Origin of the sequence: Streptomyces sp. NPDC093586, from assembly GCF_044764905.1 — a bacterium.
Classification (GTDB): Bacteria; Actinomycetota; Actinomycetes; order Streptomycetales; family Streptomycetaceae; genus Streptomyces.
This window is the reverse complement of sequence record NZ_JBIWJA010000032.1, coordinates 1-56,988: the sequence shown is the minus strand read 5'-3', so window position 1 is coordinate 56,988 and position 56,988 is coordinate 1. Positions and strand designations below refer to the sequence as shown.

The 56,988-nt window shown below is 71.9% G+C and carries 48 protein-coding genes, 1 tRNA gene and 1 rRNA gene (1 of these 50 only partly in view); 18 read left to right on the top strand and 32 right to left on the bottom strand.

The genetic code is table 11. The features are described 5' to 3' along the window. From ACIRFH_RS27560 to miaA, 5 genes are all read right to left on the bottom strand, one after another. Window positions 1-1,232, bottom strand: the 5' portion of a protein-coding gene (locus tag ACIRFH_RS27560; RefSeq protein ID WP_403526241.1) for a M1 family metallopeptidase. It extends 292 nt beyond the left edge of the window; 1,232 of the gene's 1,524 nt are visible here — the first part of the coding sequence; the start codon lies at window positions 1,230-1,232; its stop codon lies beyond the left edge, outside the window. 148 nt (window positions 1,233-1,380) lie between these two features. Then, a complete protein-coding gene (locus tag ACIRFH_RS27555; RefSeq protein ID WP_403526238.1) occupies window positions 1,381-3,555 on the bottom strand; it encodes a RelA/SpoT family protein in 2,175 nt (724 codons plus the stop codon). A 216-nt stretch (window positions 3,556-3,771) separates the two neighbouring features. Further along, window positions 3,772-4,665, bottom strand: coding sequence for a diaminopimelate epimerase (dapF, locus tag ACIRFH_RS27550; RefSeq protein ID WP_403526235.1), 894 nt, complete (start codon window positions 4,663-4,665; stop codon window positions 3,772-3,774). Between the two features lie 104 nt (window positions 4,666-4,769). Next, a complete protein-coding gene (locus ACIRFH_RS27545) occupies window positions 4,770-5,270 on the bottom strand; it encodes a hypothetical protein (RefSeq protein WP_403526314.1) in 501 nt (166 codons plus the stop codon). 107 nt (window positions 5,271-5,377) lie between these two features. Then, window positions 5,378-6,316 (bottom strand): tRNA (adenosine(37)-N6)-dimethylallyltransferase MiaA, encoded by a 939-nt coding sequence (gene miaA / locus ACIRFH_RS27540; protein WP_403526231.1) that lies wholly within the window; start codon window positions 6,314-6,316, stop codon window positions 5,378-5,380. Window positions 6,317-6,639: 323 nt separating this feature from the next. On the opposite strand from miaA, the gene ACIRFH_RS27535 reads away from it, so the two are divergent. Then, window positions 6,640-6,900 carry an antitoxin gene (locus tag ACIRFH_RS27535; RefSeq protein ID WP_403526229.1) on the top strand — a complete coding sequence of 87 codons (261 nt, stop codon included), beginning with the start codon at window positions 6,640-6,642 and terminating at the stop codon, window positions 6,898-6,900. A gap of 201 nt (window positions 6,901-7,101) precedes the next feature. On the opposite strand, the gene ACIRFH_RS27530 is transcribed toward ACIRFH_RS27535, so the two are convergent. The 4 genes from ACIRFH_RS27530 to ACIRFH_RS27515 form a co-directional block, all read right to left on the bottom strand. Further along, window positions 7,102-7,827 carry a class III extradiol dioxygenase subunit B-like domain-containing protein gene (locus tag ACIRFH_RS27530; RefSeq protein WP_403526226.1) on the bottom strand — a complete coding sequence of 242 codons (726 nt, stop codon included), beginning with the start codon at window positions 7,825-7,827 and terminating at the stop codon, window positions 7,102-7,104. Window positions 7,828-7,877: 50 nt separating this feature from the next. Then, window positions 7,878-9,395, bottom strand: coding sequence for a tRNA (N6-isopentenyl adenosine(37)-C2)-methylthiotransferase MiaB (miaB, locus tag ACIRFH_RS27525; protein WP_403526223.1), 1,518 nt, complete (start codon window positions 9,393-9,395; stop codon window positions 7,878-7,880). A 77-nt stretch (window positions 9,396-9,472) separates the two neighbouring features. Beyond that, window positions 9,473-10,132 (bottom strand): response regulator, encoded by a 660-nt coding sequence (locus tag ACIRFH_RS27520; RefSeq protein WP_403526220.1) that lies wholly within the window; start codon window positions 10,130-10,132, stop codon window positions 9,473-9,475. Beyond that, window positions 10,132-11,331: a HAMP domain-containing sensor histidine kinase gene (locus ACIRFH_RS27515; RefSeq protein ID WP_403526217.1), complete on the bottom strand. Its 1,200-nt coding sequence runs from the start codon at window positions 11,329-11,331 to the stop codon at window positions 10,132-10,134. Before ACIRFH_RS27515 ends, ACIRFH_RS27520 begins: the two co-directional genes overlap by 1 nt. A gap of 117 nt (window positions 11,332-11,448) precedes the next feature. On the opposite strand from ACIRFH_RS27515, the gene ACIRFH_RS27510 reads away from it, so the two are divergent. Both ACIRFH_RS27510 and ACIRFH_RS27505 read left to right on the top strand, forming a co-directional pair. Next, window positions 11,449-11,934 carry a cation:proton antiporter regulatory subunit gene (locus ACIRFH_RS27510; protein WP_403526214.1) on the top strand — a complete coding sequence of 162 codons (486 nt, stop codon included), beginning with the start codon at window positions 11,449-11,451 and terminating at the stop codon, window positions 11,932-11,934. Between the two features lie 4 nt (window positions 11,935-11,938). Beyond that, complete coding sequence (locus ACIRFH_RS27505) at window positions 11,939-13,171, top strand: cation:proton antiporter (protein ID WP_403526212.1); 1,233 nt, start codon at window positions 11,939-11,941, stop codon at window positions 13,169-13,171. 126 nt (window positions 13,172-13,297) lie between these two features. Here the strand turns inward: ACIRFH_RS27505 and ACIRFH_RS27500 are convergent, their stop codons facing one another. Then, complete coding sequence (locus tag ACIRFH_RS27500) at window positions 13,298-13,723, bottom strand: MazG nucleotide pyrophosphohydrolase domain-containing protein (protein ID WP_403526209.1); 426 nt, start codon at window positions 13,721-13,723, stop codon at window positions 13,298-13,300. A gap of 97 nt (window positions 13,724-13,820) precedes the next feature. Here ACIRFH_RS27500 and ACIRFH_RS27495 point away from each other — a divergent pair, with 97 nt between their 5' ends. Beyond that, window positions 13,821-14,816 carry a TAXI family TRAP transporter solute-binding subunit gene (locus tag ACIRFH_RS27495; protein WP_403526206.1) on the top strand — a complete coding sequence of 332 codons (996 nt, stop codon included), beginning with the start codon at window positions 13,821-13,823 and terminating at the stop codon, window positions 14,814-14,816. Between the two features lie 12 nt (window positions 14,817-14,828). On the opposite strand, the gene ACIRFH_RS27490 is transcribed toward ACIRFH_RS27495, so the two are convergent. Then, window positions 14,829-16,259, bottom strand: a complete 1,431-nt coding sequence (locus ACIRFH_RS27490) for an ATP-binding protein (RefSeq protein ID WP_403526203.1) — start codon at window positions 16,257-16,259, stop codon at window positions 14,829-14,831. A 9-nt stretch (window positions 16,260-16,268) separates the two neighbouring features. Further along, window positions 16,269-16,955, bottom strand: a complete 687-nt coding sequence (locus ACIRFH_RS27485) for a response regulator transcription factor (protein ID WP_403526200.1) — start codon at window positions 16,953-16,955, stop codon at window positions 16,269-16,271. A gap of 312 nt (window positions 16,956-17,267) precedes the next feature. Between ACIRFH_RS27485 and ACIRFH_RS27480 the strand changes: the two genes are divergently transcribed. The 8 genes from ACIRFH_RS27480 (at window position 17,268) to ACIRFH_RS27445 (ending at window position 23,774) form a co-directional block, all read left to right on the top strand. Continuing rightward, window positions 17,268-18,044: an amino acid ABC transporter ATP-binding protein gene (locus tag ACIRFH_RS27480; RefSeq protein ID WP_403526197.1), complete on the top strand. Its 777-nt coding sequence runs from the start codon at window positions 17,268-17,270 to the stop codon at window positions 18,042-18,044. Window positions 18,045-18,187: 143 nt separating this feature from the next. Next, window positions 18,188-19,021, top strand: a complete 834-nt coding sequence (locus ACIRFH_RS27475; protein WP_403526195.1) for a glutamate ABC transporter substrate-binding protein — start codon at window positions 18,188-18,190, stop codon at window positions 19,019-19,021. A gap of 84 nt (window positions 19,022-19,105) precedes the next feature. Further along, window positions 19,106-19,771, top strand: a complete 666-nt coding sequence (locus ACIRFH_RS27470; RefSeq protein ID WP_403526192.1) for an amino acid ABC transporter permease — start codon at window positions 19,106-19,108, stop codon at window positions 19,769-19,771. Further along, window positions 19,768-20,667, top strand: coding sequence for an amino acid ABC transporter permease (locus ACIRFH_RS27465; protein ID WP_403526189.1), 900 nt, complete (start codon window positions 19,768-19,770; stop codon window positions 20,665-20,667). Before ACIRFH_RS27470 ends, ACIRFH_RS27465 begins: the two co-directional genes overlap by 4 nt. Before the next feature lie 175 nt (window positions 20,668-20,842). After that, complete coding sequence (locus ACIRFH_RS27460; RefSeq protein WP_403526186.1) at window positions 20,843-22,474, top strand: FAD-dependent monooxygenase; 1,632 nt, start codon at window positions 20,843-20,845, stop codon at window positions 22,472-22,474. Between the two features lie 35 nt (window positions 22,475-22,509). Continuing rightward, window positions 22,510-22,764 carry a putative leader peptide gene (locus ACIRFH_RS27455; protein ID WP_403526183.1) on the top strand — a complete coding sequence of 85 codons (255 nt, stop codon included), beginning with the start codon at window positions 22,510-22,512 and terminating at the stop codon, window positions 22,762-22,764. Window positions 22,765-22,842: 78 nt separating this feature from the next. Beyond that, entirely contained in the window at window positions 22,843-23,385 is a 543-nt protein-coding gene (locus tag ACIRFH_RS27450) for a cysteine dioxygenase (RefSeq protein ID WP_403526180.1), read from the top strand. Then, window positions 23,382-23,774, top strand: coding sequence for a rhodanese-like domain-containing protein (locus tag ACIRFH_RS27445; RefSeq protein WP_403526177.1), 393 nt, complete (start codon window positions 23,382-23,384; stop codon window positions 23,772-23,774). The genes ACIRFH_RS27450 and ACIRFH_RS27445 overlap by 4 nt, the downstream gene beginning before the upstream one ends. Window positions 23,775-23,850: 76 nt before the next feature. On the opposite strand, the gene recX is transcribed toward ACIRFH_RS27445, so the two are convergent. Both recX and recA read right to left on the bottom strand, forming a co-directional pair. Further along, entirely contained in the window at window positions 23,851-24,702 is an 852-nt protein-coding gene (gene recX, locus ACIRFH_RS27440) for a recombination regulator RecX (protein ID WP_403526174.1), read from the bottom strand. A 3-nt stretch (window positions 24,703-24,705) separates the two neighbouring features. Continuing rightward, window positions 24,706-25,833, bottom strand: a complete 1,128-nt coding sequence (gene recA, locus ACIRFH_RS27435; RefSeq protein WP_403526171.1) for a recombinase RecA — start codon at window positions 25,831-25,833, stop codon at window positions 24,706-24,708. Window positions 25,834-26,103: 270 nt separating this feature from the next. Between recA and ACIRFH_RS27430 the strand changes: the two genes are divergently transcribed. Both ACIRFH_RS27430 and ACIRFH_RS27425 read left to right on the top strand, forming a co-directional pair. Then, entirely contained in the window at window positions 26,104-26,304 is a 201-nt protein-coding gene (locus tag ACIRFH_RS27430) for a DUF2191 domain-containing protein (RefSeq protein ID WP_403526168.1), read from the top strand. 116 nt (window positions 26,305-26,420) lie between these two features. Continuing rightward, window positions 26,421-27,245, top strand: coding sequence for a hypothetical protein (locus tag ACIRFH_RS27425; protein ID WP_403526165.1), 825 nt, complete (start codon window positions 26,421-26,423; stop codon window positions 27,243-27,245). A gap of 21 nt (window positions 27,246-27,266) precedes the next feature. Here ACIRFH_RS27425 and ACIRFH_RS27420 read toward each other — a convergent pair whose 3' ends face one another. Then, window positions 27,267-28,538, bottom strand: a complete 1,272-nt coding sequence (locus ACIRFH_RS27420; RefSeq protein WP_403526162.1) for an AI-2E family transporter — start codon at window positions 28,536-28,538, stop codon at window positions 27,267-27,269. Between the two features lie 60 nt (window positions 28,539-28,598). Beyond that, on the bottom strand, window positions 28,599-28,793 hold the full coding sequence (locus tag ACIRFH_RS27415) for a DUF3046 domain-containing protein (protein ID WP_403526159.1): 195 nt from the start codon (window positions 28,791-28,793) through the stop codon (window positions 28,599-28,601). Window positions 28,794-28,874: 81 nt separating this feature from the next. On the opposite strand from ACIRFH_RS27415, the gene ACIRFH_RS27410 reads away from it, so the two are divergent. Then, window positions 28,875-29,819 (top strand): hypothetical protein, encoded by a 945-nt coding sequence (locus tag ACIRFH_RS27410; protein WP_403526156.1) that lies wholly within the window; start codon window positions 28,875-28,877, stop codon window positions 29,817-29,819. 15 nt (window positions 29,820-29,834) lie between these two features. Here ACIRFH_RS27410 and ACIRFH_RS27405 read toward each other — a convergent pair whose 3' ends face one another. The 3 genes from ACIRFH_RS27405 to ACIRFH_RS27395 are packed head-to-tail and all read right to left on the bottom strand — an operon-like array spanning window position 29,835 to window position 31,773. Then, window positions 29,835-30,143 carry an AzlD domain-containing protein gene (locus ACIRFH_RS27405; RefSeq protein WP_403526153.1) on the bottom strand — a complete coding sequence of 103 codons (309 nt, stop codon included), beginning with the start codon at window positions 30,141-30,143 and terminating at the stop codon, window positions 29,835-29,837. Beyond that, complete coding sequence (locus tag ACIRFH_RS27400) at window positions 30,140-30,910, bottom strand: AzlC family ABC transporter permease (RefSeq protein ID WP_403526150.1); 771 nt, start codon at window positions 30,908-30,910, stop codon at window positions 30,140-30,142. The genes ACIRFH_RS27405 and ACIRFH_RS27400 overlap by 4 nt, the downstream gene beginning before the upstream one ends. Next, complete coding sequence (locus ACIRFH_RS27395; RefSeq protein ID WP_403526147.1) at window positions 30,907-31,773, bottom strand: AraC family transcriptional regulator; 867 nt, start codon at window positions 31,771-31,773, stop codon at window positions 30,907-30,909. Before ACIRFH_RS27395 ends, ACIRFH_RS27400 begins: the two co-directional genes overlap by 4 nt. A 233-nt stretch (window positions 31,774-32,006) precedes the next feature. On the opposite strand from ACIRFH_RS27395, the gene ACIRFH_RS27390 reads away from it, so the two are divergent. Beyond that, the gene (locus ACIRFH_RS27390) at window positions 32,007-36,974 is read left to right on the top strand and encodes an ATP-dependent helicase (RefSeq protein ID WP_403526144.1); all 4,968 of its coding nucleotides are present in this window, start codon (window positions 32,007-32,009) and stop codon (window positions 36,972-36,974) included. A gap of 18 nt (window positions 36,975-36,992) precedes the next feature. Beyond that, on the top strand, window positions 36,993-37,832 hold the full coding sequence (locus tag ACIRFH_RS27385; protein WP_403526141.1) for an Fpg/Nei family DNA glycosylase: 840 nt from the start codon (window positions 36,993-36,995) through the stop codon (window positions 37,830-37,832). 136 nt (window positions 37,833-37,968) lie between these two features. Here ACIRFH_RS27385 and ACIRFH_RS27380 read toward each other — a convergent pair whose 3' ends face one another. The 10 genes from ACIRFH_RS27380 to ACIRFH_RS27335 all read right to left on the bottom strand — a co-directional run bounded on the left by ACIRFH_RS27380 (window position 37,969) and on the right by ACIRFH_RS27335 (window position 52,753). Further along, on the bottom strand, window positions 37,969-38,262 hold the full coding sequence (locus tag ACIRFH_RS27380; RefSeq protein WP_403526138.1) for a hypothetical protein: 294 nt from the start codon (window positions 38,260-38,262) through the stop codon (window positions 37,969-37,971). Next, window positions 38,259-38,729, bottom strand: a complete 471-nt coding sequence (locus ACIRFH_RS27375) for a Dps family protein (protein ID WP_403526135.1) — start codon at window positions 38,727-38,729, stop codon at window positions 38,259-38,261. Before ACIRFH_RS27375 ends, ACIRFH_RS27380 begins: the two co-directional genes overlap by 4 nt. 184 nt (window positions 38,730-38,913) lie before the next feature. After that, the gene (locus ACIRFH_RS27370; RefSeq protein WP_161164858.1) at window positions 38,914-39,294 is read right to left on the bottom strand and encodes a helix-turn-helix domain-containing protein; all 381 of its coding nucleotides are present in this window, start codon (window positions 39,292-39,294) and stop codon (window positions 38,914-38,916) included. A 109-nt stretch (window positions 39,295-39,403) separates the two neighbouring features. Next, window positions 39,404-39,949: a CinA family protein gene (locus ACIRFH_RS27365; protein ID WP_403526131.1), complete on the bottom strand. Its 546-nt coding sequence runs from the start codon at window positions 39,947-39,949 to the stop codon at window positions 39,404-39,406. Then, window positions 39,946-40,719, bottom strand: a complete 774-nt coding sequence (gene pgsA, locus ACIRFH_RS27360) for a CDP-diacylglycerol--glycerol-3-phosphate 3-phosphatidyltransferase (RefSeq protein ID WP_403526129.1) — start codon at window positions 40,717-40,719, stop codon at window positions 39,946-39,948. The genes ACIRFH_RS27365 and pgsA overlap by 4 nt, the downstream gene beginning before the upstream one ends. Further along, window positions 40,716-42,185, bottom strand: a complete 1,470-nt coding sequence (gene rimO / locus ACIRFH_RS27355) for a 30S ribosomal protein S12 methylthiotransferase RimO (protein ID WP_403526126.1) — start codon at window positions 42,183-42,185, stop codon at window positions 40,716-40,718. The genes pgsA and rimO overlap by 4 nt, the downstream gene beginning before the upstream one ends. A gap of 92 nt (window positions 42,186-42,277) precedes the next feature. After that, on the bottom strand, window positions 42,278-43,129 hold the full coding sequence (locus ACIRFH_RS27350; RefSeq protein WP_403526123.1) for a helix-turn-helix domain-containing protein: 852 nt from the start codon (window positions 43,127-43,129) through the stop codon (window positions 42,278-42,280). A 261-nt stretch (window positions 43,130-43,390) separates the two neighbouring features. Further along, complete coding sequence (locus ACIRFH_RS27345; RefSeq protein ID WP_403526120.1) at window positions 43,391-46,132, bottom strand: DNA translocase FtsK; 2,742 nt, start codon at window positions 46,130-46,132, stop codon at window positions 43,391-43,393. A 141-nt stretch (window positions 46,133-46,273) separates the two neighbouring features. Next, complete coding sequence (locus ACIRFH_RS27340) at window positions 46,274-46,948, bottom strand: two-component system response regulator (RefSeq protein WP_403526117.1); 675 nt, start codon at window positions 46,946-46,948, stop codon at window positions 46,274-46,276. A 321-nt stretch (window positions 46,949-47,269) separates the two neighbouring features. After that, a complete protein-coding gene (locus ACIRFH_RS27335; RefSeq protein WP_403526114.1) occupies window positions 47,270-52,753 on the bottom strand; it encodes a HAMP domain-containing protein in 5,484 nt (1,827 codons plus the stop codon). A 389-nt stretch (window positions 52,754-53,142) separates the two neighbouring features. Here ACIRFH_RS27335 and ACIRFH_RS27330 point away from each other — a divergent pair, with 389 nt between their 5' ends. Further along, window positions 53,143-55,908 carry a SpoIIE family protein phosphatase gene (locus ACIRFH_RS27330; RefSeq protein ID WP_403526111.1) on the top strand — a complete coding sequence of 922 codons (2,766 nt, stop codon included), beginning with the start codon at window positions 53,143-53,145 and terminating at the stop codon, window positions 55,906-55,908. Between the two features lie 56 nt (window positions 55,909-55,964). Here ACIRFH_RS27330 and ACIRFH_RS27325 read toward each other — a convergent pair. The 3 genes from ACIRFH_RS27325 to rrf form a co-directional block, all read right to left on the bottom strand. Then, window positions 55,965-56,040, bottom strand: a tRNA-Thr gene (locus tag ACIRFH_RS27325). A gap of 78 nt (window positions 56,041-56,118) precedes the next feature. Next, window positions 56,119-56,781 carry a DegT/DnrJ/EryC1/StrS family aminotransferase gene (locus ACIRFH_RS27320; protein ID WP_403526311.1) on the bottom strand — a complete coding sequence of 221 codons (663 nt, stop codon included), beginning with the start codon at window positions 56,779-56,781 and terminating at the stop codon, window positions 56,119-56,121. Window positions 56,782-56,896: 115 nt separating this feature from the next. Then, window positions 56,897-56,988, bottom strand: a 5S ribosomal RNA gene (gene rrf / locus ACIRFH_RS27315); the annotation flags it as partial.

Sequence of the window (56,988 nt, the reverse complement as noted above, 5' to 3'; positions counted from 1 at the left end):
CGGAAGATGCCGGTCTTGCTGCCCTTCTCCGGCGGTTCGGGCGCGGCCGGGGGCCCGCCCGCCGCGCGCCAGCGGTCGGACGCGCCGTAGGCGGCCTTCATCCTCGCCGTCATGGACCGGTTCGCCTTCTCCTCGGCGTACAGGGCCTCGTACCAGGTGGCGTGTCCTTCGTTGAGCCAGAGGTCGGACCAGGAGCGCGGGCTGACGCTGTCGCCGAACCACTGGTGGGCCAGCTCGTGCACCATGATCGACTCGATGTACCAGCGGGGGTAGGCGGGGTCGTCGAACAGCTCCCGCTCGAAGAGGGACAGCGTCTGGGTCTCGAGTTCGAAGCCGGTGGTGGCGTCGGCCATGAGCACGCCGTAGGTCTCGAAGGGGTAGCCGCCGATCTTGCTCTCCATCCAGGCGATCTGGTCGGGGGTCTTCTTCAGCCACGGTTCGAGTGCCGCGCGGTGCTCGGTCGGCACGACGTCGCGGACGGGCAGCCCGTGCGGGCCGGTGCGGTGCAGGACGGTGGAGCGGCCGATGGAGACCTGGGCCAGTTCGGTCGCCATGGGGTGCGCGGGCCGGTACGTCCAGGTGGTCGACCCGCCGGCCCGGTCCACGGCCGTCGGCAGCCCGTTCGCGACCGCGGTGAGCCCGTCGGGCGCGGTGACCCGGATGGTGAAGCGCGCCTTGTCGGAGGGGTGGTCGTTGCAGGGGAACACCAGGTGGGCGGCGTCGGCCTGGTTGGCCATGGCGAGCCCGTCGGAGGTGCGCACCCAGCCGCCCTCCCGGTCCTCGGGGGGCACGGGGTCGCTGCTGTGCCGCACGGTGACCCGCGTCCGCTCGCCCTTGTCGAGCGGCTCCGCGGGCGTGACCACGAGGTCCTCGCCGGCCGTGGCGAAGGCGGCGGGCTCGCCGTCGACCTCGACCGATTCGACCTTTCCGTGGGCGAAGTCGAGGTTGATCCGGTCCAGGTCCGCCGTCGTGCGGGCGTCGATGACGGTGACGGCCTTCAGCGGCTTGCTGTTGTTTCCGGAGTAGGTGAAGGACAGGTCGTACGCGGTCACGTCGTACCCGGGATTGCCCAGGTACGGGAAGAGCCGGTCGCCGACGCCCAGCGGGGCCGGCGGGGCGCTCGCGGCGACCAGGCAGACGGAGACGGACGAGGCGAGCAGCGCCGCGGTCCTGAGCCGGCGGCGGGCTCGCGCGCGGGGGCGGGAAGCCGTGGTGTGAGGGGTGTGCAGCATCCCCCACGGCTATCAGCGCGCGCGCACGCCGCGGTGACGGCGCGCGCCCGGAGCACCCGAATGGACACATCGCGCCGGACGCCGCGCCGGTGCGCCCCGGTCCGGTCCCGCCCCGGGCCGGTCCGGTCCCGCCCCGGTGCGCCCCGGCTCAGGCGCCCGTCGGCTGCGGTTGTGCCCTGCTCACGTCGTAGACACCGGCCACGTCGCGCATCGCGCGCATGAGGGCGGGCAGCCGGGCCGCGTCGGGCAGCAGCACGGTGTAGGTGTGGCGGACCCGTTGCCGGTCGGGGGGTTCGACGGTCGCGGAGACGATCTCGGCGCCTTCGATGGCCATGGCCTCGGTGAGGTCGGCCAGGAGGTGCGGGCGGCCGAACGATTCGGCGAGCAGCGTGACCCGGCACCCGGTGGACTCGCCCCAGCGCACCCCGACCTCCGGGCGCCCCCCGCTCTTCATGCGCGCCACCACGGCGCACTCCGCGCGGTGCACGGTCACCACTCCCCCGCGCACGGCGAAACCGGTGATCTCGTCGGGCGGTACGGGGGTGCAGCAGCGGGCCAGCCGTACGGTCGCGCCGGGCCGGTCGACGAGCACGTCGGCGGGCGCGGGGCGGGGTGCCGGTCCGCCTGCCGCCGGGCGCGGGGCGGGCGCGTCCGCACCCGGCGTCGGCGGGGCGGGCCGCTCGCGGGTCGCGTCCTCGGCGTCGGCGGACGCCGGACGGGCCGCGAGCCGGCGCTGGATGGCGATCCGGGCGGTGGGCGTGCGGGCGTGTTCCAACCACTGTCGGGAGGGCTCGGACGCTGGGTCCTGTCCCATCAGGAGCTGCACGGTGTCGCCGTCCCGGAGCACCGTGCTCATCGTCGCCAGGCGGCCGTTGACGTAGGCGCCCATGGTCGCGTGCGCGTCCTCGCCGTACTGGGCGTACGCGGCGTCCACGCAGGTCGCGCCCTCGGGCAGGCCGAGGGTGCCGCCGTCGGGACGGAAGACGGTGATCTCCCGGTCCTGGGCGAGGTCCTCGCGCAGGGTGGACCAGAAGGTGTCGGGGTCGGGCGCGCCCCGCTGCCAGTCGAGCAGCCGGGAGAGCCAGCCGGGCCGGGTGGGGTCGACGCGCTCGCCGTCGCCCGTGCCCTGCTCCTCCGCCGGGGTGGCGTAGGGGTTGCCGAGCGCGACGACCCCGGCCTCGGCGACCTTGTGCATCCGGTGGGTGCGGATGAGGACCTCGACGACCTGTCCGTCCTGCGCGCGGGCCACGGCGGTGTGCAGCGACTGGTACAGGTTGAACTTGGGTACGGCGATGAAGTCCTTGAACTCCGAGACGACGGGCGTCATACAGGTGTGCAGCTCGCCGAGGACGGCGTAGCAGTCGGCGTCCTCCTGGACGAGGACCAGCAGACGGCCGAAGTCGACACCGGTGAGGGGGCCGCGTTTGCGGGAGACGCGGTGCACGGAGACGAAGTGCCGGGGCCGGATGAGCACCTCGGCGGTGATGTCGGCCTCGCGGAGCACCTTGCGCACCTCGTCGGCGACGGCGGCGAGCGGGTCGTCGGCGCGTGCCTCGTTCTCGGCGATCAGCTCGCGCGTGCGCGCGTGCTCCTCGGGGTGCAGCACCGCGAAGACGAGGTCCTCCAGCTCGGACTTGAGCGCCTGGACGCCGAGCCGCTCGGCGAGCGGGATGAGGACGTCCCGCGTGACCTTGGCGATGCGCTCCTGTTTCTCCCGGCGCATGACGCCGAGGGTGCGCATGTTGTGGAGCCGGTCGGCGAGTTTGATCGACATCACGCGGACGTCGTTGCCGGTGGCGAGGAGCATCTTGCGGAAGGTCTCGGGCTCGGCGGCGGCACCGTAGTCGACCTTCTCCAGCTTGGTGACGCCGTCGACGAGGTAGCGGACCTCGGCACCGAACTCCTTGCCGACCTGGTCCAGCGTCACGTCGGTGTCCTCGACGGTGTCGTGGAGGAGCGACGCGGTCAGGGTCGTCGTCTCCGCGCCGAGTTCGGCGAGGATCAGGGTCACGGCGAGCGGGTGGGTGATGTACGGCTCGCCGCTCTTGCGCATCTGGCCTCGGTGGGAGGACTCGGCCAGCAGGTAGGCGCGGCGCAGGGGGTCGAGGTCGGCGTCGGGATGGTGGGCGCGGTGGGCCTCGACGACGTGGCCGATCGCGTCGGGCAGCCGGTCGCGTGCGGTGGTGCCGAGGAGCGCGGCGCGACCCAGACGACGCAGGTCGATCCGGGGGCGTGCCTTTCTGCGGGGCGCCGCCGGACCGGCGGCACCGGCGGTCGGCGTCACAGGGCCTGGGCTCGCGGGATTCACGGCCTCCGCATTCATGGGCACCTCCGGCTGCACGGACCGGCGGACGGGGTGCCCCAGGGCGGACACGGCTCAGGGGATGGCATCGATCCCCCGTCCGGGCCGGTGCTTGATGCTATCGAGCCCATCACGTACGGCTGACCGCCTCTCGCCGAGCGTGAAACGGATCACCCATTCGAGCGAAGGCCCGGGGGTTTACGTTTTCGCACTGAGTGTCATGGAGCGGGCTGTGGTTCAGGTCAGGACCTCCTCGAGCCAGGCCGCGTCGATCTCGCCCGCGGCCACGATCACCGCGGGGCCGGTCATCTCGATCTCGCCGTCGGGCCGTTCGGTGATCACCAGGGTGCCACCGGGCACGTCGACGGTGTACGTCACCGGGGTGCCGGTGACCGCCGGGTCGGTGCCGTCCCTGCGGGCGGTGGCGACGGCGACGGCGCAGGCGCCGGTGCCGCACGAACGGGTCTCCCCGGAGCCGCGCTCGTGCACGCGCATCGCCACGTGGCGGGGTCCGCGGTCGACCACGAACTCGACGTTCACCCCGTCCGGGTAGGCCTCGGCCGGCCGGAACGGCGGCGGGGCGTGCAGGTCGCCCGCGTCCTCCAGGTCGGCGACGAAGGCCACGGCGTGCGGATTGCCCATGTTCACGTTCCGCGCGGGCCAGCTGCGCCCGCCGACGCTCACCTCGACGTCGCCCTCGGGGAGCACCGCCCGGCCCATGCCGACGGTGACGTCACCCGCGGCGGAGCCGCTGTCGGACGCGGCCTCGGACAGGTGCACCCGCTTCACGCCCCCGCGCGTGGCGACGGCGAGGTCGCCCGCGGTGACGTGGCCGGCGTGCTGGAGGTAGCGCGCGAAGACCCGCACACCGTTGCCGCACATCTCGGCGACCGAGCCGTCGCCGTTGCGGTAGTCCATGAACCACTCCGCCTCGGCCGCCATGTCCTTGGCCTCGGGATGCGCCGCGGACCGCACCACGTGCAGCAGCCCGTCGCCGCCGATGCCCGCGCGGCGGTCGCACAGGGCGGCGACGGCGGCGGGCGGCAGGTCGATGGCGTTCTCGGGGTCCGGGACGATCACGAAGTCGTTCTCGGTGCCGTGACCCTTGAGGAAGGCGATCCGCGTGCTCATTCCTCGATCGTACGGCGTACCCGCACCGTGACGACGGGCGCTCCGGTCCTCGGGACTGCGGGGCCACGAGGCGGAGCCGTCCACCGGCCCGCGCGACGGTGGCGTCAGCCGCGCAGGCGGGCCACCCGCCACACGGCCAGGACGACGACGGCGGCGACCGCCAGGGCGTACCCGAGGATCACCCGCCAGTCGGCACGGCGGCCCGAACCGCGCTGTGGCAGGCCCGGCCAGGTGTGGCCGACCCGACGGGCGGCCATCATGCCCCAGCCGGCCGCGCAGGAGCAGATCAGCAGCCCCAGCATCGCGATCACGGCCCCGCTGTCGCCGAAGTCGAAGGCGAGCGGGAAGGCGAACATCAGGGAGCCGAGCGAGGCCAGACACACGATGGGCGCGAGCTGCCAGATCCGCAGCCGCCGCTGCGGACGCAGCTCCACCTCGACCTCGTCCCCGTACATCTCGTCGGGCCCGGGGCCGTCGGCGGCCACGCCGTCCGGCGTCTCGTCGGGACCGTCGGGGCTCAGGCGGGCTCCGTCCGGCTCCGTCTCGCCGTGGTCGGCGGTGCCGTGCTCGGTGCTCGGTGCGGTGTCACGAGGGCCGGCCTCCATCGCCACGCGCCCTCCCAACTAGGACTCACTCGGTCGATCGAAGCTCGATGATGGCACGGCGCCGAAGGCCGCGATGACGGCCGGGGCGTCCCGATGCCATCACGTGATCAGGCTGTAACCGGTCGTTCGACCAACGACAGGGCGAGCCGCGGAAGTTCCGCGCGGTCCGCCACCGCCCCACTCAACCAGTGCACCCGTGGATCGCGCCTGAACCACGAATCCTGACGGCGCGCGAAGCGCTTGGTGGCACGGACGGTCTCGGCCCGCGCCTCGTCCAGCGTGCAGTCGCCGGCGAGCGCCGCGAGCACCTGCTGATAGCCCAGCGCGCGCGACGCCGTACGCCCCTCGCGCAGCCCCTGCGCCTCCAGCGTCCGCACCTCGTCCACCAGACCGGCCTCCCACATCCGGTCGACCCGGCGGGCGATGCGCTCGTCCAGCTCGGGGCGGGCCACGTCGACGCCGATCTGCACGGTGTCGTAGACCGAGTCGTGGCCGGGGAGGTTGGCGGTGAACGGCTTGCCGGTGATCTCGATCACTTCCAGGGCCCGCACGATCCGGCGCCCGTTGCTCGGCAGGATCGCCCGCGCGGCACCGGGGTCGGCGGCGGCCAGCCGTGCGTGCAGCGCTCCCGGGCCGCGGAGCGCGAGCTCCTCCTCCAGCCTGGCCCTGACCTCGGGGTCGGTGCCGGGGAAGTCCAGGTTGTCGACGGCGCCGCGGACGTACAGTCCCGAGCCGCCGACCAGGACCGGCCAGCGGCCCTCGGCGAGCAGCGCGTCGATCCGCTCCCGCGCGAGGCGCTGGTACTCGGCGACCGAGGCCGTGACGGTCACGTCCCAGACGTCGAGCAGGTGGTGCGGGACGCCGCCGCGCTCCTCGGGCGTCAGCTTGGCGGTGCCGATGTCCATCCCTCGGTAGAGCTGCATGGAGTCGGCGTTGACGACCTCGCCCCCGAGTCGCTGGGCCAGGAAGACGCCCAGATCGGACTTTCCGGCCGCGGTGGGACCGACGACGGCGATGACGCGGGGGGCGGGGGGTGCGCTGCTCACCGCCCCAGTGTCCCAAACCCCGCACCCTGCCTTCGAACGAGTCACGTGACGGTGCGAACGGGGCTCGCCGCCCGTCGCGGGGTTCCCGCCCCCGGCGCACCGGGGCGTCGGCCGCGACTGCGCGCACGGACGTACCGGAGGGCGCCGGACTTCGCCCGCATGAGTAATGTATGGAAGTGATATGGGCGTTTTAGTACATCTTTTCCGGAGGTCGAAAACCACGGAGGAGGCGTCGGCCGCCGGGGCACGGGCCGAGACACCGCTCCGGGAGCGCAGCCGGCAAGGGCGCCCGCACCTGACCGCTCCGCGAGGGAAGGCGAGCCATGGGTCTGCTGGACAACTTGAAGGGCAAGGTCTCCGACCTCGCGCAGCAGCACGGGGACAAGATCGACCGCGGTCTCGACAAGGCGGCGAGGACCGTCGACGAGAGGACCAAGGGCAAGTACAGCGACCGGATCCGGTCGGGTACGGGCAAGGCCAAGGGCGCCATGGACCGCCTCGCCCACAAGGACCACGACGGTGGCGGCCCTCCCGGCACCTCGCCCGGAGGGCCACCACCCGCGGGACCGCCACCGGCTTCCTGACCCGCCCGCGCACCTCGGCGCGAACGGCGGACCACCGGCACGCCGGTGACGCCGACGGGCACACCGGCGGACGGCTGTGGAGCCGATCGGCTCCACAGCCGTCCGCCGTCCCGTCCCTGGCTCGTCCGCCGTCCCGTTCCCGGTTCGTACGGCGTCGCGTCCGCGGTTCGCCCGGCCCGGTCCGTTGCCGCGACCGGTGTCCTACGACCAGGCGGCCGCCACGTAGCCCACTCCGTACGGCGCGTCCTCGTACAGCAGCGCGCCGGTGAGGGCCGTGCCCTCGGCCGCGCCCGCGAGGACCTGCCAGGGGGCGCGCCCGGACACCTTCAGCTCGCGGGCCAGTCCGGCGTCCAGCGCCGCGAGGGCGGCCACGTCCGCCGTCCCCAGGGCGCGTCCGGCCTCCGCGTCGAAGGGCGCCGCCCGCTCGTCCAGGTACCCGGGGGCCTTGAGCGTGCGGCACGCGCTGGCGTCGCCCAGCACCAGCAGCGCCACCCGCGGTGCCCGCGCGGCGACGTCCCGGCCGAGGGCGGCGCACCGCTCGGGCGGAAGGTGCTCGCCGACGCCGAGTCCCTCGACGGGGGCGTCGGCCCACCCGGTCCGCCGCAGCAGCCAGGCGCCCACGGCCAGGCCGTACGGCAGCTCGGGCCCGGGCCGCGGGTCCTTGCCCGACGCCCCGTCCGCACCGAGACACACGTCGAGCTCCACACCGAAGCCGCGGAACGAGCCGCGCGTGCCCGCCGGGTAGGCCTCGGGCCCGGCGTCCGGTGCGGGGCCGACGACCACGAGCCGGTCGGGCCGGGCGGCGGCGAGCACGCCCAGCGCGTCCGTGCACGCGGCGCGCGCGGTGTCCAGCTCGGGTGCGGCGCCCGCGGCGACCTCCGGCACGAGGAGGGGCGGACAGGGGCAGACTGCGGCGGCGACAAGCATGATCGGCAGCGTAACCCCGTACGCCTGCCGCCGGGCAGCGCGCCCTGTGGTCAGTCGCAGCCGCAGCCGCTCGCCACGGCGGGCTGGGGTGCGGGCACGCCGATCTTCGGCAGACCCAGCATGACGCCGGCCGGCTTGGCCTGCTCGGCGGTGTTGCGCTTCTCCCAGGCGTCGCCCGCGCGCGTACGGCGCACGTCGAGCACCGCGCCCTCGGCGAGGAGGTGGTGCGGGGCGGCGTAGGTGATCTCGACGGTCACCACGTCGCCGGGGCGGACCTCCTGCTCGGGCTTGGTGAAGTGCACGAGGCGGTTGTCGGGGGCACGGCCGGACAGGCGGTGGGTGGCGCCGTCCTTGCGGCCCTCGCCCTCGGCGACCATCAGCTCCAGCGTGCGGCCGACCTGCTTCTTGTTCTCCTCCCAGGAGATCTCCTCCTGGAGGGCGACCAGACGCTCGTACCGCTCCTGCACGACCGCCTTGGGGATCTGACCGTCCATCTCGGCGGCCGGGGTGCCGGGGCGCTTGGAGTACTGGAAGGTGAAGGCCTGGGCGAACCGGGCCTCGCGCACCACGTGCAGGGTCTGCTGGAAGTCCTCCTCGGTCTCGCCGGGGAAGCCCACGATGATGTCGGTGGTGATCGCCGCGTGCGGGATGGCGGCCCGCACCTTCTCGATGATCCCCAGGTAGCGCTCCTGCCGGTAGGAGCGGCGCATCGCCTTCAGGACCGGGTCCGAACCGGACTGGAGCGGCATGTGCAGCTGCGGCATCACGTTCGGCGTCTCGGCCATGGCGGCGATGACGTCGTCGGTGAAGTCGCGCGGGTGCGGGGAGGTGAAGCGGACCCGCTCCAGGCCCTCGATGTTCCCGCAGGCGCGCAGCAGCTTGCTGAAGGCCTCGCGGTCGCCGATGTCGGAGCCGTACGCGTTGACGTTCTGCCCGAGCAGGGTGATCTCGGAGACGCCCTCGGCGACCAGGGCCTCGACCTCGGCCAGGATGTCGCCGGGACGGCGGTCCTTCTCCTTGCCGCGCAGCGCCGGGACGATGCAGAAGGTGCAGGTGTTGTTGCAGCCGACGGAGATGGAGACCCAGGCCGCGTAGGCGCTCTCGCGCCGGGTGGGCAGCGTGGACGGGAACGCCTCCAGGGACTCGGCGATCTCGACCTGCGCCTCCTCCTGCACGCGGGCGCGCTCCAGCAGGACGGGCAGCTTGCCGATGTTGTGCGTGCCGAAGACGACGTCGACCCAGGGCGCGCGCTTCACGATGGTGTCGCGGTCCTTCTGCGCCAGGCAGCCGCCGACCGCGATCTGCATCCCGGGCCGGCTCGCCTTCTTCGGAGCGAGATGGCCGAGGTTGCCGTACAGCTTGTTGTCGGCGTTCTCGCGCACGGCGCAGGTGTTGAAGACGACGACGTCCGCGTCGCCGTCGGAACCCTCGGGGGCGCGGACGTAGCCCGCGTCCTCCAGCAGCCCGGACAATCGCTCGGAGTCGTGGACGTTCATCTGGCACCCGTAGGTGCGTACTTCGTAGGTGCGCGTGCCGCCCACTGACTGGCTCCGGTCGATGCTGCTCATGGCAATAAGGGTAGGCGGTCCGCGGTGGTGGCCCGGGCCGCCTGTGGACAACCGGGGTCACGGCAGGTCACGGCCGGTCAGGGCTCGATGAGACCCGCGCGGATCGCGTACCGGGTGAGTTCCAGGCGGTCGCGGACGCCGAGCTTCTGCAGGAGGTTGGCTCGGTGGCGTTCGACGGTCTTGGCGCTGATGAACAGCAGCTCGCCGATCTCCTTGGAGGTGTGGCCCTCGGCGACGAGCTTGAGGATCTCCTCCTCGCGTTCGGTGATGGGCCGCTCGGGCAGGCCGCCGCCCCGGTGCAGGCGGTCCAGGTAGGAGCGGACGAGGGCCCGCTCCGCGCCCGGATAGATGAACGGCTCGTCGCGCACGGCCGACCGGCACGCCTCGACCAGGTCGCGGTCGGCGACGGACTTGAGGACGTACCCGCAGGCACCGGCTTTGAGGGCTTCGAAGAAGTACTGCTCGTTGTCGTACATGGTCAGGATGAGGATGCGCAGTCGTGGCAGGCGCCGGGAGAGTTCCCGGGCCGCCTGGAGGCCGGTCATGCGGGGCATGGCGACGTCCAGGACGGCGAGGTCCGCCTCGGTGGCCCGGGCCGCGGCGACGGCCTCGGCGCCGTCCCCGGCCTCGGCGACGACCGTGAGGTCGGGCTCGCCGTCCAGGATGAGGCGCACTCCGCGGCGGACGAGGGTGTGGTCGTCGGCGAGCAGGACGCGGATCGGGGGCCGTGCGGACATCAGGTGCGGTCTCCGGTGCGATCTGCGGCGGGGTGTGTGGCCGGGTCGACGATGCGGGGTGTGACCTGGTCCGCGGCTCGGGCCGTGCTCGGCCCGGCGGTCGGGTCCATGGCCGGGGCCGCCGTGGCGTCCCCGTGCCGGTCCCCGGACGGAGCGGGCCGTCGCCGGGCCGGGACGGGGACGCGCAGGCGTACGTCGGTGCCCCGGCCGGGGGCGGGTTCGAGGTGGATCTCGGCTCCGATCAGCAGGGCCCGTTCGCGCATCCCCCGGATGCCTGCGCCCTCGGGGTTCTCGCCGAGGCCGGATCCGTTGTCGCGGACGAGCAGTTCGATGCCGCCGGGCAGCGGGCGCAGGGTGAGTCCGGCGCGGTCGGCGGCGGCGTGACGGGCGATGTTGGTCAGGCCCTCCTGGGCGACCCGGTAGATCACGAGTTCCGCCTCCGGGGTGAGCGGGGGCAGGTCGCCGGGGACGTGGTGGGTGACGGTGAGCCCGTGGTGCGTGAACTCGGCGGCGAGCGCGCGCAGGGCGCTGGCGAGACCGAGCTCCTCCAGGACGCCGGGGCGCAGCCGGCGCGCGATCCGGCGGATCTCGTCCAGACCCGCGCGGGTGGCCTCCTGGGCGAGGGACACCTCCTCGCGCAGTTCGCCGGGAACGCGGTCGGCGACGCGCTTGAGCTGGAGCAGGACGGCGGTGAGGGTCTGGCCGACCTCGTCGTGCAGCTCGCGGGCGATGCGGTGGCGCTCGCGTTCCTGGGCGTGCAGTGCGCGCCCGGCGCCGGCGGCGCGTTCGGCCCGGAGCCGGTCGAGCATCGTGTTGTACGTCGCGATCAGCTCGGCGGCCTCGGCGGGCCCGGCGACCTCCGGGCGGGTGCCCGGCACCAGCAGGTCGGCGGTGCTCATGGCGCGGCCCAGGCGGTGCAGCGGGGTGAGTCCTATGCGCAGGACGACCGCGTTGCCGGCCAGCAGGGCGGTGAGGCCGGCGAGCAGGATGAGCGCCTCGTGCGGCAGGACGGGCGTCGACACGGTGACCGGCCCCAGCAGCAGCGCGGTGGCCGCGACCAGGCCCGCGGCGTTGAGCGAGAAGATCCGCCAGAACAGCGACACGGTCCGCTTTCCGCTCCTCCCGGCCCTCGCCCACCACACGGCCGGAACCAGTCTCTCCGCCCACGACCGACCGCGTATATCCGTCACGACACCCATACCGCCACCGTACGTGCGGATGTCAGCATGGCGAGGCCGCGAGCACGTCACGGAACGTGCGCGACGCGCGGCGAGACACGCACTACGTGCAGGACGAACGAAATGAGGGGAAGACTCGTGTCCGCTCCACGCCTGAGGGCGACGCCGCTACCGGGCATCGGGGTCCAGTACGACCTGGTGACCCGGGAACACCGCCATCTGTCGGTGGTGGCGCACCGCGACGGCGCCCGCACGGTGAACGTGTACCGGGCCGACGACCCCGACTCCTGCGCCCACTCGCTCCGGCTCACCGGGCAGGAGGCGGGCGCGCTGATCGACACGCTGAAGCCGTCCCACCACAGCGCGAGCCTGCTGTACACGACCGATCTGGGGCTGGTCGCCGAGCGGATCGAGGTGTCCGCGACGTCGCGCTGGAACGGGCGCGTGCTGGGCGACACGCGGATGCGCACCGAGACGGGCGCGTCGGTCGTGGCGGTGCTGCGCCGGGCCGAGGCGGTCCCGTCGCCCGCACCGGACTTCCGGCTGGCCGGCGGTGACATCCTGATCGTCATCGGCACCCGTGAGGGTGTCGACTCCGCCGCGGCGATACTCGGGCGGGAGTGAGCCCGTGCACTCCGCGGTCCTTCTGATCGAGTTCGGTTCCATCATCCTGGGGCTCGGACTGCTGGGCCGGTTCGCCGGCCGCTACCGCCTCTCCCCCATTCCGCTGTACCTACTGGCCGGCCTGGCCTTCGGCGAGGGCGGGCTGCTGCCGCTCGGCGCGAGCGAGGAGTTCGTCGCGACCGGCGCCGAGATCGGCGTCATCCTGCTGCTGCTGATGCTCGGCCTGGAGTACACGGCGGGCGACCTGGTCACCAACCTGAAGTCGCACTATCCCGCCGGTCTGGTCGACTGCGCGTTCAACGCGGTGCCCGGTGCGGTGGCCGCGCTGCTGCTGGGCTGGGGCCCGGTGGCCGCCGTCGTCCTGGCCGGCGTCACATGGATCTCGTCGTCCGGTGTCATCGCGAAGGTCCTCGGCGACCTGGGCCGGGTCGGCAACCGGGAGACCCCGGTGATCCTGAGCGTGCTGGTCCTGGAGGACCTGGCGATGGCGGTGTACCTGCCGATCGTCACCGCGCTGGTGGCCGGGGCGGGGCTGGTGACCGGCAGCATCACGCTGGCGGTCGCGCTGGCCGCCGCCGGCGCGGTCCTGTTCGTGGCGGTCCGCTACGGCCGGCTGATCTCCCGGTTCGTCTCCAGCGACGACCCGGAGAAGCTGCTGCTGGTGGTGCTGGGGCTGACGATCCTGGTCGCGGGCGTCGCCCAGCAGCTCCAGGTGTCGGCCGCGGTCGGGGCGTTCCTGGTGGGCATCGCGCTGTCCGGGGAGGTCGCGGAGGGCGCGCACACACTGCTGAGCCCGCTGCGGGATCTGTTCGCCGCCGTCTTCTTCGTCTTCTTCGGCCTGCACACCGATCCGGCCAGCATCCCGCCGGTGCTGCTGCCCGCGCTGGCGCTGGCCCTGCTCACCGCCGTGACGAAGATCGCGACCGGGTACTGGGCGGCGCGGCGCGCCGGGATCTCCGTCAAGGGCCGCTGGCGCGCCGGCGGGGCGCTGGTGGCGCGCGGCGAGTTCTCCATCGTCATCGCCGGACTGGCGGTGTCGGCCGGTATCGAACCGTCCCTGGGCCCGCTGGCCACGGCCTACGTCCTCATTCTGGTCGTTCTCGGCCCCCTCACCGCCCGCTTCACCGAGCCGCTGGCGCTGCGCCTGTTCCGCCGCCGCGACGACCCGGACCGGCCCGCCGACGTGTCCGACGGGACACCGCGGGCCAGGGAGGCCGAGGCGTCGGTGGGCGACTGAACCGCGCCGGAGTACCGCGTCCGGGTCCCGGTACGACCGTGCCGGGGCGCCGCGTCCGACCGTGCCGGGGCGCCGCGTTCCGGGTGGCCCCGCACTCCCCACCCCACCCCGTTCCGCTGACGCCCCTCAGACGTCCGGGGTCCCGTCCGGCACCCCGGGTTCCCACCCCTGCCGGCGCAGTACGCCCGTCACGTCCGGGGCCTCGTAGTGGTCGCCCTTGAGCACCTTGCCGTCGGCTCTGCGGCTCACCCGGCCGTCGGGGCCCAGCTTGGTCATGTTGGATCGGTGGACCTCGGCGATCACCGCGTCGAGGTCGATACCGTGGACGAGGGCCGTGCCGTAGGCGACGTAGACCACGTCGGCCAGTTCGTGCGCGAGCCGGTCGAGCGGGCCGGACACCGACACCTCGGCGACCTCCGCGGCCTCCTCGGCGAGCAGCGCGCCCCGCTGGGCGGCCAGGGCGGGCTCGACCTCGGTGGGCGTACTGCGGGCGTCCAGGCCGAAGGCCAGATGGAAGTCGCGGACCAGGTCTGCGGGCGAGGAGCTGCTCATGCCGACGACTCTAGCGAGCGGCACCGACACCGCCGCGCGGCTCCGTCGTGTGAGCCGGGCCTGGTCAGCACCGATGCGGGCTGGCAGGATCGCGCGCATGTCCACGATGTTCTCCCGTGCCGGCGGGCGCCGGGCCCTCATCGGCGCGGGCGCCGGTGTCGTCGTCCTGGGGCTGCTGCTGTGGTGGCTGCTGCCCCTGGGCGACAAGCCGCCGAGCAGGACGATCACGTTCAGCACGGGCACGCGCGCCGGGGTCTACCAGAAGTACGGCGAACTGCTGCGCACCGAGCTGCGCAAGGACATGCCGGGCCTGAAGGTGCGGCTGATGACCAGTGCGGGATCGCAGGAGAACGTCGAGCGGGTGGCGTCCGGGGAGGCCGACTTCACCATCGCCGCGGCCGACGCGGTGGAGACGTACAAGATCGCCGACCGGACCGGCGCCGGCCGGCTGCGCGGTGTCACCCGGCTCTACGACGACTACGTGCAGCTCGTCGTCCCGACCGGCTCGGACATCCAGTCCCTCGCCGATCTGCGGGGCAAACGGGTGGCCATCGGGTTGCCGAACTCCGGTGTGCGGCTGATCGCCACCCGGCTGCTGCGGGCCGTCGGCATCGATCCGGAGCGGGACATCACGCCCCGGTCCGACGGCATCGACACCGGGCCCGGGCGGCTGGGCCGGGAGATCGACGCGTTCTTCTGGTCGGGCGGGCTGCCGACGGACGGCCTCAAGGAGATAGCCGAGACCGCCGCCTTCCGGTTCGTCCCGATAGATGACGACCTCGTCACCAAGCTGCACGAGTCCGGCGGCGCGACCCGCTACTACCGCGCCACCAGCATCCCGGAGTCGGCGTACCCCGCCGTCCAGAACGGTGCCGTGGTGCCGACGTTGGCGGTGTCCAACCTGCTGATCACCCGCGCGGACGTGGATCCGCGGCTCACCGAGTGGCTGACCAGGACGGTCCTCGACAGCCGCGACGACATCGGGGCGCACGTGCACTCCGCCCAGCTGGTGGACCTGCGGACGGCGATCTACACCGACCCGCTGGAGCTGCACGAGGGCGCCCGGCGGTACTACCGGTCGGTGAAACCGTGAAACCGTGAAACCCTAGGGCCCCTTGCGCGTTCCCGTCCTCGGCACCGTGACCGTCACGGTCAGTCCGTGCGGTTCGTGGTGGCCGAAGGAGATCGAGCCGTCGCCCGCCGCGAGCAGCGCCCGGCAGATGGACAGGCCGAGACCCGAGCCCTTGATGTTCTGGTGCCGGCCGCTGCGCCAGAAGCGGTCGCCGACGCGGGCGAGTTCCTCGTCGGTCAGGCCGGGCCCGTTGTCGGTGACGACGACACCGGCGGTGCTGCCGGAGGCGGAGACCGTGACGTGGACGCTCTCGCCGGGCGGCGTGAACTTCACCGCGTTGTCGATGACCGCGTCCAGGGCGCTGGAGAGGGCCACCGGGTCGGCCCAGCCCGTGGTCGGCGGGCAGTCCCCGTCCAGCCGTACGCCCTTGGCCTCGGCGGTCGGTGCCCAGGCGACCAGCCGCTCGGCGGCCAGCGCGCCGATGTCGGTGATCACGGGCTCGGTCTCGGTGTGCTCGGCCAGCGCCAGGTCGAGCAGGTCGTCCAGGACCCGGGCGAGGCGTTTGCCCTCGGTCTGGACGGAGGCGATCTCCTCGTTGCCCTCGGGCAGTTCGAGTGCGAGCAGTTCGATGCGCAGCAGCAGCGCGGACAGGGGGTTGCGCAACTGGTGCGAGGCGTCGGCGACGAAGGCGCGCTGCTGCTCCAGCACGTCCTCGACGTGGTCCGCCATCTCGTTGAACGACCGGGCCAGGCGCCTCAGTTCCGGTGGCCCCCCGGACGGCGCCACCCGGGACTTCAGCCGTCCGGTGGCGATGTCGTGGGTGGTGGCGTCGAGGACGCGTACCGGCTTGAGCACCCAGCCGGTCAGCCGGAGCGCGGCGCCCACGGCGAGCAGCATGGCGGCGATCTCGCCGGCTCCGATGACGAGCCAGCCGTGCAGGGTCCGGGAACGCATCGCGTCGGTCGGCGAGTCGGTGACGACGACCGCGACGACGTCTCCGTCCCTGATGACCGGCGAGGCGACCACCAGCCGGCCGTCCTCCCACGGCCACACCTGCTGCGGGTCGTGGCTGCGGCGGCTGAGCAGCGCCTCCTCGAAGGCGTCGCGCACCTCGGCGTCGCGCACCTCGCCGATCTGGGGGAGGAACCAGGTCGTGGGCGCGTTGGCCATGGGGATCTGGTTGCGGTAGAAGACGCCCGCCCGGATGTCGTAGACCTCGTGGTAGCTGGTGAGTTCAGCCTGCAGGGTCGCCAGGCGCTCGTCCGTCCTGGTCGGGCGGGAGCCGCCCGGCGCGGACTCGGTGACGAACTGGGCGAGTGCCGCGAAGCGAGCCGTGTCGTCGATGCGGTCGACGACGACCCGCTGCTGTTCCGCACGGGCGACGCTGACGGCGAGCGGCACACCGAGGGCGAGCAGCACGGCCGCCATCAGGACGATGAGCAGCGGGAGCAGGCGTGTGCGCACCCGGCCCCGCTACGCGATGGGGGCGACGAGACGGTACCCGACGCCGCGTACGGTCTCGATGAGGGCGGGCATGCGCAGTTTGGCGCGCAGGGAGGCGACGTGCACCTCCAGGGTGCGCCCGGTCCCCTCCCAACTGGTGCGCCACACCTCACTGATGATCTGCTCCCGGCGGAAGACCACGCCGGGACGCTGCGCGAGCAGGGCGAGGAGGTCGAACTCCTTGCGGGTGAGCTGGACGACCGCACCGTCGACGCTGACCTGACGCGTCGGCAGTTCGATGAGCACGGCTCCGAGGCGCACCGCGGTATCGGTGGTACCCGGGGCGTCCTCGTGGGTGGTGCGCCGGCTGACGGCGTGGATCCGGGCGAGCAGCTCCCCGGTGTCGTACGGCTTGACCACGTAGTCGTCGGCCCCGAGGTTGAGGCCGTGGATGCGGGAGCGGACGTCGGAGCGGGCGGTGACCATGATCACCGGGGTGCCGGTGCGCTTGCGGATCTTGCCGCAGACCTCGTAGCCGTCCTGGTCCGGCAGGCCGAGGTCGAGCAGGACGACGCCGAAGCCGTCGCCCTCGGGCACGAGCGCCTGGAGCGCCTCCTCACCGTTGCGCGCGTGGGTGACGTCGAAGCCGTGCCGGGCAAGGACCGCGGACAGGGCGGCGGCGACGTGGTTGTCGTCCTCGACGAGCAGAAGTCTCATCCGGGCCTCCTTCGGTTCATCGGCCGTACGGTCGGGACGGGTACAACAGGGCGGTACGACAGGATGGGTGCACGACGTGTGCACGCGCGCGTGCCCTGTGCAGTGACGCCGATGGAGGGGGACGGCGTCAAGAGGCTTCCGGTTGCGGCCGCTCGAAGTTATCCGGCCGATATGCGCCCTGCTCGTCCGAGCTACGACGCGTGCCCGATTGCTATCGGATCGTGATGCTCAGATTCCCCTCAGATGTAGAGACGCAGGTCATTCCGCGTTACTACTGTCCTCCCCAACCGAGGAGGACGGAGCTCGAAAGCGATGACCGAAGTATCGGTGGCCAAGAAGGACGTGGCCGCGACCGGCGAGCTGGTCGTGCTGAGGAATGTCAACAAGCACTTCGGCGCGTTGCACGTGCTCCAGGACATCGACCTGACGATCACCCGCGGCGAGGTCGTCGTGGTCATCGGGCCCTCCGGGTCCGGCAAGTCCACCCTGTGCCGCACCATCAACCGCCTGGAGACCATCGACTCCGGCACGATCTCGATCGACGGCAAGCCGCTGCCCGCCGAGGGCAGGGAGCTGGCCCGGCTGCGCGCCGACGTCGGCATGGTCTTCCAGTCCTTCAACCTGTTCGCGCACAAGACCGTGCTCGAGAACGTGACCCTGGGCCAGATCAAGGTCCGCAAGGTCGACGCGAAGAAGGCCGAGGAGAAGGCCCGGACCCTGCTCGACCGGGTCGGCGTGGGCGCCCAGGCGGACAAGTACCCGGCCCAGCTCTCCGGTGGTCAACAGCAGCGTGTCGCCATCGCGCGGGCACTGGCCATGGACCCGAAGGTCATGCTCTTCGACGAGCCGACGTCGGCTCTCGACCCGGAGATGATCAACGAGGTCCTGGAGGTCATGCGGCAGCTCGCCCAGGACGGCATGACCATGATCGTGGTCACGCACGAGATGGGCTTCGCCCGGTCCGCCGCCAACCGCGTGGTGTTCATGGCGGACGGTCGCATCGTCGAAGAGGCCGCGCCGGAGCAGTTCTTCAGCAATCCGCGCAGCGACCGTGCCAAGGACTTCCTGTCGAAGATCCTCCATCACTGACGCTCCCGGCACGGCGCCGGTGAACCTCGGCATCTGCCGCTCCGGCACCCGCCGCTTCGTCACCCGCCCCGATGGCCCGCATCTGATCGTTTGACCCGCTGATCGTCCGATCGCAGTTCGATCACAGCCAAAGGATGTTCACCATGAAGCTCCGCAAGGTCACCGCCGCCTCGGCCACCGTTCTCGCCCTCGCCCTGACCGCCACCGCGTGCGGCGGTGACGACAGCGGCGACGGCGGCTCCGGTGGTGGCAAGAAGATCACCATCGGCATCAAGTTCGACCAGCCGGGCCTCGGCCAGAAGACCCCGAACGGCTACGAGGGCTTCGACGTGGACGTCGCCACGTACGTCGCCAAGAAGCTCGGCTACGCCGAGGACCAGATCGAGTGGAAGGAGTCGAAGAGCGCCGACCGCGAGACCATGCTGCAGCGCGGTGACGTCGACTTCATCGTCGCCACGTACTCGATCACGCCCAAGCGCCAGGCCAAGGTCGACTTCGCCGGCCCGTACCTGCTCGCTCACCAGGACGTGCTGCTCCGCGCCGACGACGACAAGATCAAGTCGCCGGAGGACCTGAACAACGCCAAGCTCTGCTCGGTCACCGGCTCCACCTCGGCCCAGAACGTCAAGGACAAGCTGGCCCCCAAGGCCCAGCTGCAGCCATACCCGACGTACTCGGCCTGCCTGCCCGGCCTGCAGAACGGTGCCATCGACGCGCTCACCACCGACGACTCGATCCTCGCCGGTTACGCCGCCCAGTCGCAGTTCAAGGGCAAGTTCAAGCTCGGCGGCTTCAAGATGACCAACGAGAACTACGGCATCGGCGTCAAGAAGGGCAGCGACCTCAAGGACAAGATCAACAAGGCCCTTGAGGAGATGGTCGCCGACAAGTCCTGGCAGAAGGCCGTGGACGACAACCTCGGTCCGGCCGGCTACAAGAACGAGCCCGCGCCGAAGATCGGCGACATCAAGAGCTGAGGCAGCGCCTGACAGGGTGCGCCGCCCGCCGGAAGGGGCGGCGCACCGGGGCGGGCCTCCCTACACGCGAAAGCGCGGGAGATCGTGTTCGACTTTCTCAAGGATTACGACCTGCTGGGAGCCTTCTGGACGACCGTGCAGCTCGCTGTGCTCTCCGCCGTCGGCTCCCTGATCTGGGGCACCGCCCTGGCCGCCATGCGCGTCGGTCCGGTGCCGCTGATGCGCGGCTTCGGGACCGCGTACGTGAACATCGTGCGGAACATCCCGCTGACCGTCATCATCCTGTTCGCCTCATTGGGCCTGAACCAGACATTGGGGGTCACCCTCGGCGCGAACGACGTCGAGACGATCAATTTCCGGCTCGCTGTACTCGGTCTGATCCTCTACACCTCGGCTTTCGTCTGCGAGGCTCTGCGCTCCGGCATCAACACCGTGCCGGTAGGACAGGCGGAGGCCGCCCGCGCGATCGGACTCAGCTTCAGCCAGGTGCTGAGCCTGGTGGTGTTGCCGCAGGCCTTCCGTTCGTCCGTCGTTCCGCTGGCGAACGTACTGATCGCTCTCATCAAGAACACCACGGTGGCCGCCGCCATCGGTGTCGCCGAGGCGGCGGTGCTGATGAAGGAAATGATCGAGAACGAGGCGCAGCTGCTGCTGATCTCCGCGGTCATCGCGTTCGGTTTCGTGGTTCTGACACTGCCGACCGGCCTGATCCTCGGCTGGGTGGGCAAGAAGGTGGCGGTGAAGCGATGAGCTCCGTTCTGTACGACGCCCAGGGGCCGCGCGCCAAGCGGCGAAACGTCGTCCTCACGGTGGTCTTCCTCGCCGCCCTCGCGGCCCTGTTGTGGTGGGTGTTCGGCACCCTCAAGGACAAGGGACAGCTGGAATGGCCCTTGTGGGAGCCGTTCTTCTCCGGCTCCGAGGCATGGTCCACGTACATCTGGCCCGGTCTGGAGAACACCCTGAAGGCCGCCGCGCTGGCGATGGTCATCGCACTACCGCTCGGCGCCGTCCTCGGTATCGCCCGGCTCTCGGACCACGTCTGGGTCCGTGTCCCGGCCGCGATCGTGGTGGAGTTCTTCCGATCCATCCCCGTGCTGGTGCTGATGATCTTCGGCTTGGCGCTGTTCGCCGAGTACACCAGCGTCAGCTCGGACGACCGTCCGCTCTACGCGGTCGTCACCGGACTGGTGCTGTACAACGCTTCCGTCCTCGCGGAGATCGTCCGCTCGGGCATCCTGTCCCTGCCCAAGGGCCAGGCCGAGGGCGCGATGGCGATCGGCCTGCGCAAGGGACAGGTCATGCGGCTGATCCTGCTGCCGCAGGCGGTCACCGCGATGCTGCCGGCCATCGTCAGCCAGCTCGTCGTCATCCTGAAGGACACAGCCCTCGGCGGCGCGGTTCTCACCTTCCCCGAGCTGCTCGCCTCGGCCAACACGATGAGCGGCTACTACGGCGCCAACGTCATCGCCAGCTTCACCGTGGTAGCCGTGATCTACATCGCCCTCAACTTCACCCTCACCAGCTTCGCGAGCTGGCTGGAGCGGCGTCTGCGGCGGGCCAAGAAGTCGACCGGTGCGGTGCTCAAGGTGGACGACGCGGGCACGCCCGGAACGCCGACCGCCGGCACCGGCGTGGCCAAGACCTGACCCCGCATCAGAGTGTGCGACCATCACGGAGGCAGTGGCATGATCGCCACTGCCTCCGTCGCTTGACGCAAGCAGCGGCAATGGGTTGCATACGTTCTGTGACCGTGCACCCTGCTCCAACTTCCTGTTCACCCACGTCCCCCGGGACGCCGCCACAGGCAGGGGGCACCGCACCGTGGACCCGGTGATCATCGCCGGAGCGGGGCCCGTCGGGCTCACGCTCGCCCTGGCGCTGGCACGTCAGGAGGTGCCCTGCGTCGTCCTCGACGAGGGCCCGGGCAAGGACGAACCACGCCTCGCGCGCACCGTCGTCCTGCGTGAGGACGTCGTCGCCCTCGTCGAGAGACTGACCGGTGCGTCCTTGGCCGAGGCGGGCTTCCGTTGGGCCGGATGGCGGGCGATGCGGCGCAAGCAGGTGACGCGCGAGGTCGCGTTCGACGACGCCGACCCGGCGCCGCTGCACATCGCCCAGCATGTGCTGACCGGTGTCCTGCGCGCCGCCCTGGCCCGCGAACCCCTCGTGAAGGTCGCGGTGGACAGCCGTCTGGACGGCCTCGAGCAGGAGACGTCCGGTGTCACCGCCCACACCCGCGGCCCCAAGGGCACCTGGTGGCGCGGCAGTTACCTGGTCGGCTGCGACGGCCCCCGCTCGACCGTGCGCAAGCTCCAGGACATCCGCTTCCCCGGGCGTACGGCGGTGGAACGATACGCCGTCGCCGCACTGCGCACCGAGCTCCCCTGGACCGACGAGGCACTGCTCCACCGGGCGCCACCCTGGCGGACGTCCGGTCCGTCGGCCGGCGAGATCGTCGGCCGCCCCCTGTCGGACGGCGTGTGGCGCCTGGACTGGCTGCTGCCGCCCGGCAAGGATCTGGTCACGCCCGAGCTGCTGGTGAACCGGGTCCGGGAGACCCTCACCGGCTGGCGGGCCGGAGCCACTCCGGTGTACGAACTCCTCGACACCGGCGTCCACACGGTCCACCACCGGCTGGCCCGCCGCTGGCGGGTGGGCCGCGTGTTCCTCGCCGGGGACGCGGCGCACCTGCTCGGCGCGCTGGGCACCCAGGGCCTCGACGAGGGACTGCGGGACGCCGACAACCTGGCCTGGAAACTCGCCCTGGCCTGGCACCACGGGCCCCACGAAGCGTTGCTCGACAGCTATCAGAAGGAGCGGCGCACGGCCGTCGCGGCGCGGTTGCGCGCCGCCGACCAGGTACTGCCGCTGCTGCGCGGTGGCGGGGGCCTGCGGTCGTACGTCCCCGGCGCGGCCCGGGGTCACGACGCGCTGCTCGCCGACGGTCACCTGGGGCGCGGGACACTGGGGGCACCGGGGGCTCACGTCGATTCGCCGCTCATGCCTCCGCGCCTCGACGGCGAGGTGCCCGTCGGTACGGCGCCGGGAACTCCCGTCACCGACGTGCGGGTCACGGCGGAGGACGGCACGTTCGTGCGGCTGCGGGACCGGCTGGGGCGCGGTGCGCTGCTGGTGGTGCTGATCGCGCCGGGCACGGGGGTGTGGGACCGCAAGCACTGGGTGACCGCCGGCGTCATGCCCCGGCTGGCGGCGGCGGTGACAGCCCTGCCGCACCGTGCCGAGCTGCTGGTCGCCGAGAGTTACCCGGGGGCCGCGGCGCACACGGTGCTGCTGGTACGGCCCGACGGCGACCTGGTCACGGCGCTGAGCGGGGTGCGTCCGGCCGACCTGTACACGGCCGCGGAGGCGGCGCTGGGCGGGGCGAAGAAGGCGGCCGCGGAGGCGGGGGCCGGGGCGAACACCGCGGCCGGAGCCGCGGCCGGGGCCCGCTGAACGGTTGCCCATGGAGTGGCGGCGGCCCGTCGTCGGTGGCCGGTCGTCGATGGCCGGTCGTCGGTTGCCGGTCGTCGGTTGCCGCTCACAGAGCCGGTGACCGGGTGGTCGCCGGCGCTGTGAGTGGTTCCGTGCTCATCGGCCGCTGTCCGCTCGGTGACGGTGAGTTGACCGGCCCACGCCGTCATGGTCTACTCCGGAGCGTGACCGACACCGATGTGCGCCTGTGGCGGAGGGTCCACATGGACCTCGTCCGCTATGCGGGCTGCGTGTGTCGCCCGTCCTGCTGAATTCGCATCGCTTTCCTCCGCGCGCCCCGCTTCGGCATGCCTCCGCGCGCCTCCTCGCGAACTCCCAGGACGGTACCCGTGTCTGTGTCCTCCCCTGCCCCTGCCCCGACGACGGCCACGAGCGCTCCCGCGCCGACTCAGGCCGACCTCCTCGTCTTCGTCCAGCGCATCGCCGCCGACGCCGGACTGATCGCCTCGCTCCCCCTCGACCCCGAGGGCCGTACCTGGGTACGGCTGGAGGGGCCCGGCGGCAGCGAGGCCTGGCTGATCGGCTGGCCGCCCGGCACGGGCACCGGCTGGCACGACCACGCCGACTCGGTGGGTGCCTTCGTGACCGCGACGGGCGAGCTCAAGGAGAACGCGCTCGCCGCCCGGCTGCCCACCGACGGCTGGAAGACCCTGGAGCTCACCGACGGCGTGGACCGGGTACGCCGGCTGCCCGCGGGCAAGGGGCGCGCCTTCGGGCGGCACCACGTCCACGAGGTGCTCAACGAGTCCCCCGACCGACACGCGATCTCCGTCCACGCGTACTACCCGCCCCTGCCGCGGATCCGTCGCTACAGTCGCAGCGGCCAGGTCCTGCGCCTGGAGGAGGTCGAACGCCCGGAGGACTGGCAGTGAACGAGCCGATCGGAATCGACACGGTGCTGGAGCGGGTGCGACGAGGCTACAGGCGTATCGAGCCGCGCGCGGCATACGACGCCGCCGAGGCCGGTGAGGCGCTGCTGGTCGACATCCGGTACGCCGCCCTGCGTGACGCGGACGGCCTGATTCCGGGCGCCCTGGTGATCGAGCGCAACGAACTCGAGTGGCGCCTGGATCCGCAGGGCAGCCACCGCGTCCCCGAGGCCACGAGCCACGATCTGCGAGTCGTGGTGGTGTGCAACGAGGGCTACGCCTCCAGCCTCGCCGCGGAGTCCCTGCACCGCCTGGGCTTGCACCGGGCCACCGATCTGGTCGGCGGGTTCCATGCCTGGCGCGCGGCGGGACTGCCGGTGGCCGTGCCGTAGCGCACCCGGAGCGGCCGGGACGGAGTCCGCCGGGCCAGAGGCCGACGGAGGGGTGGTACAGCGGTGTCCTGCCCGGTCAGAAGCCCTCGTCGCCGAGGAACTCCGTGTCCTCGCCCTCCTCCTCCAAGGCCTGGCGGACCACCCGCAGGGCCATGCCTTCGGGGTAGCCCTTGCGGGCCAGCATGCCGGCGAGACGGCGCAGCCTCTTGTCGCGGTCGAGGCCGCGGGTGGCGCGCAGTTTGCGGGCGACCAGCTCCCGTGCGGTCTCCTCCTCCTGCTCGGAGTCCAGCTGGGACACCGCCGCGTCGATGAGGGTGGAGTCGACGCCCTTGGTCCGCAGTTCCCGGGCGAGAGCGCGCCGGGCCAGTCCACGACCGTGATGCCGGGACTCCACCCAGGCGTCGGCGAAGGCGCTGTCATTGATCAGGCCGACCTCCTCGAACCTGGACAACACCTCCTCCGCGGCCTCGTCCGGGATCTCCCGTTTGCGCAGCGCTTCGGCGAGTTGCTTGCGCGTGCGCGGGGTCCCGGTGAGCAGGCGCAGACAGATCGCCCGTGCCTGCTCCACCGGGTCCCGCGGAGGCTCCCCCTTCTCGGCCCTCGACGAGGAAGTGGCACCTCCGTCCTCGGCGAACGGCTCCGCGCCCTCGCGTCGACGGCGCCCGCGGGGGCCGCCCGCCCCACGAGCCCGGCCGCCGCCACGGCGCGGTCCGTCGCCGCGGTACGGCTCCCCGGTGTCGTACGGTGCGAGGCCGTCCGTGCCGCCCATGGCGACGCGGGGGTCCGCCCCGTACGCTCCGTCACCGTCCGCGCCGTATCCGTCGCCGTCCGCACCGGCAAAGTCCGCGTCACCCGGTATCCGCCGCCCACGCTCCCGCGCGGCGGTGTCCGGACAGGCGTACTCGGCCCAGTCGGTTCGTCGTGTCACGGGTCAGCTCTTGGCTGCCGCGGCCTTGGACTTGGTGGTCTTGGCCGTCGCGGAGGCGGGCACCGCCGGTACGGCGGCGGCCGGGGCGGCGGAGACCGCGGCGTCCGTGCCAGGCTCGGCGGCCGGCTCCTCGGGACGCACACCGACGCCCAGCTTCTCCTTGATCTTCTTCTCGATCTCGTTGGCGAGGTCGGGGTTGTCCTTCAGGAAGTTGCGCGCGTTCTCCTTGCCCTGGCCGAGCTGGTCGCCCTCGTACGTGTACCAGGCACCGGCCTTGCGGACGAAGCCGTGCTCCACACCCATGTCGATCAGGCCGCCCTCGCGGCTGATGCCCTGGCCGTAGAGGATGTCGAACTCGGCCTGCTTGAAGGGCGGCGCGACCTTGTTCTTGACGACCTTGACGCGGGTGCGGTTGCCGACCGCGTCCGTGCCGTCCTTCAGCGTCTCGATGCGGCGGATGTCGAGACGCACCGAGGCGTAGAACTTCAGCGCACGGCCACCGGTCGTGGTCTCCGGGGAGCCGAACATCACGCCGATCTTCTCGCGGAGCTGGTTGATGAAGATCGCGGTCGTCTTGGACTGGTTGAGTGCACTGGTGATCTTCCGCAGGGCCTGGCTCATCAGGCGGGCCTGCAGACCGACATGGCTGTCGCCCATCTCGCCCTCGATCTCCGCGCGCGGCACGAGGGCCGCGACGGAGTCGATGACGATGAGGTCGAGGGCGCCGGAGCGGACCAGCATGTCCACGATCTCCAGGGCCTGCTCGCCGTTGTCCGGCTGGGACAGGATCAGGTTGTCGATGTCGACGCCGAGCTTCTGCGCGTACTCGGGGTCGAGGGCGTGCTCCGCGTCCACGAACGCGACCTGCCCGCCGGCCTTCTGCGCGTTGGCCACCGCGTGCAGGGTCAGGGTCGTCTTGCCCGAGGACTCGGGACCGTAGACCTCGATGACGCGGCCGCGCGGCAGGCCGCCGACGCCGAGGGCCACGTCGAGTGCGGTCGACCCGGTCGGGATGACCTCGATGGGCTCCTTCGACCGGTCGCCCATGCGCATGACCGCGCCCTTGCCGAATTGCCGTTCAATCTGTGCGAGCGCGGCGTCCAGGGCCTTCTCGCGGTCGGTGCCTGCCATGGGTTCCACCCGGTTTGCTTGATTCGATCGCTTCACGTCAAAGACGCTAATGCCTGCCACTGACAATGCGCCTCGATGCGGGTCCGGCCTGTGGATAACTCGGGCATTTCTCCGTCCAAACCCAGCCGAATCGCCCGTCACGAGCCTCGCCTGAGCCTCCATGAGAATGGATGTTCGATTTTTGTGTCAAGCGCATCACACGGCACCTCCGAGCGTACGTCCGCGGTGCCCGCGGCTAGAGTGCGCGCACACGACGCGAGGAGGGGACCCATGGCGAAGGTCAGCATCAGTCTCGACGCCGAACTGGTGGTGGAGGTGATGGTCCTGGCCGGCATCGGCTCGCCCCAGGACGCCGTCGAGGCAGTGGTCCGGGACTACATCGCCCGCGGCCACCGCACGGAGACCCGCACGGAGGTCAAGGACCAGAGCCTGCGCGAGGTCGATGCCAAGCCGCAGGAACCACAGGGCTGATCCCGCACGGCCGTCCTCCCCGCCGGTGTCCGGCCGAGGTCTCCTCCTCCCGGCGTACGGCAGGTGTCTCCGGGCGGACGACGACCGGGCGGCGGGTGCCGGGCCAGGCTCGTCCCATGCAGAACGAGGGGACCGCCCGAGCCGCCACCGGAACCGCCCACCGGACCGCACCTGACCCCCCGCCCGCGAACGGCCCGCCACCCGTCCGGTCCGCGGTGACGCGCGCGTGCCACGCGACCGGCCTTCTCCTGGTCCTCTCCGGTCTCGTGCACCTGGTGGTGTTCGCCGTGGACGGCGGTCCCTGGGACGGGCCGGTCTCCTGGCGCAAGCCGGTGACGTTCGGGCTGTCCTTCGGGGTCACTCTGATCACCGTCACCTGGGTCACCTCGTACCTGCGCGTCCGGCCGGGGCCGCGCGCCGCGCTGCTCGCCGTGTTCGCGGCCGACTGCGTCCTCGAGGTCGCCGGCATCACCCTTCAGGCGTGGCGCAAGATGCCCTCGCACCTCGACATGGAGACGCCGTTCGACACGGCCGTGTCCATGTCCCTCGCAGTGGGCGGTGGCGTCCTGGTCGGGCTGCTGGGCGTGTTCGCGGTCGTGTCGTTCCGCCACCGGCCCACGGGACCCTCGGGCATGGACCTCGCCGTGCGGTCCGGGTTCGCGGCACTGCTCGTCGGGCTGGCTTCCGGTGCCGCGATGATCGCGCGGGGCGTGGTCCTCACCCGGGCCGGCCACCAGGAGGCGGCCTACCACTCCACGGCTCCGCTCAAGCCGCTGCACGGGGTGAGCCTGCACGCCGTCCTGGTCCTGCCGGTACTGGCCCGGCTGCTGTCCCTGACCTCGTGGGACGAGACGGTACGGCGACGGATCGTGGCCGTGGCGGCGGGCTGCTACGCGGCCGCCGTCGCCGCCGCCGGGGTGTGGGCCGGCCTGATGTACTGACCCGGCCGCCCGGGGCACTGCTCAGGTGGTGCCGTCGCCGGGCCCGTCCTCCCCGGGGGGCATCGTGCCCGGCCGCCGGGCCCACAGTTTCCGTATGCGCGTGAAAGCCCCGCCCCCGGCCCCGCGGCGGTCGCGGTGCCCGTGGACGCGCGGATCGTCGGTGACGTCGTACCGCTTGATGTACGCCCCGAGGAACGCCTGGAGCGTGGCGACCGCCGGGATGGCGATCAGCGCGCCGACGGCGCCCAGAAGGGCGGTGCCCGCGATGACCGAGCCGAAGGCGACCGCGGGGTGGATGTCCACGGTCTTCGAGGTCAGCTTGGGCTGCAGCACGTAGTTCTCGAACTGCTGGTAGACCACCACGAAGCCCAGGACCCACAGCGCGTACCAGGGGTTGACCGTGAAGGCGATCAGCATGGGCAGGGCACCCGCGAGATAGGTGCCGATGGTGGGGATGAACTGCGACACCAGCCCCACCCACACGGCGAGGGCGGGCGCGTAGGGCACCCCCAGGATCTCCAGCAAGATGTAGTGCGCGATGCCGGAGACCAGCGCCATCAGACTGCGCGAGTACAGGTAACCGCCGGTCTTGTCCACGGCGATCTCCCACGCGCGCAGGACCTCGGCCTGCCGGGCGGGCGGCAGGACGGAGCAGAGTCCGCGCCGCAGCCGGGGGCCGTCGGCGGCGAAGTAGAACGAGAACAGCAGAATCGTCAGCAGTTGGAAGAGGCCGCCGAGGACCTGGGCGGACACGTCCAGGACGCCGGTGGCGCTGTTCTGCACGTAGTTGCGCAGCCAGTCGGAGCGGAGCAGGCCCTCCTGGACGTCCACTCTTCTCAGCTCGGTGTGGAAGTGGCCGTTGACCCAGTTGATCACGGAGTCGAGGTAGTCGGGGAAGTCCTCGACCATCTTGACGATCTGGCCCGCGAGCATGGAGCCGAGCAACGTCACGAACCCCGCGGCGGCGATCAGCACGGCGAGGAAGACGATGAAGGTGGCCAGTCCGCGGCGCATGCCGCGCGCGGACATCCAGCTCACCGCCGGCTCGATGGCGAGCGCCAGGAAGAACGCGATGAGGATGTTGATCAGCAGGCCGGTGAGCTGGTGGAAGGCCCAGCTGCCCAGCTGGAACACGGCGATCAGTGAAAGGGCCAGCACCATGGCCCGCGGCAGCCAGCGCGGCATACGGGCGCCCGGCCCCGCGGTGCCGCCGGCCGGGGGCGGGGCGGGCGGCGTCGTGCCGGACGGAGGGGTGTGCCGGGCCGCCTGCCCGGTCTCATCAGTGGGTGCCACGGTCCAAGTCTCGCCCACGCCACCGACAGCGGACGCACGGCCCGTGATCTTCGTGGCCGATCAGCGCTGCTCCTGCGGCACGTTCATGACCGTGCAGACCACCCGCCACACGTCCTTGGCGTCCCAGCCGGCGTCCAGCGCCTCGTGCACCGTACGACCACGGAGCTCCGTCATCACGTGATCGCGCGCGAACGTGTCGGCGTACCCCGGACCGAAGTGCTCCGTCATCCGCTCCCAGAAGACCGTCAACCGCATGCCTCCAGTATCCCGTCCCTGAGAGTGGGCCCCGGGCCGGGACCATGTGCGGGGACCGCTTTCCGCCCTACCGTCTGACGCATGGCCGAAAACGGAGCTTCTCCACTCCCCCCGACGCCCCCGGCGCGCACCCCGCTCGCGCGCGCGGAGCACTTCGTCTGGCTCACCGCGCGCGTGCTGGAGCAGCGCCTGTTCGCGTACCACTTCCGCGACGGCGACGTCGAACCGGTCGAGACGGCGCTGGACGCCTACCGCAACGAGGACGGCGGGTACGGTCACGCCCTGGAGCCCGATCTGCGCGGTCCCGTCAGCCAGCCGCTGCACACCGCGCGCGCCCTCGGCGTCCTGGACGCCGTCGGGCGCTGCGGCGGACAGCGCGTGCAGCGGGTGTGCCGCTATCTGACCTCCGTGTCCACCGCCGACGGAGCCCTGCCCGCGATCCATCCCAGCCAGCGCGGTTATCCGGCCGCCCCCTTCGTACCGGTGGTGGACGACCCTCCCGGGGAGCTGCTCGCCACCGGGCCGGTGGTCGGTCTGCTGCACCGCAACGAGGTCTGGCACGCCTGGCTGTTCCGGGCCACGGACTTCTGCTGGCGGGCGGTCGAGTCGGTGCGGACCTCCCACCCGTACGAGGTCGAGGCCGCCGTGGCCTTCCTGGACGCCGCCCCCGACCGCCCGCGCGCGCAGGCGGCGGCCGACCGGCTGGGCCGCCTGGTGCGCGAACAGCGCCTCGCGGTGCTCGATCCGGACGCCCGCGACACCTATCCGCTCTCCCCCGGCTACGCCCCGGGCGAGCACCACTTCCCCCACGACTACGCGAGGAACCCGCACTCCCTCGCGCGCGCGTGGTTCACGGATGACGAGATGGCCCGCTCCCTCGACTTCCTCGCGGCGGAACAGGACGAGGACGGCGGCTGGCCCGTCCGCTGGCGCCGCTGGGCGCCCGCCCCCGTGCTGGAGGCACGCCCCCGGGTGACGCTCGACGCCCTGCGCACGCTCCGGGCCTACGGCCGCCCCGTCGGCTGACCGGGCCCGCCCGCCTCATCCGCCCATGGCCCGCACGCCCGCGGTGACCAGGACGGCCGCCGCGACGACCAGCAGGAACGGCGCCCGCAGCACCAGGGCCACGGCGGCCGCGGCGACTCCTGCGGCCCGCGCGTCCAGGACGAGCGCCCGCCCGTCCGCGAAGGTCTGCTGGGCGGTGAGCGCGGCGAGGAGTGCGACGGGCAGCAGGGCTGCGAGACGCCTGACCGACGGCCGCTCCAGGGCGCCCGCGGGAACGAGCAGCCCGACGAGTTTGACGGCGTAGCAGCCGAGCGCGGTCACGCCGATCGCGATCCATGTGTTCAACGCTCTCCCTCCTGCCCGGAGCCCTGTGTGTTGTTGTCCTGGGCACCGCACTGCGCCCCGCCCCTGCGGCGTCCCTCCGCCCACAGGACGGCCAGCGCCGCCAGCGCCGCCACCAGGACGGGCACCCCGGCGGGCAGCACGGGCAGCAGGCCGAGCCCCAGCAGGACGGCCAGCGCGGCGACCGCGCGCTCGGTGGTGGTCTTCAGCATCGGCGCGAGCAGCGCCAGGAAGACCGCGGGCCCGGCCGCGTCGAGGCCCCAGGCGTCGGTGTCCCCGACGGCCTCCGCGCCCAGCGCGCCCAGCAGGGTGGTGAGGTTCCACAACAGGTACAGGGTGAGTCCGGTCACGGTGAACCCGATCCGGACGCTGCGCCGCGTCGGCTGCGCGAGTGCCACGGCCGTCGTCTCGTCGATGACCCACTGCGCGGCGAACGGCCGCACCGCGCGCGGGAGGGCCAGCAACTGCGACAGCCGCAGCCCGTAGAAGGCGTTGCGCACGCCCAGGAAGAAGGCTCCCGCCGCGGCCGTGAACGGGTTGCCGCCGGCCGCGAGCGCTCCCACGAGCGCGAACTGGGACGCCCCGGTGAACACCAGGAGGCTGAGCGCGCATGTCTGCAGCAAGGTGAGCCCGCTGCCCGCCGAGGTCACCCCGAAGGCGAACCCGGACAACCCGACGGCGACTCCCACCCCGAGGGCGTCCCGTACGACGGCGGCGTCCGGCCTGCCCTCGACGGTGCCCGTGCCGGGAACGACTGTCTGTTCTGTCACGCCTCGGACGGTAGGGGCAGCCGCCGTCGCGCATCTTGTACGTTCTTGCGCTCCCGCTGGTAGGCGCCGGGCGGTACGCCCACGATCCGCGCGAAGTGCCGGTTCAGGTGCGGCTGGTCGGTGAAGCCCACGGCGACGGCGGCCTCGGCCGGTGCCGTCCCGGCGTCCAGCATCCGCCGCGCCCGGCGCACCCGGGCGTCCGTCAGCCAGGTGTGGGGCGGCATCCCGTACGCGTCCCGGAAGGCGCGCAGCAACGCGAACGGACTGCTCCCGAGCTCTGCGGCGAGCTTCTCCAGGCTCGGCGGAGCGGCCATCCGCTCCTCCAGCACGGCACGCGCGCGTGCCGCGACCCGGGCCCCGGCGGTCCGCACCTCCCGCCGTGGCAGCGGGCCGCCGTTCAGCCGCAGCAGCCGGGTCACGGCCACCCGCAGCAGGGTGTCGGCGGCGAGCGCGTTGCCCTCGTCGGCGGCCCGCAGCACCCGGTGCACCAGCTCGACGGCGTACGGGTCGTCGAGCACCGGCCGGACGAAGCCCGGCGTGCCGCGCAGTGCGGTCGTCTCCGCCGCGATCGCGGCCACCAGCTCGGGCGCCGGGTAGACCGCCCCGTACCGCCAGCCCTCCGGCACACCGGCCCGGCCCGTGTGCGGGGTGTCGGGATTGACCAGTGCGAGCGATCCGGCGCCGGCGTACCGGTCGCTCCCGCCGTGGTGGAAGATCTCGACGCCGTCGGCGATGGCGGCGATGACGAAGTGCTCGTGCGTGTGCCGGACGAACGTCTTCCGTATGTACTGGGCGCGCAGCAGATCGACGCCGGGCAGTTCGGCGTACCGCCAGTGCCGCGCCCGCTCACCCGATCCCGCCATGGGGCCATTCTCCGCCACCCGGACGCCCCGGCGTCATCGGCGGGCCCCCGGCCGGGACACGCGGCCACCCCGTACGGCGATCAGCCGTCCCGCCCCTCCGGCGCAGCCGTCCCGCCCCTCCGGCGCTTTTCCGGCGCCCCTCCGGCACGGCCCGGTCCGAGCCCGGGAACGAGGCCGCCACCGCGTCCGCCCAGTTCAGGGCGATTGTCAGTGCCCGGGTGCACGATGGGTCCATGGTCAGCTCCGCACACCGAGCCCTGGACGGCTTCTCCCCCGCGACCCGCGGCTGGTTCACGGGGGCCTTCTCCGCGCCCACCGCCGCCCAGGCGGGCGCGTGGCAGGCCATCGCGGAGGGCTCGGACGTGCTGGTGGTCGCTCCCACCGGTTCCGGCAAGACGCTGGCCGCCTTCCTCGCCGCCCTGGACCAGCTGGCCTCCACGCCCCCGCCGGCCGACCCGAGGAAGCGCTGCCGGGTGCTGTACGTCTCCCCGCTCAAGGCCCTGGCCGTCGACGTCGAGCGCAACCTGCGCAGTCCGCTGACCGGCATCCGCCAGGAGTCCGTCCGGCTCGGGCTGCCCGAGCCGGAGGTGAAGGTCGGCATCCGCTCGGGCGACACCCCGGCCGCCGAGCGCCGGGCCCTGGCCACCCGGCCGCCGGACATCCTGATCACGACCCCGGAGTCCCTGTTCCTGATGCTGACGTCGGCCACGCGCGACGCGCTGACCGGCGTGGAGACGGTGATCCTGGACGAGGTGCACGCGGTGGCGGGCACCAAGCGCGGCGCCCACCTCGCGCTCACCCTGGAGCGGCTGGACGAGCTGCTGCCGAAGCCGGCTCGCCGGATCGGCCTGTCGGCGACGGTCCGTCCGGTGGACGAGGTCGCCCGCTTCCTCGCCCCCCGCGGCAAGGTGGAGATCGTCCAGCCGGAGTCGGGCAAGGAGTTCGACCTCTCCGTCGTCGTCCCGGTCGAGGATCTGGGGGAGCTCGGCGGCTCCCCGGTCGCCGACGGCGGCGAGGGCGCCGAGCGCCCGTCGATCTGGCCGCACGTCGAGGAGCGCATCGCCGACCTCGTCCAGTCGCACCGCTCCACCATCGTCTTCGCCAACTCCCGCCGCCTGGCCGAGCGCCTGTGCAACAGGCTCAACGAGATCGCATACGAGCGGGCGACCGGCGAGCCCCTGGGCGAGCACCACTCCCCCGCCGACCTCATGGGCGGCTCCGGGGCGGCCCTGGGCGCACCGCCCGTGATCGCCCGCGCCCACCACGGCTCGGTCTCCAAGGAGCAGCGCGCCCTGGTCGAGGAGGACCTCAAGGCGGGGCGCCTGCCGGCCGTGGTCGCCACCTCCAGTCTGGAGCTGGGCATCGACATGGGCGCCGTCGACCTCGTGGTCCAGGTCGAGTCACCGCCCTCCGTCGCCTCCGGTCTCCAGCGCGTCGGCCGCGCGGGCCATCAGGTCGGCGCGGTCTCCACGGGCGTGGTCTTCCCCAAGTACCGCGGCGACCTGGTGCAGGCCGCCGTGGTCACCGAGCGGATGCGCAGCGGCGCCATCGAGGCCCTGAGGATCCCCGCCAATCCGCTGGACGTGCTGGCCCAGCAGCTGGTCGCGATGACCGCGCTGGACACCTGGCGGGTCGACGACCTGCTCGCCACCGTCCGCCGCGCCGCCCCCTTCGCCTCGCTCCCGGAGTCGGCCTTCACGGCCGTCCTGGACATGCTCGCGGGCCGCTATCCCTCCGACGCCTTCGCCGAGCTGCGCCCGCGCGTGGTGTGGGACCGGGTCGCGGGGACCGTCACCGGCCGCCCGGGCGCGCAGCGCCTCGCCGTCACCTCCGGGGGGACGATCCCCGACCGCGGGCTCTTCGGGGTCTTCCTCGCCGGCACCGACCCCAAGAAGGGCGGCGGCCGGGTCGGCGAGCTCGACGAGGAGATGGTGTACGAGTCCCGGGTCGGGGACGTCTTCACGCTCGGCACGAGCTCCTGGCGCATCGAGGACATCACACGCGACCGGGTGCTGGTCTCCCCCGCTCCGGGCGTACCGGGCCGGCTGCCCTTCTGGAAGGGCGACCAGCTGGGCCGCCCCCTCGAACTGGGCCGCGCGCTCGGCGCCTTCCTGCGCGAGGTCGGCTCCCTCGGCACGGAGGACGCCCGACTGCGCCTGGTCACCGCGGGCCTGGACGCGTGGGCGGCGGACAACGTGCTGGCGTACCTCGACGAGCAGCGCGAGGCCTGCGGCCACGTGCCCGACGACCGCACCATCGTCGTGGAGCGCTTCCGCGACGAGCTGGGCGACTGGCGCGTCGTGGTCCACTCGCCCTTCGGCGCCCAGGTCCACGCCCCCTGGGCGCTCGCGCTCGGCGCCCGCCTGTCCGAGCGGTACGGCATGGACGCCCAGGTCATGCACGCCGACGACGGCATCGTGCTGCGCCTGCCGGACGCCGACCTGATGGGCCTGGACCTGCTCGACCAGGAACCGTCGAAGCCCGGCCTGGAGTACGACGCCGAGCAGGCGCCCGTCGGCGCGGCCGACGTCGTCTTCGACAAGGCTGACGTCGACCGGATCGTCACCGACCAGGTGGGCGGGTCGGCCCTGTTCGCGTCCCGTTTCCGGGAGTGCGCCGCCCGCGCGCTGCTGCTGCCGCGCCGCAGCCCCGGCAAGCGCACCCCGCTGTGGCAGCAGCGCCAGCGTGCCGCGCAGCTGCTGGAGGTGGCGAGCGAGTACGGCTCGTTCCCGATCGTCCTGGAAGCGGTCCGCGAGTGCCTCCAGGACGTCTTCGACGTGCCGGGGCTGGTCGAGCTGATGGGCGACGTGGAGTCCCGCAAGGTGCGCCTGGTCGAGGTCACCACCCCGGAACCGTCCCCGTTCGCCCGCTCCCTGCTGTTCGGATACGTCGCCCAGTTCCTGTACGAGGGCGACTCGCCGCTCGCCGAGCGCCGGGCCGCGGCCCTGTCGCTGGACTCGCGGCTGCTGGCCGAGCTGCTCGGCCAGGCGGAGCTGCGCGAGCTGCTCGACGCGGACGTGCTGGGCGAGCTGGAGCGCGAACTGCAGTGGCTCACCGAGGACCGGCGCGTCAAGGACCCGGAGGGCGTCGCGGACCTGCTGCGCGTGCTCGGCCCGCTCACGGACGCCGAGCTGGCCGAGCGCGGCGCGGAACCGCAGTGGGCACGGGAGCTGGCCGCGGCCCGCCGCGCCATCAGGGTCCGGATCGCCGGCGTCGACCGCTGGGCGGCGATCGAGGACGCGGGCCGGCTGCGCGACGCGCTGGGCACGGCGCTGCCCGTGGGCGTGCCCGAGGCCTTCACCGAGCCGGTCAAGGATCCGCTCGGCGACCTGCTCGCCCGCCACGCGCGTACCCACGGGCCGTTCACGTCGGTCACCGCCGCCGCCCGCTTCGGTCTGGGCGTCGCGGTGACCGAGGGGGCCCTGCAGCGGCTCGCGGCGGCCGGCCGGGTCGTACAGGGCGAGTTCCATCCGGCCGGGATCGGCCAGGAGTGGTGCGACGCGACGGTACTGCGCCGGTTGCGCCGCCGTTCCCTGGCCGCGCTGCGGCACGAGCTGGAGCCGGTGCCGCCGGCCGCGCTCGGCCAGTTCCTGCCCCAGTGGCAGCACATCGGCAAGGGACACGCCCTGCGCGGCGTCGACGGGCTGCTGCGGGCCGTCGAGCAGTTGCAGGGCGCGTCCGTGCCCGCGTCCGCGCTGGAGAAGCTCGTCCTGCCGTCCCGGGTGGCGGACTACACGCCGGCGATGCTGGACGAGCTCACGGCCGCCGGCGAGGTGGTGTGGGCGGGAGCGGGTTCCCTGCCCGGCAAGGACGGCTGGGTCTCGCTGTACCTCGCGGACGCGGCCCCGGTACTCCTGCCGCCTCCGCACCCCCTGGAGACGACCGCTCTCCACCAGTCCGTCCTGGACAGCCTCTCCGGCGGTTACGGCCTGTTCTTCCGGCAGATCGCCGACCAGGTCCGCACCACCACGCACCCGGACGTCACGGACCCGCAGCTGGCCGACGCCCTGTGGGACCTGGCCTGGTCCGGACGGCTGACGAACGACACACTGGCGCCCCTGCGCGCCCTGCTGGGCTCGGGGCGTACCGCGGGCGCCACCGCTCACCGTGCCAGGCGCGCGGTGCCGCGGGGACGCTACGGCTCGCTGACGGCCGCCGCCCGCGCCACGTCCCGCTCGGGCCCGCCGACGGTCGCGGGCCGGTGGTCGCTGCTCCCGGCCCGCGAGGCGGACCCCACGGTGCGCGCCCACGCCCTGGCGCGCACGCTGCTGGACCGGCACGGCGTGGTGACCCGCGGCGCCGTCGCCGCCGAGGGCGTCGAGGGAGGCTTCTCGGCGGTGTACCGCATCCTGGCCGCCTTCGAGGAGAGCGGACAGGCCCGGCGCGGCTATGTCGTGGAGGGACTCGGCGCGGCACAGTTCGCCATGGAGGGCGCGGTGGACCGGTTGCGTGCGGTCGCGGGCGCCCGTGAGCGCGGCGACGGCCACCCCGGCCGAGCGGGCTTCGGCAGCGGCGGCCCCGCAGGGCCCGCCTCGCCCGACGGCTCCGCGCCGGACGACCGGGCCTTCAGCGCTTCCCCCTTCGGCGACTTCACGGACGGCGGTCACGCAGAGGCCGACGGCCCGGACGGCCCCGCCGGAGTCTCCGCGCCCGCCCCGTCGCCCCCGCGAGGTGACCACGTCTTCCCACGCGACCACGCCCGGCCATCTGCCGGTGGCCCGTGGGGCGGTGGCACCCAGGGCGGTTCCGGCCTCCCGCGCGGCTCGTACGACGCCGGTCCCCCCGGCCGTGGCGGTCGTCCCTCCCCCGCTTCCCGGGCCGTCGTCCTGGCCGCCGCCGACCCGGCGAACGCCTACGGCGCGGCCCTGGGCTGGCCCGAGCCCCCGGCCGGAGCCACGCACAAACCGGGCCGCAAGGCGGGGTCCCTGGTGGTGCTGGTGGAGGGGGAGCCGGTGCTGTACATGGAGCGCGGCGGCAAGACCCTGTTGCTGTGGCCCTCCGCCCCGGACGGTCCGCCGGCCGAGGATCCCGCTCTGCGCGCCGCCGCGGAGGCCCTCGCCACCGCTGCCCGTGCGGGTTCCCTCGGCACGGTCACGGTGGAACGCGTCAACGGCGCCGCGGCCCTGACGTCGCCCTTCGGCGCTCTCCTGGAAGAGGCGGGCTTCATCGCCACCCCGCGGGGCCTGCGCATCCGGGCGTGAGCCTGTCACCCTTGACCCATGCCCGAGGGAGACACGGTCTGGCAGACCGCGCAGAGGCTGCACGGCGCCCTGGCGGGCAGGGCGCTGACCCGCAGCGACTTCCGCGTGCCCCGGTACGCGACGGTCGACCTCACCGGCCGCACCGTCCTGGACGTCACCCCGCGCGGCAAGCACCTGCTCACCCGTATCGAGGGCGGCCTGACGCTGCACTCACATCTCCGGATGGACGGTGCCTGGAAGGTGTTCGCCGCCGGCCGACGCTGGAGCGGTGGTCCTGCGCACCAGATCCGCGTCGTCCTCGCCACCGCGGACCGTACGGCCGTCGGCTACCGTCTCCCGGTGCTGGAGCTCCTGCGCACCGCCGACGAACAGCGCGCCGTCGGCCATCTCGGCCCGGACCTGCTGGGCCCGGACTGGGATCCCGAGCAGGCCCTGGCCAACCTCCTCGAGGACCCGGCCCGCCCCCTGGGCGAGGCCCTGCTCGACCAGCGCAATCTCGCCGGGATCGGCAACATCTACAAGTGCGAGCTCTGTTTCCTGCTCGGCGTCACCCCGTGGCTCCCGGTGGGCGAACTGCCCGCCGGCCGGGCCGCGAAACTGCCCGCGCTCGCCAAAAGGCTCCTGGAGACCAACCGCGACCGTCCGGTCCGTCGCACGACGGGCCTGCCCGGCCAGGACCTGTTCGTCTACGGCCGCGCGCCCCGCCCGTGCCTGCGCTGCGGCACATCCGTCCGTCTCGCCGACCAGGGCGACGGCTCCCGCAGCCGTCCCACGTACTGGTGCCCCGTCTGCCAGGCGGGCCCCGCCCCGCTGCCGGGCGGGGCCACCGGCGCCGGACGACGGCGGAGAAAGGCGTGAACCCCGCCGGCCACTCGGGCGTCGCCCAGCCGACCGGCAGCGCGCCCGTTCGGGGAGACATTCGGCAAGGCGTGACACCGACAGTTCGTCAGCGGGGCCGAAGCCCGATGTGAAGCGTCCGCCATCGCAGCCCGCGCTATCGTTCAGCAGATTCCGACGGCCCGGTCCCCGTGCGCCGCCCGGAACGCGCCGAGGCCGAGGCTCGCATCACCGCCCGCAGAGCCCGGCGCCACCACCCCGCACCGACGGCCCCCGCGGCCTGGCGCCGGGGCGCACAGTGCACCGGCAACACGCTCAGCCCCCACCCGCCGACCGCGACCGCCCCCTCGACCGCACCGGCGCCGGGCACCAGCGCCAGCCGCAGCACCGCCCAGCACCACAGCGCGCCGAGCCCCAGCGCGGCCGCCCGGCGCACGGCCGCCGAGGTCATCCGTTTTCGGCTTGGAACATCCAATGCTGCTTCTCGAGATCGGCCGTGACCTGGATGAAGATGTCCTGGCTCACGGGGTCCGGCTCCCCCGTCGCGGTGATCCGCTCCCGCATCCGTGTGATCACCGCGCCCAGCGCGTCCACGATCGTCCCCACCGCGGTGGTGTCGTCCACCCAGCCCTCGGGCGTCACGCCGATGCCGCTGCCGACGGCCACCGTCGCGGCCCGCCCGTCCGGTGACACACCGAGCGCCGAGGCACGCTCCGCCACGGTGTCGGAGTGTTTGCGCGCGGTAGCGACGACCTCGTCCAGCTGGAGATGCACGGAGCGGAAACGCGGGCCGACGACGTTCCAGTGGATCTGCTTCGCGACCAGGGCCAGGTCCACCAGGTCGACGAGAGCGCCCTGCAGCGCCTCGGAGACGATCTTGAGATTGGCGTCGGACAAAGGGCTCTTGACGACGTACATCCGCACCTCCGTCGGTTCTCCCCCGTCCGTGTCCTTCCACGATGACCGCAGCGTCACGGACCGGCAAACGGGCGGATGTGCCGTCGGCCGACGCCCGCCCGGATACGCAAGAACCCCGACCGCACCCCTCCGGTCTCTCCCGGAGAGGCCCTGGCCGGGGCCTCGGACGCCGACGCGCGGCTGCTCAGGCGGCCACGACGTCCACCGCTTCCGCGGGCGCCTTGATGGTCACTCGTTCCGGCGGCACACCGGCCACCGACACAGAACCCAGCATCGGACGAACCGGCGCGGGCACGGATTCGCTCGACGTGGCCGCTGCGGACTGGGCCAGCTCCGCGAGGGCGAGTTCGTCGCTCACTTCTCGCATGAGTTCGGACATCCGTACGTCCAGCGCGTCGCAGATGGCGGACAGCAGTTCGGAGGACGCCTCCTTCTGCCCCCGCTCCACCTCGGAGAGATAGCCGAGCGAGACTCGGGCGGACGAGGAGACTTCGCGCAGAGTACGGCCCTGGCGTTGGCGCTGCCGACGCAGCACGTCACCCAGCAGGCGACGGAGCAGAATCATCGGTGGCTCCCTCCTCGGACCGCGTAGCCGCATCCTTCTCGCCCCACCGTACCGCCTCGCGCCGCGGCCGTGCGGGGAGCGATGTCGTGTTCACTCAGGGCTGCAAACATCAAAACCCCCCGTTCCGTTCCGTATCCTGTGCCCGCTCATTTCCGGTCTGTTCGCCCGCGAGCTCCCTCAGAAGGAGTGCGAGCACGCTCCGTACACTCTCCATACGAATTTCCGCGCGGTCGCCGTTCAACCGCAACGCCTCCACTTTTCCGCCAGAGGCGGAACCGTCCCGTGATGCGAAAGGTCCGTGCACGGCCACGTAGACCGTCCCGACCGGCTGTCCGTCCTGTGGGTCGGGGCCTGCGACACCCGTCGTCGCGATGCCCCAGTCGGCTCCCAGCGCCTTGCGCACGCCGACCGCCATCTCCGCCGCGACCTGCGGGTCCACCGCTCCTCGAGCCGCCAGCAGCTCGGCGTCGACACCGAGCAGCCCGTGCTTCAGTTCCGTGGCGTAGGCGGTCACCGATCCCCGGAACACCTTCGACGCCCCCGGGACCGCCGTGATCCCGGCCGACACCAGGCCACCGGTCAGCGACTCGGCGATCGCGAGGGTCTCGCCCTTCACCGTGAGTAGTCGCACCACGTCGGCAGCCGTGGAACTCACCCTTCTGTCCCCTTCAACGCCGCCCTGCGCTCGGCGATTCCCTGCCGGCGCAGGACAATGGCCTGCTTCACATAGTCCAGCCCGGTCACCACGGTCAGGACGACCGCCGCGGCCATCACCCAGAACCTCAGGGTGGCCAGGGGCCCCGTCAGGGCCAGGACGTACATGCCGACGGCCACGCCCTGAGTGAGGGTCTTCAGCTTGCCGCCGCGGCTCGCGGGGATGACGCCGTACCGAATGACCAGGAAACGCAGCAGGGTGATCCCGAGTTCCCGGCCCAGGATGACGGCCGTGACCCACCACGGCAGGTCGCCCAGTGCGGAGAGACAGATCAGCGCCGCCCCCATGATCGCCTTGTCGGCGATGGGGTCGGCGATCTTCCCGAAGTCCGTGACGAGGTTGTAGGTGCGGGCCAGATGACCGTCGAAGAGGTCGGTGATCATGGCGATGGCGAAGGACGCCCAGGCGAACGAACGCCATGCCGGGTCGTATCCGCCGTTGCCCAGCATGAGGGCGACGAAAGCCGGCACGAGGAGCAGCCTGAGCATCGTCAGGAGATTGGCGACGTTCCAGACGCTCGCCTGGTTCACGGCGGCGGCCGCGATCTTGCCGCCGCGTCCGCCGGCACCGCCCTCGGTCGCACCCCGTTCCACGGCGCCCCCCGACGTCTTGCGCTCGGCCGGTTCGTGCGCCGCGCCCGTGGCGCCGCGCGGGCCGGTCCTGCGCGCACTGGAGGAGCCGCCCGCCGCGGACGCCGGGACTCCGGTCATCTGGCCGCCTCCTCGCTCCACGCGGGCGAGCCCGGCAGCGGTTCGGCCACCAGGTCGACACCCTCCGTACCGACCACCTTCGCGTCGACCATACGACCGGCACTCAGACCTTCGCCGCCCGTGAGCAGCACCTGGCCGTCCGTCTCCGGCGCCTGGTGGGCCGCGCGCCCGTACACGCCGTCCTCGTCCACGGACTCCACGAGTACCCGCACGGTCGAGCCGACCCGCTCCTCGGCCCGCTGCGAGACGAGTTCCTCGGCCAGCCGGGACACGCGCGCCAGCCGCTCGGCGACGACGTCCTCGTCGACCTTGTTCTCGTAGGTCGCCGCCTCGGTGCCCTCCTCGTCGGAGTAGCCGAAGACGCCGATGGCGTCGAGCCGCGCGTGGTTCAGGAACCGCTCCAGCTCGGCGAGGTCGGCCTCGGACTCGCCGGGGAAGCCGACGATGAAGTTGGACCGCACGCCCGCCTCGGGGGCCTTGCTCCGAATGGTGTCCAGCAGTTCCAGGAAGCGGTCGGTGTCACCGAAGCGGCGCATGGCCCGCAGCACGTTCGGCGCGGAGTGCTGGAAGGACAGGTCGAAGTAGGGCATGACCTTCGGCGTCGAGGTCAGCACGTCGATCAGGCCCGGGCGCATCTCGGCCGGCTGAAGGTAGCTCACACGCACCCGCTCGAGGCCGGCGACCTCGGCGAGCTCGGGCAGCAGGGACTCCAGCAGGCGGATGTCGCCGAGGTCCTTGCCGTAGGAGGTGTTGTTCTCGGAGACCAGCATGATCTCCTTGACGCCCTGCTCGGCCAGCCACCGCGTCTCGTTCAGCACGTCGCTCGGGCGGCGCGAGATGAAGGAGCCGCGGAAGGACGGGATGGCGCAGAAGGAGCAGCGCCGGTCACAACCGGAGGCCAGCTTCACCGAGGCGACCGGGGAGCCGTCCAGGCGGCGGCGCAGGGGCGCGCGGGGCCCGGAGGCGGGGGCGACGCCGTCGGGGAGGTCGGCCGGGCCGTGCCCGGGCAGGGCGACGGCGGCGCCGGCCTCCTGGCGTTCGGCGGGGCTGATGGGCAGCAGCTTGCGCCGGTCGCGCGGGGTGTGCGCGGCGTGGACACCCCCGCTGAGGATGGTCTGCAGCCGGTCGGAGATGTCGGCGTAGTCGTCGAAGCCGAGGACGCCGTCGGCCTCCGGCAGGGCCTCGGCGAGCTCCTTGCCGTACCGCTCGGCCATGCAGCCCACGGCCACCACGGCCTGCGTTCTGCCGTGACCCTTGAGATCGTTGGCCTCCAGGAGGGCGTCGACGGAGTCCTTCTTGGCGGCCTCGACGAAGCCGCACGTGTTCACGACGGCGACGTCCGCTTCCTCGGCGTTCTCGACGAGCTTCCAGCCGTCCGCCTCCAGACGGCCTGCGAGCTCCTCCGAGTCCACCTCGTTACGGGCGCAGCCAAGGGTGACGAGTGCGACGGTACGGCTTTCAGGCATGGGCTCAAGACTACTTCGTCCCGCGGACGGCCCACGTCGACGGGGTTGGCCGATCTTGGCCAACCCCGTAGCGACTCGTCCCCTCGGTCCGCTTACCCGACCTGCGGGTCACCCTTCGTGTACGTCAGCCGCTCCACGGCACCCGGCTGGAAGTCGTCCTCGATCTTCTTGCCGTTGACGTACAGCTGGATGGCGCCGGCGTCACCGAGGACGAGGTCGACCTTCTCGCTGTCCTGGAACGTCTTGGAGGCGCCCTGCTCCAGCAGGCCGTCGAAGAGTCGCCGGCCGCTGTGGTCCTTGACGGAGATCCAGCTGCGGCCCTCGGTCGCGCTGACCTTGACGGTCACCTTGTCCCGCGGCACGGCGGCGATGGCGCTGTCGGTCGGGACCGGCTTGGGAGCGGCCGGTTTCTTGGGCGGGGCCGTCGCCGAGGCGGACGTCCCGGCCGTCGGCTGGGCGCCTTCGGCGACGCTCGCCTCGGAACCACCGCTGTCGCCGCCCTTGACGAACGTGAACCCGACGAAACCGATCACGGCGACGATCGCGGCGACCATCGCCGCGGTCCAGTTGGGACCGCGCCGCTCCGGACGGATGCGTTCCGCCTCGAACAGGGGTGCGGCGGGTGTCGGGGCCGGGCGTCCGCCGTGCTCGGCGTCGTACTGCGCGAGAAGCTCGGCCGGGTCGAGCCGGACGGCCTTGGCCAGGGTCCTGATGTGGCCGCGGGCGTAGACGTCGCCGCCGCACGGCGTGAAGTCGTCCGCCTCGATGGCGTGCACGATGGCGACACGGACGCGGGTGGCGCTGCTGATGTCGTCGACGGTCAACCCGGCGGCGATGCGTGCCTGTTGCAGGACGCGGCCGACGGAGGGGCGGACGTCCTCAGAAACGTCTTCGGACACGCCTTCGATCGGACGCTCGTCTTCAGGGGAGTTGCCGATGGACACGGGGGCGCCTTTCGAGCGTATAGCCGCCTGTGCTGGACGTTCAGTCTAGGGGGGGTGCAAACGGGTGGGGCAACCGGACGGCGGGACTTGTGCGCCATCGGTATGGCTTCGTGTCCCGATGACGGTGTACCTCTTCGTCCCTTCCCTCAACGTGACGTACGCCATGAGGAAACGGTTGCCCAATGATCCCTAACGGGTGAGTCACGATCGGCCGGCCGGCCGCCCTGATCCGCCACGCGAGGTGATCCGCGCGTACCCTCCCTACCCCTCGGTCTCCCCCCGGATCACCGCGAGCACGCCGTCCAGCTCGTCGGCCTTCACCAGGACGTCACGGGCCTTCGACCCCTCGCTCGGTCCGACGATGCCCCGCGACTCCATCAGGTCCATCAGACGTCCCGCCTTGGCGAAGCCGACGCGGAGCTTGCGCTGGAGCATGGACGTCGACCCGAACTGGGTGGAGACGACCAGCTCGGCGGCCTGGCACAGCAGGTCGAGGTCGTCGCCGATGTCCTCGTCGATCTCCTTCTTCTGCTGGGTGCCGACGACGACGTCCTCCCGGAAGACGGGCGCCATCTGGTCCTTGCAGTGCTGGACGACGACCGCGACCTCCTCCTCGGTCACGAACGCGCCCTGCATACGGGTCGGCTTGTTCGCGCCCATCGGCAGGAAGAGGCCGTCGCCCTTGCCGATCAGCTTCTCCGCGCCGGGCTGGTCGAGGATGACCCGCGAGTCCGCCAGCGAGGAGGTGGCGAAGGCCAGCCGGGAGGGCACGTTCGCCTTGATGAGACCGGTGACGACGTCCACCGACGGCCGCTGCGTGGCGAGCACGAGGTGGATGCCGGCCGCCCGCGCGAGCTGCGTGATCCGCACGATCGCGTCCTCGACGTCCCGCGGCGCCACCATCATCAGGTCGGCCAGCTCGTCCACGATCACCAGCAGGTACGGATAGGGCTGGAGCTCGCGCTCGCTGCCCTCGGGCGGTTTGACCTTGCCCTCGCGCACGGCGCGGTTGAAGTCGTCGATGTGCCGGTAACCGTAGGCCGCGAGGTCGTCGTAGCGCAGGTCCATCTCCCGCACGACCCACTGGAGCGCCTCGGCGGCCCGCTTCGGGTTGGTGATGATCGGCGTGATCAGGTGCGGGATGCCCTCGTACGCCGTCAGCTCGACGCGCTTGGGGTCGACCAGGATCATCCGGACGTCCTCCGGGGTAGCCCGCATCATGATCGAGGTGATCAGGCAGTTGATGCAGGACGACTTGCCGGAGCCGGTCGCACCGGCGACCAGCATGTGCGGCATCTTCGCCAGGGAGTGCATGACGTAGCCGCCCTCGACGTCCTTGCCGAAGGCGACCAGCATCGGGTCGTCGTCCTCGGCGGACTCCGCGAGCCGCAGCACGTCGCCGAGGTTGACCATCTCCCGGTCGGTGTTGGGGATCTCGATGCCGACCGCGGACTTGCCGGGGATCGGGCTGATGATCCGCACGTCGGGGCTGGCGACGGCGTACGCGATGTTCTTGGTCAGCGCGGTGATCCGCTCCACCTTCACGGCGGGTCCGAGCTCGACCTCGTACCGCGTGACCGTCGGGCCGCGGGTGAAGCCGGTGACGGCCGCGTCGACCTTGAACTCCGTGAAGACGGTGGTCAGCGCGTGGACGATCGCGTCGTTGGCCGCGCTGCGCGACTTGCCGGGGCCACCGCGCGTGAGGAGGTCGAGGGACGGCAGAGAGTACGTGATGTCGCCGGAGAGCTGGAGCTGCTCGGCGCGCGGCGGAAGCTCCCGTTCCTGCGGGGGCGGGGTCTTGGTGAGGTCGGGCACCCCCGTGCCGGCCGGGACCTTCCTGAGCTTCCCCGGCTGCGGCCGCACGGCCGGGACCGGCGTGGACGTCGGTGTCGTCGGCTCGCGCTCCCCCGTGCTCACGCCCTGGGTGAGGTCGGCGACCAGTGGGGACGGCGGCATCCCGTGCAGGACGGCGCCGTCGAGCGCGGCGGCGGCCGCGGCGGCGACGTCCACGGCGTCCATCGGCCGGTTCGCGTCGGGCTGCGGCACGGCGGACCGGCGGGGCCGGCCGCGGCGCCGGGCGGGCGCCTCCTGCTCGACGACGCCGTCAGGGTCGTAGGGGTCGTAGGGCTCCGTGACGGGCGCCCCCCCGCGCCTGCGGGGGCGTGCGGGCAGCGACTCGCGCCACTGTTCGTCGTACCGCTCGTCGTCGTCGGTGAACCCGTCCGCCTGCGGGTCGTGGACGAGTCCGAGCCGCACCCCGAGCAGCCGCAGCCGCTGCGGGACGGCGTTGACCGGTGTGGCCGTGACGACCAGCAGCCCGAAGACCGTGAGCAGTACGAGCAGCGGCACTGCGAGCACGTCGGTCATCGTGTACGACAGCGGGGTCGCCGCGCCCCAGCCGATCAGTCCGCCGGCGTCTCTTATGGGCTGCATGCCGGCGCCGCGGACCGGCGAGCCGCAGGCGATGTGCACCTGGCCGAGCACACCGACGACGAGGGCGGACAGGCCGATCACGATCCGGCCGTTGGCCTCGGGTTTCTCCGGATGCCGGATCAGACGTACGGCGATGGCGCCGAGCAGGATGGGCACGAGCAGGTCGAGCCGGCCGAAGGCTCCGGTCACCAGGATCTCGACGAGGTCGCCGACAGGGCCTTTCAGGTCCGCCCAGGTACCGGCGGCGACGATCAGCGCCATGCCGAGCAGCAGGAGCGCGACACCGTCCTTGCGGTGCGCCGGGTCGAGGTTCTTCGCGCCCTGGCCTATGCCGCGGAAGACGGCGCCGACGGCGTGCGCGATACCCAGCCAGAGGGCGCGTACGAGCCGGTAGACGCCGCCGGTCGGACTGGACACCGGTGCGGGCGCGGGCTTCTTCGCCGGGGCCTTCTTGGCGGGCGCCTTCTTCGCGGGAGCCTTTTTCGCCGCGGCCTTCCTCGCCGGAGCCTTCGCGGGAGCCGCCGCCTTCTTGGCGGGCTGCTTCTTGGCTGCGGAGGGACGTGAGGCCATGGGGGTGAGATTACCGGGGGAGACGGCGGTCGACACGTGTGCCCACCGCTTCACCCGTTCGTGTCGTCCGTGGGCGCGTCCGGAACTGACGCGGTGGGTACGGACGCTGACATGCCTTCACCGACCGTCCCACCGACAGCCTCAGTTCACCGCGGCCTGGCCTCCGGAGGAACCCGGTTCGAGGGCGTCCAGGGCCCGGCGCAGGCCCGTGAGCTTGCGCTCCAGATGGGCCGCCGTCGCCACCGCCGCCGCGTCGGTCGACTCGTCGCCCAGCTGCTTGGAGAGCGCTTCGGCCTGCTCCTCGACGGCCGCGAGCCGCGCCGACAGCTCGGCGAGCAGCCCCGCCGGCTCCTTGGTCTCGGCACCCGCGGACTTGCCGCCGCCCTCCAACTGCAGGCGCAGCAGTGCCGCCTGCTCGCGCAGCTGGCAGTTCTTCATGTAGAGCTCGACGAAGACGGAGACCTTCGCGCGCAGCACCCACGGGTCGAACGGCTTGGAGATGTAGTCCACCGCGCCGGCCGCGTACCCACGGAAGGTGTGGTGCGGGCCGTGATTGATCGCGGTGAGGAAGATGATCGGGATGTCCCGGGTCCGCTCCCGCCTCTTGATGTGCGCGGCGGTCTCGAAACCGTCCATGCCCGGCATCTGGACGTCCAGCAGAATGACTGCGAAGTCGTCCGTGAGCAGTGCTTTGAGCGCTTCCTCCCCGGACGATGCCCGCACCAGCGTCTGATCGAGCGCCGAGAGGATCGCCTCCAGCGCCAGCAGATTCTCCGGCCGGTCATCGACCAGGAGGATCTTGGCCTTCTGCACCATGGCCCGCCCTCCTCGCCCCGGCGTGGGGCCTCCCCTGTCCGCAGGACTTGGGGCAGCACCGGCGGGCGCCGCCCCAGGGGACGACTCCCTTGCGTCGCCCGTCCTTGTGCCGGTCATCGTAGCCGCACCCCGCCCGTCGCCACACCCTGTCACCGCGATGTCACTGTGTACGTAGCAGAAACGCGGCGGGAGACCAGAAGGTTCCCCGATTCACGTGCTTCTACACGATGGCGAGCACACTGAGTCAGCGACTCCGCGCGGCCCCCGAGGCTCCCGCCACGCTCACGCACCCCACATTCGCACACCGCCCGGACGTGCCGCTCACCCCTGACGCATCCACTGCTCCATCACCGTCAGCAGGTGGTCGGGGTCGACCGGCTTGGTGACGTAGTCGGAGGCTCCCGACTCGATCGCCTTCTCCCGGTCGCCCTTCATCGCCTTGGCGGTCAGCGCGATGATCGGGAGACCGGCGAACTGGGGCATCCGGCGGATCGCCGTCGTCGTGGCGTACCCGTCCATCTCGGGCATCATGATGTCCATCAGGACGACCGCGACATCCTCGTGCTGCTCCAGGACCTCGATGCCCTCCCGGCCGTTCTCGGCGTACAGCACGGACAGGCCGTGCTGCTCCAGGACGCTGGTGAGCGCGAAGACGTTGCGGATGTCGTCGTCGACGATCAGCACCTTCTGCCCGCCGAACCGGATGTTCCGGTGCGGCTGCGACGCCGCGTCCTGCCCGTCGGCCGGTCGCTGCTCCTGCGAGGCGATCCGCTCCCCGGTCTCCGGCACGGCCCTGCGGCGGCGCCGGAACAACGAGGAGGCACCGTTCTGCGAGTCCTGGCAGGGCATCGTCCCGGCCGACACCTCGTCCTGCGTCCCCGGCAGCTCGGGCCGGTCGGCCGAGGCGCTCGTGGAGGCCGGCAGCTCGCCCGCCTCGGGGGCCGGCAAGGCCTGCTGGTAGCCGTGCGGGGGCAGTTCGCTCGGGTGCAGCGGCAGGTAGAGGGTGAACGTCGAGCCGCGGCCCGGCTCGCTCTGCGCGTGGATCTCACCGCCCAGCAGCTGCGCGATCTCCCGCGAGATGGACAGCCCGAGGCCCGTGCCGCCGTACTTGCGGCTGGTGGTGCCGTCGGCCTGCTTGAACGCTTCGAAGATCACCCGCATCTTGCTGGCCGCGATCCCGATGCCGGTGTCGCTCACGGAGAACGCGATCAGCTCCCCGTTCGGGTCGGTCATCGAACCGGCCTCCAGCAACTGCTCCCGGATCGCCTGCGGCACGTCCTCCCGGGCCGGCCGGATGACCAGCTCGACCGCTCCCGAGTCGGTGAACTTCACCGCGTTGGACAGCAGGTTGCGCAGCACCTGGAGCAGCCGCTGCTCATCGGTGTGCAGGGTGGCGGGCAGCTCCGGCGACACCCGCACCGACAGGTCGAGGCCCTTCTCCGCGGTCAGCGGCCGGAACGTGGCCTCCACGTAGTCCACGAGCTGGACCAGCGCGATGCGCGTCGGAGAGACGTCCATCTTGCCCGCCTCGACCTTCGACAGGTCGAGGATGTCGTTGATGAGCTGGAGCAGGTCGGACCCGGCCCCGTGGATCGTCTCGGCGAACTCGACCTGCTTCGGCGAGAGGTTGCCCTCGGCGTTGTCGGCGAGCAACTTGGCCAGGATCAGCAGCGAGTTGAGCGGCGTACGCAGCTCGTGCGACATGTTGGCCAGGAACTCGCTCTTGTAGCGCATGGAGACCGCGAGCTGCTCGGCCCGCTCCTCCAGGACCTGCCGGGCCTCCTCGATCTCGGTGTTCTTCACCTCGATGTCGCGGTTCTGCCGGGCCAGCAGCTCGGCCTTCTCCTCCAGTTCGGCGTTGGAGGACTGCAGCGCCTTCTGCCGCTGCTCCAACTCCTCCGAGCGCTCACGCAGTTGCTCGGTCAGCTCCTGCGACTGCTTCAGCAGCACCTCCGTCTTGGTGTTGACGGAGATGGTGTTGACGCTCGTCGCGATCATCTCGGCGATCTGGTTGAGGAAGTCCTTCTGGATCTGCGTGAACGGGGTGAAGGACGCCAGCTCGATGACGCCGAGCACCTTCCCCTCGAACAGCACCGGCAGGACGATCACCTGGGCGGGCGGGGCCTCCCCGAGCCCGGAGGAGATCTTCAGATAGCCGCTCGGCGCGTTCTCCACGAGGATCGTGCGCTTCTCCTGGGCGGCCGTCCCGACCAGCGCCTCCCCCGGCCGGAAGGAGGTGGGCATCGACCCCATCGAGTAGCCGTACGAGCCGAGCATGCGCAGCTCGTACTCGTCGTCGCCGCCGGCGCCGGGTTCCTGGCCGTCGAGGAGCGGCATGGCGAGGAAGAACGCGCCGTGCTGCGCGGAGACCACCGGGGTCAGCTCGCTCATGATCAGCGAGGCCACGTCCTGAAGGTCCCGACGGCCCTGCATCAGCGCCGAGATGCGGGCGAGATTGCCCTTGAGCCAGTCCTGCTCCTTGTTGGCGATCGTGGTGTCGCGCAGGTTGGCGATCATCTTGTTGATGTAGTCCTGCAGCTCCTGGATCTCACCGGAGGCGTCCACGTCGATCTTCAGGTTCAGGTCACCGCGGGTCACCGCGGTCGCCACGCGCGCGATGGCACGCACCTGCCGGGTCAGGTTCCCGGCCATCTCGTTCACGGACTCGGTCAGGTCCCGCCAGGTGCCGTCCACGTCCCGCACCCGTGCCTGTCCGCCGAGCTGGCCCTCCGTGCCCACCTCGCGGGCCACGCGGGTCACCTCCTCGGCGAAGGAGGACAGCTGGTCGACCATCGTGTTGATCGTGGTCTTCAGCTCCAGGATCTCGCCCCGCGCGTCGATGTCGATCTTCTTGGTCAGGTCGCCCTTGGCGATGGCGGTCGTGACCATGGCGATGTTGCGGACCTGACCGGTCAGGTTGGACGCCATCTGGTTCACCGACTCGGTGAGGTCCTTCCACGTACCGGCCACACCCGGCACGTGCGCCTGGCCGCCGAGGATGCCGTCCGTACCCACCTCACGGGCCACCTTGGTCACCTGGTCCGCGAACGAACTCAGCGTCTTCACCATGGTGTTGAAGGTCTCGGCGAGCTGCGCGACCTCACCGCGCGCCTCGATCGTCACCGTCCGCGTCAGATCGCCGTTGGCCACGGCGGCGGCGACCTGGGAGATGTTCCTCACCTGGACGGTGAGGTTCTTCGCCATCAGGTTGACGTTGTCGCTGAGGTCCTTCCAGATGCCCACGACACCCGGCACGTGCGCCTGCCCGCCGAGGATGCCCTCGGTACCCACCTCGCGCGCCACCCGTGTCACCTGCTCGGCGAAGGACGACAGCTGGTCGACCATGGTGTTGACGGTGGTGACGAGCTCGAGGATCTCGCCCTTGGCGTCGACGGTGATCTTCTTCGACAGGTCGCCCTTGGCCACCGCGGTGGTGACCTCGGCGATGTTGCGGACCTGCATGGTCAGGTTGTTGGCCATGCCGTTCACGGACTGCGTGAGGTCCTTCCAGGTGCCGGAGACGCCCTGCACCTCGGCCTGCCCGCCGAGGATGCCCTCGGTACCGACCTCCCGCGCGACGCGCGTGACCTCCTGGGCGAACGACGACAGCTGGTCCACCATCGTGTTCAGCGTGTTCTTGAGCTCCAGGATCTCCCCGCGCGCGTCGACGGTGATCTTCTGGGAGAGGTCGCCGCGGGCCACCGCCGTCGCGACCTGCGCGATGTTGCGCACCTGCGCGGTGAGGTTGCCGGCCATGCCGTTCACCGAGTCGGTCAGGTCCCGCCACACGCCGGCGACCCCGGGCACCTGCGCCTGACCGCCGAGACGGCCCTCCGTACCCACCTCGCGCGCCACGCGCGTGACCTGCTCGGCGAACGACGACAGCTGGTCCACCATCGTGTTGATGGTGTTCTTCAGTTCCAGGATCTCCCCGCGCGCGTCGACGTCGATCTTCTGGGAGAGGTCGCCGCGGGCCACGGCCGTCGTCACCTGCGCGATGTTGCGCACCTGGGAGGTCAGGTTCCCCGCCATCGAGTTGACGGAGTCCGTGAGCTCCTTCCAGGTGCCCGACACCCCGTCGACCCGGGCCTGACCGCCGAGGCGGCCCTCCGTGCCCACGTCCCGCGCCATCCGGGTCACCTGGTCGGCGAAGCTGGAGAGCTGGTCCACCATCGTGTTGACGGTGTTCTTCAGCTGGAGCATCTCGCCGGAGACGTCCACGGTGACCTTCTGCGACAGATCACCGTTGGCCACGGCCGTCGTCACCTGCGCGATGTTGCGCACCTGGCCGGTGAGGTTGCGGAACGCCGTGTTGACGGAGTCGGTGAGGTCCTTCCACGTACCCGCCGCGCCCGGCACCTGCGCCTGGCCGCCCAGCTCGCCCTCGACACCGACCTCCCGGGCCACGCGGGTGACCTCGGCGCCGAAGGAGGACAGCTGGTCCACCATCGTGTTGACGGTGTTCTTCAGCTCCAGCATCTCCCCGGCCACGTCGACCGTGACCTTCTGGGACAGGTCCCCGTTGGCCACCGCCGTCGTCACCGCGGCGATGTCACGCACCTGCGTGGTCAGGTTCCGGAAGACGGTGTTGACGGAGTCGGTCAGGTCCTTCCAGATCCCCGCCGCACCCGGCACGTTCGCCTGACCACCGAGCTGTCCCTCACCACCGACCTCGTTGGCCACCCGGGTGACCTCGTCCGCGAAGATCCGCAGCGTCTCGGTCATCTGGTTGATCGTCTCGGCGAGCTGCGCCACCTCGCCGCGGGCCGGCACGGTCACCTTCAGCGACAGGTCACCGTTGGCGACCGCGGTCGTCACCTCGGAGATCCCGCGCACCTGGGCCGTCAGGTTCCCGGCCATGGTGTTGACGGAGTCGGTGAGCTCCTTCCACACCCCCGCCACCCCGGGCACCTGCGCCTGACCGCCCAGGGCACCCTCGGTACCCACCTCACGGGCGACGCGCGTCACCTCGGAGGAGAACGCGGAGAGCTGGTCCACCATCGTGTTGACGGTGTTCTTCAGCTCCAGCATCTCCCCGGCCACGTGAACCGTGACCTTCCGGGACAGATCCCCCTTGGCCACGGCCGTCGTCACCAGCGCGATGTCCCGCACCTGCGCGGTCAGCCGGTGCGCCATCGTGTTGACGGAGTCCGTGAGGTCCTTCCACGATCCGGACATGCCGCGCACCTGGGCCTGTCCGCCCAGCTTGCCCTCGGTACCGACCTCACTGGCCACCCGCGTGACCTCGTCCGTGAACGTCGACAACTGGTCGACCAGGTTGTTCACGGTCCGTCCGACCTTCAGGAACTCGCCGCGCAGCGGATGCCCAGTGCCCTCCACCGTCTGCGTCCGCAGCTCCATGCGGGGCGACAGATCACCGTCCGCCACCGCCGACAGCACCCGGCTGACCTCGGAGACGGGCCGCACCAGGTCGTCCACGAGCGCGTTGGAGTTGTCGATCGCGGCCGCCCAGGAGCCCTCACAGGCCCCCGTCTCCAGCCGCTCCGTGAGCTTTCCCTCACGTCCGACCATCCGCCGCACCCGCGCCAGCTCGCCCGTGAGATGCAGATTGCGGTCGGCCACCTCGTTGAAGACCGCCGCGATCTCCGACATCACGCCGTCCCCGGACACCGTGAGCCGCTTGCGGAAGTTCCCCTCCCGCATGGCCACGAGCGCCGTGAGCAGCCGGTTCAGCGCCGCCGTGTCGACCGTCGTCGTCCCGCCTCGTGTCCTGCCCTGCCCACTCAGGGACTGTCCGCCTTTCGCGCGCGTCTTCGTGGCCCGCGTCGCTGCGCCAGACTCCACTGTGTCCCTCCCGCAGGGGTCGACCGTTACTGCTGTGCCCGGTGCACCTACGGTGACCGGTTACTACCGCGTGCTTCCCGCGCCGCCACGTGCCGGCCCGGCTCACCGGACCACCGCCAGGGCTGCTGCCCGTCGTGCCGGCCCGGCATCCGGCCTGCCCGGACGCACACAAGAAGCTTGCCCAGTGTTTCACCCCGGCCGAACCAGGCCATAACAGTTCGGCAGCTTCGCACATCGTCCGCACACCCTCTGGGCGGAAACACTGCAGACCGGCATCCGCGGGGACGGCGAAGGTAAGTAACCTTGCATGCGGCTGTCCAGCCATGCCGGTTCTGTCCGGCCTGGGCGGTGGCACGAGACGAGCGGGCATCGGAGGGGCGGCCGGACACATGACCACCGGACTGATCCCGGGGGAGCAGCCCCCGGATCCCGGGCCGACGGGCAGCCTGCCGCAGCAGCGGCACGAGCCGGCCGGCCATGACGCCGTCCACGTGCACGTGGACGTGGAGAGAGGGTCGAGGAGTTCTGTGATCACCGCGCGCGCGGCCGCCAGTTTCGAGCCCGTCGGACGATCGGTGGCGAGCGCACGTTCCTTCGTCCGCGACACCCTCCAGGGCTGGGGCCACACCGACATCGTCGACGACGCCGTGGTGCTCACCAGCGAACTGGTGACCAATGCCGTCGTGCACGCCGGTACCGCCGCCGACGTGGTGTGTCTGCGCAGCGACGACGGCGTACGCATCGAGGTGGCCGACCGCTACCCCGAGCGCGAGGTCCCCATCCAGGGCTCGGCCGTCACCATGGGCAGCCCCGATCGCGAGGGCGGACGCGGGCTCCAGCTCTGCGCGGCCCTGGCCTGCCGCTGGGGCGTCGAGTACACGCCCACGCACAAGAACGTCTGGTTCCAGCTGGACCTGCCCGCACGGGCGGTCGGCACCCGCAGCGCGGGGCCGTCCCTCCCTGTCGAACTGCTGCCGGTCGCCGACGGCCGCGTCCGCGTCGCCGTCGTCCAGATCGACCGTACCGGCGCCATCACCGCCTGGAACGAGGACGCCGAGGAACTCTTCGGCTACCCGGCCGAGCAGGTCACCGGCAAGCCGCTGGCCGACCTCGCCGCCTGGCCGCACACCCCGGGCACCGGCACGGGCATCGTCGAGGCGCTCCAGCTCTCCCGCTGGGAGGGCAGTTACGGCATAAGGCGCGCCGACGGCCGCGTCACCCCGGTCTACGCCTCCCACCTCCGCGTCCGTGACGCCGGCGGCGAGCCCTCCACCGTCTGCCTCCTCGTGCGGGACCACGAGCGTGCCGTACTGCAGACACCGCTGCGCGTGCCCACCTCCGACTCCGGGGGCTCCTCCGAGGGCCAGAGCACCGACCCCTTCGAGGTGTTCATCGGCTCCCCCGCCCCGGACGACCTCGACGGCCTCCTCCAGCGCACGGTCGAACGCGCCCGCGACATGCTCGACGCCGACGCCGCCTTCCTGCTGCTCGCCACCGACGACGAGACGGAGCTGGAGGTCCGCGCCTCCACCGGTCTGCCCTCGGCCCGTCAGCGTTTCGCCCGCGTCCCCGTCGAGGCCGGCCCCGGCCGCTACGGCTCCGCGCGCATGCCCGCCGTCCACGACGACCTCGCCGCGGTCCCCGGCGCCGTCCCCCTGCTGAGCGGCACCGGCATGCGCTCCGTCGTCACCGTCCCGCTCAAGGTCGAGGGCCGCCTCACCGGCTCCCTCGGCGTCGCGGCCGAATCCCCCGGCCGGTACTCCAACGAGGAGGCCCTGCGCCTCCAGTTCGCCGCCGACCGCATCGCCCTGGCCGTCGAATCGGCCCGCCTGGGCGAACTGGAGCGGCTGCGCCGCGGCTCTCTCAGCTTCCTCGTCGAGGCCTCCGATCTCCTCGCCGGCACCCTGGACCGCGACCAGACCCTGGCCCTCATGGCGCAGATGACGGTCCCGACCCTGGCCACCTGGTGCGCCGTCTACACCATCGCCGACCAGGCCTCTGACCCGTACCTGTCGTACGTCCTGCACGAGGACGAGGAACTGATCGACGGCATCAAATCCCTCCTCTCCAAGATCGACCCACCCGACCCGGTGCCCACCCCGGGCGCCCGCGTCTGGTCGGCCCCCGCCGAGGTCGCCCACCAGGCGGCGCTGCGCAGTTCCATGCGCAGCCTCGGCCTGAACGGCGGCCCCGCCCAGCAGACCGGCTCCGGCATCGGCCCGACCCTGGCCACGGCCTCCGCCGTCGGCGGCGAGACCGTGGTCCTGCCCCTGGTCGCCCGCAACCGCGTCATCGGCATGCTGACCCTCGGCAAGCCCACCGACGAGCACTTCCGCCAGGAAATCCTGGAACTCGCCGAGGACCTGTCCCGCCGAGCCGCCCTGGCCCTGGACAACGCCCGCCTGTACTCGGAGCGCACGGCCATCAGCCAGTCCCTCCAGCGCAGCCTCCTGCCGCCGGAGCTCCCTCTGATCGACGGTGTCGAGGTCGAGGTCATCTACCGCGCGGCCGGCGAGGGCAACGAGGTCGGCGGCGACTTCTACGACCTCTTCCCCATCAGCGACGGCGCCTACGGCTTCGCCATCGGCGACGTCTGCGGTACGGGCCCGAACGCGGCAGCCGTCACGGGCCTGGCCCGGCACGCCCTGCGTCTGCTGGCCCGCGAGGGCCTGAGCGGGCCCGCCGTCCTGGAACGCCTCAACTCCGCCATCCTCGACGAGGGCGCCCGCAGCCGCTTCCTCACCCTCCTCTACGGCGAGATGCGCCCGCAGGAGGACGGCAGCGCCGAGCTGAAGGTCGTCTGCGCCGGCCATCCCCTCCCCCTGCGCCTGCGCCAGGACGGCACGGTGGAACCGGCCGCCGAACCCCAGCCGCTCCTGGGCGTCCTGGAGGACCTGGAGCTGTACGAGCAGACGGTCACCCTGGATCCGGGCGACGTCCTGCTCTGCGTCACGGACGGCGTCACGGAACGCCGCGAGGGCACGCGCATGCTGGGCGACGACGGCCTCGCCGACGTCCTGACCACCTGCACGGGCCTGACGGCGGGCGCGGTGGCGGCTCGCATCATGCGCGCGGTGGAGCGCTTCGCGTCGGACGCACCGTCCGACGACATGGCGATCCTGGCGATGCGGGTGCCGGAGCCGCACACGGACTGACACACCGGATCAGGGCATGCGAAAGGCCCCGCCCATTGGGCGGGGCCTTTCTGCTGTGGAGCCCCCAAACGGAATCGAACCGTTGACCTTCTCCTTACCATGGAGACGCTCTACCGACTGAGCTATAGGGGCCTGTCGCCTTTTCGAGGTTTCCCTCGCGGCAACGGAATAGATCATACCCCGAACAGAGGGGTGCTCCCAACACGGCTTTCAGTGCGCGGGTTGCAGAAGCCCACCCAGCGCATTACACGCCGCCACGATCCGCTGCATGTCCCGCTTCGTCAACGACGAGTCCACCGGCAGCGCGAGGGTCTCGTCGGCGGCCCGCTCCGTCTCCGGCAAGGACACACACCGTCGGAACCCGGGCGTCCGGTGCACAGGTGTCTTCACCGGCACGCGGCAGTCGACTCCCCTTTCCCGCACGGCCCGGGCGAACGCGTCCCGGTCGGGCCGGCCGTTGCCCGGAACTCGCACCACGTACTGCTGGTAGGTGTGCCCGTCGCCCCCGTCGGGGGTACGCACGCCCTTCAACTTCCCGTCGAGATAAGCCGCCCGCTCCCTGCGCCGCGCTACCTCGTCGTACGACCCGTCGGTCTCCCCCTGCTCCAGAACGAGTAGCCCGTGCCGCTGCCCGATCCCGTGCAGCCCGGCCATGTCCGCCTGCCGCCCGAAGCGGTGTACGGCGACGACGGCCGCGGTCCGAGGTGTCAGCACCGCCTCCACGGCGGATGTGGCGAGGCAGTACGTCACCGGATCTATGTCGGCGAACACCGGCAACGCACCGACGAGAACCACGGATTCGGCGACCTTCGCGTTCCCGAAGGCAGGCACGACGACCTCGTCGCCGACGCCGATGCCGGCGGCCCTGAGCATGGCAGCATTACTCATACCGACGATGCTGGTTGCACTACGTGAACGCCATGTGACGCAAAACAAAAAAGGGTTGGACCCGGAACCGAAGTTCGGGGTCCAACCCTTTTGAATGATTGTTCGGCGGCGTCCTACTCTCCCACAGGGTCCCCCCTGCAGTACCATCGGCGCTGTAAGGCTTAGCTTCCGGGTTCGGAATGTAACCGGGCG

Excerpts from the sequence above, each read along its gene's own strand:
- ACIRFH_RS27395 (WP_403526147.1), bottom strand. The coding sequence starts at position 31,773 with ATGGCGGGATCGGGTGAGCGGGCGCGGCACTGGCGGTACGCCGAACTG.
- ACIRFH_RS27520 (WP_403526220.1), bottom strand. The coding sequence starts at position 10,132 with ATGTCCGCACGGCCCCCGATCCGCGTCCTGCTCGCCGACGACCACACC.
- pgsA (WP_403526129.1), bottom strand. The coding sequence starts at position 40,719 with ATGACCGGAGTCCCGGCGTCCGCGGCGGGCGGCTCCTCCAGTGCGCGC.
- ACIRFH_RS27390 (WP_403526144.1), top strand. The coding sequence starts at position 32,007 with ATGGTCAGCTCCGCACACCGAGCCCTGGACGGCTTCTCCCCCGCGACC.
- ACIRFH_RS27375 (WP_403526135.1), bottom strand. The coding sequence starts at position 38,729 with ATGTACGTCGTCAAGAGCCCTTTGTCCGACGCCAATCTCAAGATCGTC.
- ACIRFH_RS27515 (WP_403526217.1), bottom strand. The coding sequence starts at position 11,331 with ATGGGTGTCGTGACGGATATACGCGGTCGGTCGTGGGCGGAGAGACTG.
- ACIRFH_RS27475 (WP_403526195.1), top strand. The coding sequence starts at position 18,188 with ATGAAGCTCCGCAAGGTCACCGCCGCCTCGGCCACCGTTCTCGCCCTC.
- ACIRFH_RS27495 (WP_403526206.1), top strand. The coding sequence starts at position 13,821 with ATGTCCACGATGTTCTCCCGTGCCGGCGGGCGCCGGGCCCTCATCGGC.
- dapF (WP_403526235.1), bottom strand. The coding sequence starts at position 4,665 with ATGAGCACGCGGATCGCCTTCCTCAAGGGTCACGGCACCGAGAACGAC.
- recA (WP_403526171.1), bottom strand. The coding sequence starts at position 25,833 with ATGGCAGGCACCGACCGCGAGAAGGCCCTGGACGCCGCGCTCGCACAG.
- ACIRFH_RS27480 (WP_403526197.1), top strand. The coding sequence starts at position 17,268 with ATGACCGAAGTATCGGTGGCCAAGAAGGACGTGGCCGCGACCGGCGAG.
- miaB (WP_403526223.1), bottom strand. The coding sequence starts at position 9,395 with ATGAGCAGCATCGACCGGAGCCAGTCAGTGGGCGGCACGCGCACCTAC.
- ACIRFH_RS27370 (WP_161164858.1), bottom strand. The coding sequence starts at position 39,294 with ATGATTCTGCTCCGTCGCCTGCTGGGTGACGTGCTGCGTCGGCAGCGC.
- ACIRFH_RS27555 (WP_403526238.1), bottom strand. The coding sequence starts at position 3,555 with ATGAATGCGGAGGCCGTGAATCCCGCGAGCCCAGGCCCTGTGACGCCG.
- ACIRFH_RS27535 (WP_403526229.1), top strand. The coding sequence starts at position 6,640 with ATGGGTCTGCTGGACAACTTGAAGGGCAAGGTCTCCGACCTCGCGCAG.
- ACIRFH_RS27530 (WP_403526226.1), bottom strand. The coding sequence starts at position 7,827 with ATGCTTGTCGCCGCCGCAGTCTGCCCCTGTCCGCCCCTCCTCGTGCCG.
- ACIRFH_RS27485 (WP_403526200.1), bottom strand. The coding sequence starts at position 16,955 with ATGAGACTTCTGCTCGTCGAGGACGACAACCACGTCGCCGCCGCCCTG.
- ACIRFH_RS27410 (WP_403526156.1), top strand. The coding sequence starts at position 28,875 with ATGGCCGAAAACGGAGCTTCTCCACTCCCCCCGACGCCCCCGGCGCGC.
- ACIRFH_RS27425 (WP_403526165.1), top strand. The coding sequence starts at position 26,421 with ATGCAGAACGAGGGGACCGCCCGAGCCGCCACCGGAACCGCCCACCGG.
- ACIRFH_RS27500 (WP_403526209.1), bottom strand. The coding sequence starts at position 13,723 with ATGAGCAGCTCCTCGCCCGCAGACCTGGTCCGCGACTTCCATCTGGCC.
- ACIRFH_RS27385 (WP_403526141.1), top strand. The coding sequence starts at position 36,993 with ATGCCCGAGGGAGACACGGTCTGGCAGACCGCGCAGAGGCTGCACGGC.
- ACIRFH_RS27430 (WP_403526168.1), top strand. The coding sequence starts at position 26,104 with ATGGCGAAGGTCAGCATCAGTCTCGACGCCGAACTGGTGGTGGAGGTG.
- ACIRFH_RS27545 (WP_403526314.1), bottom strand. The coding sequence starts at position 5,270 with ATGGAGGCCGGCCCTCGTGACACCGCACCGAGCACCGAGCACGGCACC.
- ACIRFH_RS27465 (WP_403526189.1), top strand. The coding sequence starts at position 19,768 with ATGAGCTCCGTTCTGTACGACGCCCAGGGGCCGCGCGCCAAGCGGCGA.
- ACIRFH_RS27380 (WP_403526138.1), bottom strand. The coding sequence starts at position 38,262 with ATGACCTCGGCGGCCGTGCGCCGGGCGGCCGCGCTGGGGCTCGGCGCG.
- ACIRFH_RS27320 (WP_403526311.1), bottom strand. The coding sequence starts at position 56,781 with ATGCTCAGGGCCGCCGGCATCGGCGTCGGCGACGAGGTCGTCGTGCCT.
- rimO (WP_403526126.1), bottom strand. The coding sequence starts at position 42,185 with ATGCCTGAAAGCCGTACCGTCGCACTCGTCACCCTTGGCTGCGCCCGT.
- ACIRFH_RS27340 (WP_403526117.1), bottom strand. The coding sequence starts at position 46,948 with ATGGTGCAGAAGGCCAAGATCCTCCTGGTCGATGACCGGCCGGAGAAT.
- ACIRFH_RS27330 (WP_403526111.1), top strand. The coding sequence starts at position 53,143 with ATGACCACCGGACTGATCCCGGGGGAGCAGCCCCCGGATCCCGGGCCG.
- ACIRFH_RS27415 (WP_403526159.1), bottom strand. The coding sequence starts at position 28,793 with ATGCGGTTGACGGTCTTCTGGGAGCGGATGACGGAGCACTTCGGTCCG.
- ACIRFH_RS27345 (WP_403526120.1), bottom strand. The coding sequence starts at position 46,132 with ATGGCCTCACGTCCCTCCGCAGCCAAGAAGCAGCCCGCCAAGAAGGCG.